Source organism: Streptomyces glaucus, assembly GCF_039533365.1.
Lineage (GTDB): Bacteria > Actinomycetota > Actinomycetes > Streptomycetales > Streptomycetaceae > Streptomyces > Streptomyces glaucus.
This window is the reverse complement of record NZ_BAAATK010000018.1, coordinates 53,177-109,642: the sequence shown is the minus strand read 5'-3', so window position 1 is coordinate 109,642 and position 56,466 is coordinate 53,177. Positions and strand designations below refer to the sequence as shown.

55 protein-coding genes (2 of these 55 only partly in view) are annotated in these 56,466 nt (G+C 70.4%); 16 read left to right on the top strand and 39 right to left on the bottom strand.

Translation table 11 applies throughout. The features are described 5' to 3' along the window. The 17 genes from ABD363_RS16105 to ABD363_RS16025 all read right to left on the bottom strand — a co-directional run. A protein-coding gene (locus ABD363_RS16105; RefSeq protein ID WP_344603954.1) for a hypothetical protein crosses the window boundary here: on the bottom strand, positions 1 to 378 show its 5' portion. The gene continues 159 nt to the left of window position 1, outside the view; 378 of the gene's 537 nt are visible here — the first part of the coding sequence; its start codon is at positions 376 to 378; its stop codon lies beyond the left edge, outside the window. Then, on the bottom strand, positions 378 to 710 hold the full coding sequence (locus tag ABD363_RS16100) for a hypothetical protein (protein WP_344603952.1): 333 nt from the start codon (positions 708 to 710) through the stop codon (positions 378 to 380). The genes ABD363_RS16105 and ABD363_RS16100 overlap by 1 nt, the downstream gene beginning before the upstream one ends. Before the next feature lie 3 nt (positions 711 to 713). Next, on the bottom strand, positions 714 to 1,349 hold the full coding sequence (locus tag ABD363_RS16095) for a poly-gamma-glutamate hydrolase family protein (protein ID WP_344603950.1): 636 nt from the start codon (positions 1,347 to 1,349) through the stop codon (positions 714 to 716). Positions 1,350 to 1,370: 21 nt separating this feature from the next. Next, positions 1,371 to 2,240 carry a hypothetical protein gene (locus tag ABD363_RS16090; RefSeq protein ID WP_344603948.1) on the bottom strand — a complete coding sequence of 290 codons (870 nt, stop codon included), beginning with the start codon at positions 2,238 to 2,240 and terminating at the stop codon, positions 1,371 to 1,373. Between the two features lie 11 nt (positions 2,241 to 2,251). Continuing rightward, positions 2,252 to 2,758 (bottom strand): hypothetical protein, encoded by a 507-nt coding sequence (locus ABD363_RS16085; RefSeq protein ID WP_344603946.1) that lies wholly within the window; start codon positions 2,756 to 2,758, stop codon positions 2,252 to 2,254. Between the two features lie 152 nt (positions 2,759 to 2,910). Beyond that, the gene (locus ABD363_RS16080) at positions 2,911 to 3,372 is read right to left on the bottom strand and encodes an IPT/TIG domain-containing protein (protein ID WP_344603944.1); all 462 of its coding nucleotides are present in this window, start codon (positions 3,370 to 3,372) and stop codon (positions 2,911 to 2,913) included. 127 nt (positions 3,373 to 3,499) lie between these two features. Beyond that, entirely contained in the window at positions 3,500 to 4,246 is a 747-nt protein-coding gene (locus tag ABD363_RS16075; RefSeq protein WP_344603943.1) for a GP88 family protein, read from the bottom strand. Between the two features lie 38 nt (positions 4,247 to 4,284). Beyond that, positions 4,285 to 5,532, bottom strand: coding sequence for a hypothetical protein (locus ABD363_RS16070; RefSeq protein ID WP_344603941.1), 1,248 nt, complete (start codon positions 5,530 to 5,532; stop codon positions 4,285 to 4,287). Continuing rightward, positions 5,529 to 5,804, bottom strand: coding sequence for a hypothetical protein (locus ABD363_RS16065; RefSeq protein WP_344603939.1), 276 nt, complete (start codon positions 5,802 to 5,804; stop codon positions 5,529 to 5,531). Before ABD363_RS16065 ends, ABD363_RS16070 begins: the two co-directional genes overlap by 4 nt. A gap of 76 nt (positions 5,805 to 5,880) precedes the next feature. Further along, positions 5,881 to 7,173 carry a phage major capsid protein gene (locus ABD363_RS16060; protein WP_344603937.1) on the bottom strand — a complete coding sequence of 431 codons (1,293 nt, stop codon included), beginning with the start codon at positions 7,171 to 7,173 and terminating at the stop codon, positions 5,881 to 5,883. Between the two features lie 225 nt (positions 7,174 to 7,398). Next, entirely contained in the window at positions 7,399 to 9,234 is a 1,836-nt protein-coding gene (locus ABD363_RS16055; protein ID WP_344603935.1) for an NUDIX domain-containing protein, read from the bottom strand. A gap of 158 nt (positions 9,235 to 9,392) precedes the next feature. Then, complete coding sequence (locus ABD363_RS16050; protein WP_344603933.1) at positions 9,393 to 9,602, bottom strand: hypothetical protein; 210 nt, start codon at positions 9,600 to 9,602, stop codon at positions 9,393 to 9,395. A 12-nt stretch (positions 9,603 to 9,614) separates the two neighbouring features. After that, on the bottom strand, positions 9,615 to 10,238 hold the full coding sequence (locus ABD363_RS16045; protein WP_344603931.1) for a hypothetical protein: 624 nt from the start codon (positions 10,236 to 10,238) through the stop codon (positions 9,615 to 9,617). Between the two features lie 83 nt (positions 10,239 to 10,321). Beyond that, positions 10,322 to 10,711, bottom strand: a complete 390-nt coding sequence (locus ABD363_RS16040; RefSeq protein WP_344603929.1) for a hypothetical protein — start codon at positions 10,709 to 10,711, stop codon at positions 10,322 to 10,324. Then, positions 10,708 to 11,508, bottom strand: coding sequence for a hypothetical protein (locus ABD363_RS16035; RefSeq protein WP_344603927.1), 801 nt, complete (start codon positions 11,506 to 11,508; stop codon positions 10,708 to 10,710). The genes ABD363_RS16040 and ABD363_RS16035 overlap by 4 nt, the downstream gene beginning before the upstream one ends. Positions 11,509 to 11,590: 82 nt before the next feature. Continuing rightward, on the bottom strand, positions 11,591 to 11,860 hold the full coding sequence (locus ABD363_RS16030; RefSeq protein ID WP_344603925.1) for a hypothetical protein: 270 nt from the start codon (positions 11,858 to 11,860) through the stop codon (positions 11,591 to 11,593). 11 nt (positions 11,861 to 11,871) lie between these two features. After that, positions 11,872 to 27,294: a hypothetical protein gene (locus tag ABD363_RS16025; protein ID WP_344603923.1), complete on the bottom strand. Its 15,423-nt coding sequence runs from the start codon at positions 27,292 to 27,294 to the stop codon at positions 11,872 to 11,874. 108 nt (positions 27,295 to 27,402) lie between these two features. Here ABD363_RS16025 and ABD363_RS16020 point away from each other — a divergent pair, with 108 nt between their 5' ends. After that, entirely contained in the window at positions 27,403 to 27,807 is a 405-nt protein-coding gene (locus ABD363_RS16020; protein WP_344603921.1) for a hypothetical protein, read from the top strand. A gap of 2 nt (positions 27,808 to 27,809) precedes the next feature. Here ABD363_RS16020 and ABD363_RS16015 read toward each other — a convergent pair whose 3' ends face one another. The 13 genes from ABD363_RS16015 to ABD363_RS15950 all read right to left on the bottom strand — a co-directional run bounded on the left by ABD363_RS16015 (position 27,810) and on the right by ABD363_RS15950 (position 38,585). Further along, entirely contained in the window at positions 27,810 to 28,055 is a 246-nt protein-coding gene (locus tag ABD363_RS16015) for a hypothetical protein (protein ID WP_344603919.1), read from the bottom strand. A 2-nt stretch (positions 28,056 to 28,057) separates the two neighbouring features. Next, positions 28,058 to 30,517, bottom strand: coding sequence for a phage portal protein (locus ABD363_RS16010; protein WP_344603917.1), 2,460 nt, complete (start codon positions 30,515 to 30,517; stop codon positions 28,058 to 28,060). Next, entirely contained in the window at positions 30,517 to 30,861 is a 345-nt protein-coding gene (locus tag ABD363_RS16005; protein ID WP_344603915.1) for a hypothetical protein, read from the bottom strand. Before ABD363_RS16005 ends, ABD363_RS16010 begins: the two co-directional genes overlap by 1 nt. Before the next feature lie 41 nt (positions 30,862 to 30,902). Then, positions 30,903 to 31,352, bottom strand: coding sequence for a hypothetical protein (locus ABD363_RS16000; RefSeq protein ID WP_344603913.1), 450 nt, complete (start codon positions 31,350 to 31,352; stop codon positions 30,903 to 30,905). 333 nt (positions 31,353 to 31,685) lie between these two features. After that, positions 31,686 to 32,474 carry an aldo/keto reductase gene (locus tag ABD363_RS15995; protein ID WP_344603911.1) on the bottom strand — a complete coding sequence of 263 codons (789 nt, stop codon included), beginning with the start codon at positions 32,472 to 32,474 and terminating at the stop codon, positions 31,686 to 31,688. Further along, positions 32,471 to 33,130, bottom strand: a complete 660-nt coding sequence (locus tag ABD363_RS15990; protein WP_344603909.1) for an AAA family ATPase — start codon at positions 33,128 to 33,130, stop codon at positions 32,471 to 32,473. Before ABD363_RS15990 ends, ABD363_RS15995 begins: the two co-directional genes overlap by 4 nt. Next, a complete protein-coding gene (locus ABD363_RS15985) occupies positions 33,052 to 33,654 on the bottom strand; it encodes a 3'-5' exonuclease (RefSeq protein ID WP_344603907.1) in 603 nt (200 codons plus the stop codon). The genes ABD363_RS15990 and ABD363_RS15985 overlap by 79 nt, the downstream gene beginning before the upstream one ends. Next, positions 33,651 to 34,856, bottom strand: a complete 1,206-nt coding sequence (locus tag ABD363_RS15980; protein ID WP_344603905.1) for a radical SAM protein — start codon at positions 34,854 to 34,856, stop codon at positions 33,651 to 33,653. Before ABD363_RS15980 ends, ABD363_RS15985 begins: the two co-directional genes overlap by 4 nt. Before the next feature lie 173 nt (positions 34,857 to 35,029). Further along, on the bottom strand, positions 35,030 to 35,740 hold the full coding sequence (locus tag ABD363_RS15975; protein WP_344603903.1) for a hypothetical protein: 711 nt from the start codon (positions 35,738 to 35,740) through the stop codon (positions 35,030 to 35,032). 277 nt (positions 35,741 to 36,017) lie between these two features. Further along, entirely contained in the window at positions 36,018 to 36,647 is a 630-nt protein-coding gene (locus tag ABD363_RS15970) for a hypothetical protein (protein WP_344603901.1), read from the bottom strand. A 42-nt stretch (positions 36,648 to 36,689) separates the two neighbouring features. Further along, positions 36,690 to 37,142, bottom strand: a complete 453-nt coding sequence (locus ABD363_RS32655) for a helix-turn-helix domain-containing protein (protein ID WP_425577988.1) — start codon at positions 37,140 to 37,142, stop codon at positions 36,690 to 36,692. A 28-nt stretch (positions 37,143 to 37,170) separates the two neighbouring features. Next, positions 37,171 to 37,617 (bottom strand): hypothetical protein, encoded by a 447-nt coding sequence (locus ABD363_RS15955; protein ID WP_344603899.1) that lies wholly within the window; start codon positions 37,615 to 37,617, stop codon positions 37,171 to 37,173. 89 nt (positions 37,618 to 37,706) lie between these two features. Further along, positions 37,707 to 38,585, bottom strand: coding sequence for an ATP-binding protein (locus ABD363_RS15950; RefSeq protein ID WP_344603897.1), 879 nt, complete (start codon positions 38,583 to 38,585; stop codon positions 37,707 to 37,709). A gap of 358 nt (positions 38,586 to 38,943) precedes the next feature. Between ABD363_RS15950 and ABD363_RS15945 the strand changes: the two genes are divergently transcribed. Both ABD363_RS15945 and ABD363_RS15940 read left to right on the top strand, forming a co-directional pair. Beyond that, positions 38,944 to 39,825, top strand: coding sequence for a helix-turn-helix domain-containing protein (locus ABD363_RS15945; protein ID WP_344603895.1), 882 nt, complete (start codon positions 38,944 to 38,946; stop codon positions 39,823 to 39,825). Next, positions 39,822 to 40,049, top strand: a complete 228-nt coding sequence (locus ABD363_RS15940; protein ID WP_344603893.1) for a DUF397 domain-containing protein — start codon at positions 39,822 to 39,824, stop codon at positions 40,047 to 40,049. Before ABD363_RS15945 ends, ABD363_RS15940 begins: the two co-directional genes overlap by 4 nt. Before the next feature lie 139 nt (positions 40,050 to 40,188). On the opposite strand, the gene ABD363_RS15935 is transcribed toward ABD363_RS15940, so the two are convergent. Then, the gene (locus tag ABD363_RS15935; RefSeq protein ID WP_344603891.1) at positions 40,189 to 41,343 is read right to left on the bottom strand and encodes a tyrosine-type recombinase/integrase; all 1,155 of its coding nucleotides are present in this window, start codon (positions 41,341 to 41,343) and stop codon (positions 40,189 to 40,191) included. Positions 41,344 to 41,435: 92 nt separating this feature from the next. After that, complete coding sequence (locus ABD363_RS15930) at positions 41,436 to 41,750, bottom strand: hypothetical protein (RefSeq protein WP_344603889.1); 315 nt, start codon at positions 41,748 to 41,750, stop codon at positions 41,436 to 41,438. Between the two features lie 144 nt (positions 41,751 to 41,894). Here ABD363_RS15930 and ABD363_RS15925 point away from each other — a divergent pair, with 144 nt between their 5' ends. The 13 genes from ABD363_RS15925 (at position 41,895) to ABD363_RS15865 (ending at position 50,429) form a co-directional block, all read left to right on the top strand. After that, on the top strand, positions 41,895 to 42,038 hold the full coding sequence (locus ABD363_RS15925) for a hypothetical protein (RefSeq protein ID WP_344603887.1): 144 nt from the start codon (positions 41,895 to 41,897) through the stop codon (positions 42,036 to 42,038). Between the two features lies 1 nt (position 42,039). Continuing rightward, positions 42,040 to 42,315 carry a hypothetical protein gene (locus tag ABD363_RS15920; protein ID WP_344603885.1) on the top strand — a complete coding sequence of 92 codons (276 nt, stop codon included), beginning with the start codon at positions 42,040 to 42,042 and terminating at the stop codon, positions 42,313 to 42,315. 74 nt (positions 42,316 to 42,389) lie between these two features. Beyond that, on the top strand, positions 42,390 to 42,929 hold the full coding sequence (locus tag ABD363_RS15915; RefSeq protein ID WP_344603883.1) for a hypothetical protein: 540 nt from the start codon (positions 42,390 to 42,392) through the stop codon (positions 42,927 to 42,929). 100 nt (positions 42,930 to 43,029) lie between these two features. Then, a complete protein-coding gene (locus ABD363_RS15910; RefSeq protein ID WP_344603881.1) occupies positions 43,030 to 43,941 on the top strand; it encodes a hypothetical protein in 912 nt (303 codons plus the stop codon). A gap of 5 nt (positions 43,942 to 43,946) precedes the next feature. Then, on the top strand, positions 43,947 to 44,594 hold the full coding sequence (locus ABD363_RS15905) for a hypothetical protein (protein ID WP_344603879.1): 648 nt from the start codon (positions 43,947 to 43,949) through the stop codon (positions 44,592 to 44,594). Positions 44,595 to 44,634: 40 nt separating this feature from the next. Continuing rightward, positions 44,635 to 45,297 (top strand): hypothetical protein, encoded by a 663-nt coding sequence (locus ABD363_RS15900; RefSeq protein ID WP_344603877.1) that lies wholly within the window; start codon positions 44,635 to 44,637, stop codon positions 45,295 to 45,297. A 232-nt stretch (positions 45,298 to 45,529) separates the two neighbouring features. Beyond that, on the top strand, positions 45,530 to 45,799 hold the full coding sequence (locus tag ABD363_RS15895) for a hypothetical protein (protein ID WP_344603875.1): 270 nt from the start codon (positions 45,530 to 45,532) through the stop codon (positions 45,797 to 45,799). Between the two features lie 149 nt (positions 45,800 to 45,948). Beyond that, entirely contained in the window at positions 45,949 to 46,458 is a 510-nt protein-coding gene (locus ABD363_RS15890) for a hypothetical protein (RefSeq protein ID WP_344603873.1), read from the top strand. Next, positions 46,455 to 46,727: a hypothetical protein gene (locus ABD363_RS15885; RefSeq protein WP_344603871.1), complete on the top strand. Its 273-nt coding sequence runs from the start codon at positions 46,455 to 46,457 to the stop codon at positions 46,725 to 46,727. The genes ABD363_RS15890 and ABD363_RS15885 overlap by 4 nt, the downstream gene beginning before the upstream one ends. Further along, entirely contained in the window at positions 46,724 to 47,179 is a 456-nt protein-coding gene (locus tag ABD363_RS15880) for a phosphatase domain-containing protein (protein ID WP_344603869.1), read from the top strand. The genes ABD363_RS15885 and ABD363_RS15880 overlap by 4 nt, the downstream gene beginning before the upstream one ends. A gap of 308 nt (positions 47,180 to 47,487) precedes the next feature. Then, positions 47,488 to 49,416: an FtsK/SpoIIIE domain-containing protein gene (locus tag ABD363_RS15875; protein ID WP_344603867.1), complete on the top strand. Its 1,929-nt coding sequence runs from the start codon at positions 47,488 to 47,490 to the stop codon at positions 49,414 to 49,416. Further along, positions 49,398 to 49,868, top strand: a complete 471-nt coding sequence (locus ABD363_RS15870; RefSeq protein ID WP_344603865.1) for a hypothetical protein — start codon at positions 49,398 to 49,400, stop codon at positions 49,866 to 49,868. Before ABD363_RS15875 ends, ABD363_RS15870 begins: the two co-directional genes overlap by 19 nt. Positions 49,869 to 49,952: 84 nt before the next feature. Next, the gene (locus ABD363_RS15865; RefSeq protein WP_344603863.1) at positions 49,953 to 50,429 is read left to right on the top strand and encodes a hypothetical protein; all 477 of its coding nucleotides are present in this window, start codon (positions 49,953 to 49,955) and stop codon (positions 50,427 to 50,429) included. Between the two features lie 49 nt (positions 50,430 to 50,478). Here ABD363_RS15865 and ABD363_RS15860 read toward each other — a convergent pair whose 3' ends face one another. From ABD363_RS15860 to ABD363_RS15830, 7 genes are all read right to left on the bottom strand, one after another. After that, entirely contained in the window at positions 50,479 to 51,870 is a 1,392-nt protein-coding gene (locus ABD363_RS15860; protein ID WP_344603861.1) for a hypothetical protein, read from the bottom strand. A gap of 201 nt (positions 51,871 to 52,071) precedes the next feature. Beyond that, a complete protein-coding gene (locus tag ABD363_RS15855) occupies positions 52,072 to 52,455 on the bottom strand; it encodes a hypothetical protein (RefSeq protein ID WP_344603859.1) in 384 nt (127 codons plus the stop codon). A gap of 2 nt (positions 52,456 to 52,457) precedes the next feature. Continuing rightward, on the bottom strand, positions 52,458 to 52,820 hold the full coding sequence (locus ABD363_RS15850; RefSeq protein ID WP_344603857.1) for a hypothetical protein: 363 nt from the start codon (positions 52,818 to 52,820) through the stop codon (positions 52,458 to 52,460). Positions 52,821 to 52,848: 28 nt separating this feature from the next. Then, positions 52,849 to 53,073 carry a ribbon-helix-helix protein, CopG family gene (locus tag ABD363_RS15845; protein ID WP_344603855.1) on the bottom strand — a complete coding sequence of 75 codons (225 nt, stop codon included), beginning with the start codon at positions 53,071 to 53,073 and terminating at the stop codon, positions 52,849 to 52,851. A 40-nt stretch (positions 53,074 to 53,113) separates the two neighbouring features. After that, complete coding sequence (locus ABD363_RS15840; protein ID WP_344603853.1) at positions 53,114 to 54,130, bottom strand: site-specific integrase; 1,017 nt, start codon at positions 54,128 to 54,130, stop codon at positions 53,114 to 53,116. A gap of 50 nt (positions 54,131 to 54,180) precedes the next feature. Beyond that, on the bottom strand, positions 54,181 to 55,974 hold the full coding sequence (locus tag ABD363_RS15835; RefSeq protein ID WP_344603851.1) for a hypothetical protein: 1,794 nt from the start codon (positions 55,972 to 55,974) through the stop codon (positions 54,181 to 54,183). A 295-nt stretch (positions 55,975 to 56,269) separates the two neighbouring features. Then, positions 56,270 to 56,466 carry the end of a hypothetical protein gene (locus tag ABD363_RS15830; protein WP_344603849.1) on the bottom strand. 532 nt of this gene lie beyond the right edge of the window, so the window shows 197 of its 729 coding nt (coding positions 533–729); its start codon lies beyond the right edge, outside the window — the gene reads right to left on this strand; it ends in the stop codon at positions 56,270 to 56,272.

Here is a 56,466-nt window from a genome sequence, read left to right as displayed (position 1 = left end):
GCCGGTGGTGATGTGCCGGGCGATACCCTTCGGGTCCAGGTGCGCGGTACAGCGACAGTTCTTGATGTTGGCGACCGCCCGGGAGCTCTGGTCGAGAGGCTCGAGCATGTAGGTGTGCGGCCCGAGGCCGCGGTGCTTGATGTCCCAGTCCATCGAGTTGAGCTTGAAGCGCAGGTTCCCCGGCACCTCCTGGCCCTGTGCCTTGCGGTGGGTGGGGCGGACCCGGTCGTCGCCGACGGTCACCCAGCGTTTGGTGGGCGGGGCCAGGCGCTTGGCCTCGACTTCCACCTGGACGGCGATCTGCCGGACGGCAGGGGCGAGCATGCGGGCGAGCTGCGCCTCCAGGCCCTGCGCCGGCGTGAACTTCGGTCCGGCCATCACGGCACCTCCGGCGGATTGAGGGTGGCGGTCGCCTGCACGTAGTCGGCATCCGAGCAGCCGGGCACGGTGTGATTGCGGGCGCTGGACAGCGTCCAGGACCGACCGGCTTCGTCGGTGATGGTGTCGCCCGGCTCGACCGGCCACGCCTGCGGGGCGAGCCGTACCGACCATGTGCCGTCGGGCTGTTCGAGTACCGACCCGGGCCAGGTGCCGCGCGGGGTCGGCTTCTGGCTCGGATTCGGAGGGACGGGCACACCGTTGGCGTCGCGCTCCCAGGGGTGGGCGAGCACGTACACGGTCAGCACAGCGTTCGGGAGGAGAACCGCCACCGGTCATCCCCTCCCAGAGGAGACGAGCGCCTTGGACACTCCGAGCTGCACCGCGGTCACGTACGCGGTGAACGCCGCGGTGGTGTTCTTGCGGTTGGCTCGGCTGGTGTCGCCGCCTTCGAAGAACGCGGCCCGCTGCGCCGTGGTCAGCTCGAGCTGGACGCCCATCCCTCGACTGTTCCGGTTGCAGATGTTCTGCGGGTCGTTGCCGTTCAACTCTTCGGATGCGATCTGCACCGTGAATCCGGCGTCCTTCAAGCACTCGCCGATCTGGTCCCGCAGGTTGTAGTCCCGGCCGCCGAGGTAGGTGATCGCGGTCGCGCCGGTCGCGCCGTGCCAGGACACGATGTGTGTGGCGACCCTCGCCATGCCCAGGGCCTGCGGCTCGTCGAACCGGGTGGAAGTGACGTGCAGCGTGTCGTTGGTCCCGGCCGTCTTCAAACCGTCCAGGGTGTAGTAGCTGTGGATGTCCGCCGCGGCAGAACTCGCCAGCTCGGTGGTGCCCGGCTCGATGCCCCCACCGTGGATGGCGAGGTGGAGCAGCGTGGAGCACTGGGAGACACGCCACAGCCGCTGATAGTCGATGCCCTCGATCTGACCGCCGGCCAGTTCCCCGTAGGACTGGTAAACGTCGCCCATCGGTCCATGCTCCTTTCTGGGTCAGTACCGGGTGCGGCCGCGGTAGTTGGAGTACGGCCAGGGCGGGCGCGGTGGCCGGCTGAGCGGCTGGTAGAGCAGGCGCCTGTGCCGCTTGAGGGAGTCCAGTGCGGGCAGCGCCCCGGCCTGCCCGGCGGCAGGCGCGGACTCGTAGGAGATGGACTGTCCTTCAGCGCTCACGGAGGACACGCGGCGGCCGGCACTGCCGACGCCGCCGGGCCTTTGCCGTTCGGACTCCGCGGCGTGCGCGGTGACGTACGTGACGACTTCCTCCTGCGCGGCGCCGTGGAGGCCCACGAGGAACGTGACGTCGTAGGTGCCATCTCCGCGGGGTCGGTAGGCGCTGACCTCGACTAGGTCGCCCTGTTCGGGCAGCGGCCACGTCTCGGGGTTGTCGAGTTCATCGGCCCATCGCGGTGTGACGGCGGACAGGGTGACCGTCCGCGGCACGAGGGGACGGTTCAGGTAGCCGACCACGGTGGACTGCGCTGCGCGGATCGCTGTCTCGAGAGCGTCGCGCTGCTCTGCGGTGAGCGGCAGGGGCACGCCGAGCAGGTCGGCGACCGCTTCGGGGGAGGTGACGAGACCCAGCCCCATGGGCAGGTCAAGACGCACGGAAGTGTCCTTGACGGGCTGGGCCCCGTCGCTGGGGGTGAAGGTGACCACGCCCCAGTAGCGGCCGGGCGGCACATCGGGCAGCTCGAACCGGTACGTGCCGGGCCGGAGCCGGGTGGCCGTGGTCGCTGCGGCGACCACAGGGCCACCGCGGTCAGCCGTCCCGTACAGGTCGAGACGGCTCACCTCGCCGCCGGCTGGCTCAGGGTCGTAGAACGCTCCGGCGTAGATGGGTTGGTGGTCGTAGACCGTCGTCACCCCCGGCTCCTTTACTTCTCGTCGGCCTTGGCGGCGATCCGCTCCGCCTGGGCCTGCAGCCGCTCCCGGATCCGGGCAGCGACGCTCTCGGAGACGTGTGCACCCTTGGGCTGCAGCAGCCGGTGAACGGGGCTGAGGTGCGGTCCGAGGAACGTCTTCTCGACCAGGCGCACGGTGCACACGAGGACCGAGCCGTACTCCGTGAGCGGCATGAATACGGCGTCTATGTCGGCCGGAGGCTCCTTGGTCGCGTCGTCGATGATGACCTCGGAGAGGTTCTCGTCGTCGGGGATGACCTCGGTCGGGGTGGCGTACGCGGATGCCGCGGGCGCGGCTGGCGGTTCCTGGACGGCCGGCGGCTCGAGCGGAGCGGCGTCGGGCGCCTTCGGGGAGCTGTCGCCGGCCAGCGGCGCGCCGGTGTCCGCGGCGGGGATGGTCTCCTCCGCCGCGGCGGTCTCGGTGGTGGTCTCGGCGGCCTTGGGTGCCGCAGTCTTACGGGTACGGGTGGTGCCTGCCATGGGTGGCTCCCTCTCGGGTGTGGGTCCGGACGGCGCGCACCCTGCACGCCGGGCGGCGCTTGTGTCGCGGCCTACCCCCCGGGGGCGGGCGGCGTAGTTTGGTCCTGGGGCGGCCCCCGCGCCCGTGCGTAGGGGCCGCCCTGCCGTGCGGATCAGGAGTAGGTGAACCCGCTGGCCTTCGTGACGTTGCCGGAGTCGGCCGCGACGGCGACGTTGACGGCGCCGGCGGCACCGGCGGGCGTCTTGACGCGGAGCTCGGTGTCGGAGACGACCTCAAGGCCAGTGCCCGGTGTGGCGCCGAAGTTGACCGCGGTGACGCCGGCGAGCCGGGTGCCCTTGATGGTGACGGTAGTGCCGCCCGCGGCCGGGCCGGTCGCCGGACTGATGGTCGTGACGGTTGCCGCCGGGGTGAAGAGGTGGTTGATCTCGGACTGGGGGACGATGGTGCCGGCCTGGTAGAGCAGGTGGCGCCGAGAACCTTCGGGGCGGCCGTCGCCGGGCCCGTACGCCTTGGTCTCGTACACGTCCTCGGTAAGGCGCATGGGCGGGTCCGCAACGGCGACCGCGGGGAACGTCTCCTTCGTGATGAGCGTCCCGTCTTCCTTGTAGAGCATGGGGTTCCTTCCTGGGATGGGTGGCGGGCGAAGGATGGGCCGCGGAGCCCGCTTGGGTCGCGCACCGTCGGGAAGAGAGGGCACTTGCCCAATTGGGCAAAAATGATCTTGGTACGCCCCGTGGCGACTACGGCCGCCCGCTGCGGTACTGCTTGCCGGGGCCGCGGCGACGCTCGTCCTGGGCGCGCTGCAGGTCACTCCACCTGTTGGGGCCCTGCTTCTTCTTGAGGTGCTTGATGTTGTTCGCCGCGATCCCGATCTTCTGCGGGCCCAGCACGGACACCAGGCACCCCTCCTCGGCCTTGCCGCGGGAGGTGTAACCGGCCTCGGCGAGGGACTCCTCATCGGGGAAGATGTCGACGTGCCGCTCGATGGTCACGTCGACCAGGTGGTCCTCGCGGCCGCCGAGCGAGTACACCCACTTGAAGTTCTCCGGCGGGTCCGGTTCGACGACCTCGCGGAACAAGCTGACGCTCTTGGTGTACGCATAGAAGCGGACGCCCGGCGCGGCCCGCATGACCCGCATCCACGCCTCGGTGTACTCCCGGGAGAAGAAGTCGCCGGCGTCGTGGCAGCGGACCCAACGGCCTTGGTACCGCTTGTGCTGGAGTTCCTCCTTCATCTGCGCCTCCCAGCCGGGCAGGTCATCGAGCACCATCATCAGGTTCGCCTCGTGGCGCGCCTTGACGCCCTTGAACCGGTAGGCACCCTGCCGGGCGTAACAGAGCTGAGCGCAGATCCCCGCCGAGGGGCAGGTGTTGTAGTTGCGGCCGTCGGGCAGGGTTCCGGCCCACGCCGGGATCGACCAGTTGTAGATTCCCTGCCGCCGCATGTCTGTGTTCTGGGTGAGTAGCCACCGCGGTTTCTCAGTCATGGCGGGACCGTGAACCCGCCCACCTCTTTACGTCTCCTTCACAGGATCCGCAGGTCGTCCCAGCCGTCCGGACCGACGCTGAACACCAACAGGCCCGACGCCGAGACCTCACCGGAGCGCACCGCGTACCAGTCGCTGCCGTTGTCCAGAGTCGGCGCCTGGATCCAGAGCCGCCCATTGCCCATCTGCTCGGCGCGGAAGTGATGGAAGTGGCCTGTGATCAGGATGTCGGCGTCCGCGACGGGCTGGCGGCCGAACGTCTGCCCGCGCCACCAGTGGCCGGCTTTCTCGGGCCTTGGGTACTGGTGGCCGTGGGCCAGGCCGACGATGTGCCCGGCGATGTCCAGGCTCACGGTGTCCCGCCACCGTTCCGGCATGACGAACGAGACGTGTCCGTAGGCGTCCTGGTTGCGGGCGTAGGCGTCGGCGATCTGGGACATGACCTCGATGCCCCAGTCGTCGACGGGCGGGCCGACCGCGTCCTTTCCGCGGCGCACCCGGCCGTGGTTGGAGCCGCACGTCGCCGCGACGACCCGCCCGAACTTGCCGGCGAGCCGGTCCAGGCCCTCGAAAGTGACGCGACGGTGGACGCGGACCATCTCGGTCAGGGTCAGGTCGTTGGTGAACGCCTGCTGCGTCGTGTTCTCGAACCCCTCGACGCAGTCTCCAGCGTCGGCCCAGTAGGCGACGGTCGGGGCACGGCCTACGGCCTTGAGATCGCGCACATGGTCGTCGAGCCGGTCGAACCGGTCGGCGATCCGGGCGATCAGCTCGGGAGTGCCTCCGTCTCGCCCAACCTTGCCGGCCTGGGCGTCGGCGTATACGACGACCAGGGCCCGCTCCGCGGTGTCGACCGTCGGACGCGGCTTCCTGCGGCGGCGCATCGCGTCGCGGACGAGGGCGTCGACGTCGCCCTCGGACATCCACGCGGGCGCGGCGGGTTCGATGACGTACCGGCAGCGCCACACGGCCCGGGTCACGGCGTCCTCGCCCTGCGCATCACGGTGCCAGGCGGCCGGATCGTGCTTGGCCTCCACCAGGCGCACACGGAAGCCGTCCGGGACGGACAGGCCCATCTCCTCAACGCGCTGACGCAGCTCGTCGTCGCCTGCGGGCGGTGTCTCGGCGGGCGGGGCCGTGACCACCATCGTGCCGCCCGGCTCGTACCTCACCCCCGACTCCCAGCCGCGCGGTGCAGCCGGGTAGGCGCGCTGCGCCTGGGCGGGCTGCGCCTGCTGGGCGGAGGCCGGCTCGAGGAGCTGCTGCAGTTCGCTGCTGAGGGTCATCGTTCGCACCGGCATCCGTTGGACTCACTGCGTCGCCGGTGGCGGGCGACGGTGTACGCGGTGATGTGTTCGCCGTGCTTGCTGAGGATGTCAGCGATGGCACGGGAGGTGATGCGGTCGTTGTCCAGGGCCTGGCGAAGGGCCGCAGCGTCGTTGTCGGCGGCGGCGGCCAGGAAGGCCCCGACGCTGCACCGCGGGCCCCGGGACGGGGCGGGCGCGTTCTCGAGCTCTTGCAGCTCGTGCGCGAGGCTCAGGGGCTGCTTCTCGATCATCCAGCGTCCCTCTTCGTCGTGGTGGTGATGCTGGTGAGGGGGTGCACCCGTCGCCCGGGTGCACCCCCTCGCTGGATCAGCCCGCGGCCGGCGTGGTCCAGGTGCCGATCACGAAACTCTCGGGTCGGGGCACCTCAAGAGCAAGCCTTTCGTCCGCCCGGAACGTGATCAGACCCTTCTCGTAGTTGTCGGCGTTCTCCGAGGAGACGGTGACGGAGATGGACTCGCGGTCGTGGAGCTGCGCGCCGAGACCGAACGCGCCGATGAGGAAGTCGGTGTCGGCCATCGCGGTCGTCTCGACCACGTTGAGGCGCCACACCTTCTTCTCGGCGCCGATGGCGACGGCGATGGCGACGCGGAAGGCGCCGTTCTTGTCCTCCTCGACCTCGACGTGCTCCCACATCGTCGGGGACAGGACGATGCCGGTCGGGTCGTACTCGGCGAGCAAGCACTTCGTGATCGCGCGCCGGATCTGGACGCTGTACTGGTCGGCCGCGAGACCGGTGTACTGCTGGACACCGGGGGTGTTGTAGATGCCGGTGAGGGACTGGCCGTCGCCGACGGAGTGCAGGAGGTCCCAATCCTCCGCGTACTTCACGCCCTCGACCATGCGCGTGTTGATGAAGGTCTTGAGCCGGGGCTCGTCGGACAGGATGTTCTTGTGCGCGTCGAGCAGGTGCGCGACCTCGGCGACCGGGTACATCACCGGGGTCAGGGTGAGCTTCGACCGCGGCGCGCGGCCCCAGGTGTCGGTGTCCGCGCCGGTGGCCGGGGAGACGCCGTCGGCGGCGTACCGCTCCTTGACCTGGCGGGCCGCGTTGGTCCAGCCGGTCTCTCGGGCGCCGTAGAGGACGGCGTTCTTGGTGGTGGACTTCGGGAACAGGTCCCGGATGTGGAACTTCCGGAACGGGCGCTCGGCGATGCCGAGGTTCTGCGCGGAGCCGAGGACCTGGTGGGTCACGGTGCCGGCGGAGAGGGAGAATATGGACTTCCCCTCGATGTCGGCGCGGATGTACGGCTTGTCACGGAACTGCTGCGCGGTGGCGTTCTGGTAGGAGCCGGACTCGATGAACAGGTCACCGAGGGACTTCTCCTCGATGCCGGGGCGCTGACCGTAGTGCGTGGCCGCGGCCGGCGGCGCGTCGGGGGCGTCGAGGTACTGCTTGACCTCGGTCAGGTTCTGCTCGGCGTCGATGAGCGCCTTGATCTCCGCAGCCTCGCCGGAAACCTTGCGGAAGGCCTTGGCCTGCTCGGCGGAGACGACGAACTGCCCGCCGTCCTCGACCTTGAACGTCTGGCTGATGCGCTCGGCCTCGGCAGACTTCGCCTGGAGCGCCTTCTGCAGCTCTGCGATACGACTGGTGGTCATTGGGGGTGCTCTCCCTGATGCTGGGGTGCGGTTGACGTGCGTCGCTCGCCCGGCCAGCACCGGGACGCCTCAACGCGAGGCGGTATGGAAAAGGCAGAGGGGTGTTACCGTCGCGCGCTGCCCGCCCGGGGCGTCAAGAGCGGACAGTGCACAGGTGTTGACCTGCTGTTTTGTTGTCGTTGGCGGGAGTTCTCCGCGGGAAACCGGCAGGTCCGAGAGTGCAACTCAGCTCCGCATCAGGGCGAGCGCTGCCTTCACCTCCTCCGCGTCCAAGCGCACGGTTTCGTCCTCCGGCTGGACGTCCGGCGCCGCGTCGTCGGCTTCGTCCTCCTCGACCCAGCTCGCGTCTTCGTCGTCACCGAAGGCGGCGTCGTCCCACAGGTCCAACCCCGCCGGGGCGTTGGCCGCCGACCGGTTCACGGGAGCGGCGTCGTTCTCACCGCCGGCGACGTCCAACCCCTTCGCGGACAGGGCCGCGATCAGCTCGCGCACCTTGTCACGGACATCGCCGAGTTGCTCCGGACCGGCGGCGACGCTGCTGACGCGGGCGGTAGCGTCGGTGAGCGCCTCGACGGTGGGCTGCACGACGCGCGCGTCGACGTCCTCGTCCTCGGTGGCAGCGCGGTGCGCGGTGGCGCCCTCCGGGACGACGATGGTGGCGAGTTCGACGGGCTGCGGCTTGGACAGGGTGATGTCGCCGGCGGCCGTGACCGTGTACGGGATCTCGTAGTGGGCGCTGCGGCGTTCGTCTTCGGAGTGCACGGAGACGATGACGCGGTCCGGGTAGGTTCCCTCGATGCACGTCCACGTCTGGCCGTCCTGGTTGAGGAGCTCGCGGACCGCGTCGGAGAGACGGCCGCGGAACTGTTCCTGCGACTCGGGCAGGGGCTTAGGGGACATCGCAGGGACCTCCAGGTGGGCAACGTGCTTGCTCTTGGCCTCGGTGACCATGGAGCGGGCGGACTTGTGCTCGATGCGCGGCAGGGCGCGGGCGGCTCGTACAGCGGCGCGCGCGGACTTCTCCTCAACGGGGGCCACACCGTTCCGGGTGGCGTTGATGATGCCCTCGAGGACGCTCGGGGGGACGGGCCGGATCGGCTCCGGGGCCGGGCCCTGCGGGAGGGCGGCGCCGGCCAGGAGCTCCCACGGGGCTTCGCGGCACTCCGGCCGCAGCAGCGGCATGTCGGGCAGAGACGTGATCGGCCACCAGGCGGTGACCTCCGTGGCGTCGCCCTTGGGATCGTCCGGGTTGGCGACGCGGCGTTCACCGCGGGGCTTGTTGATGGGGACGGACGCCTCGGTCGGGACGACAGCGACATAACCGCGGTAGATGCCGTTCGGGGCGACCCAGGAGCCGACGACGCTCGCGGCGCCGGGCAGGGTCGAGCCGGTCTCCTCGCTCCACTCGCGCACCGCGGCGGCGAGGGAGTCCTCCCCGTCCTCCAGGTGCCCGCCGGGCCATTCCCAGGTGCCGGCAGCCGGGTCGTCGTCGTCGAGGGCCCGCTGGATCATCAGCACGCGGCCGGTGTCGGCGGCCTTCACCACCAGGCCCGCGACCTTGACCTCCTTCCCCTCCACAGGGGTGGCGACGTCGATCTCCAGGTGGGAAGGCGTGCTCTTGTACTCGAGGCCTTCGTGCCCGGTGACAGACTTGACTTCCAGGCTGCGGGTCAGGGGGTGCGCGCCATGCAGGACGGGCGACACCTCGAAAAGGTCCAGGTCGTGGATCACGCGGACGCCGTCACCTCGGAGCGTGGCCCCTTCCGTCGGCACGCGGTAGCCGATGGAGAACGCGGCCTGCTGGTGCTCATGCCACTGCCGGACCTGCTCGTAGGCGTCACGACCTTGGCGGGTGCGCAGGTTGTAGATGACGGTGGCGACGAGAGCGCCGGCCTCGGGTGGCCAGCCGGGGATGCTGGCGAATCGGGGGTCGCCGGGCATCCACTCCTCGACCTCGACGACGACGCCGACCGGATCCTTCCAACCGTGATGCCACACGGTCTTGACGGGCCGTGAGGCCAGGGTGCGTTTGAAGGCGCCGGGCACGATGAGGTCGTTCACCTCGTCGACTACGCCGGTGACGGCGTAGATAGCCCGGCTGGTGCCTCGCTGGCTGGCGGTGGGGCGTGGGGATCTGATGGATGGAGCAGCGCTCGGCACGGCGGGGAACCTCCGGCGGTCGACAGTGGGCCGCCGGGCACCGTGCCGTTCGCGTCTGCCTAGTGTCCTGCGCTGGGCTCAGGCTCCTGCGGGTGCGCCTCAGCCTCGGAGCGGGCCATGCCCCAGCCTTCGGTCCACGCGTAGTACGCGACCCGCTGTTCCTTGTCGCCGAGTTGCGAGTACGGGCAGGCGTCGGAGGGGTCTCCGTTGGCGTACGCGGCCTTGCCCTCCTTGACCAGGGCGAGGTAGGTCTCGCGGTTGAGCTCCACTCTCGGCTCTCCTTACTGGCCTTGGAACATCGGGTCCTGGACGCCGCGGTCTCCCGGCGGTGCCGGGTCGGCCGGCGCCGCGGGGTCGGCCGGGGCGTCCTCACCCTCGGGGCCGTGCGTGCGGGTCATCTGCGCGCCGTCCACGTCGGTCGCCCACGCGTCCGGATCGGTGTACCGCCACACCTGCCCGGTCTCGTCGCGGACCCACCCGGTCAGTGTGCCGTCCGGCGCGCGGTCGAGCCAAGCCTGTTCGCCGTTGCTGCCGGTGTAAGCGCAGTACGCATCCTCGGGGGCGGTCTCGTCGCCCTCGTCGTACGGGTCGCCAGCCCAGAGGCGGGAGTCGTCCTCGGGCGGTGTGGGGGCTGCGGCCGGGTCCTCGGCGCTGCTTGCTTCCTCCGGTGGCGCGTCCGCGGCTGGAGAGGCTGCGGGATCGGCTGGTTCGGCGGCGGCCGCGGCGGGATTCTCGGGCAGGTCCTCCGTGACTTCCCCGGAGGGCTCGCTGTCGGAAACGCCAGGCTCGGCGCCCTTGAGCGAGGCTTCTTCGGTGCCCTCGTTCTCGTCGTTCTCGTCGTCTTCCTCCCCGAAAGGCTTGCTGCCCTGGGGGAGAGCCTTGATGGCGAATCCGTATCTGGTCACGGGCGGAGGATGAACCGCCCTCTACGCTTATGTCTCGGCGCCCGCAGCCGGCTGCATCGGCTGCGGGCGCCACATCCCATTGCTCAGCTACGTGTCGGCGCGATGAGCCGACGTGCAGCGACCATGAGGCCGAAGGCCAGCGTGAATCCCACGAGGTGGGTCACCGCCAGCACAGTCCTGGAGTCGGACAGGGAACGTCCGACCGCGTAACAGGTGCCCCAGACGACCAGCATGGCCACAGCCAGGGCGGTGACTCGCAGGCCAAGCTGTTCGGGTCCCAACCGGGTGGCCGCATGCTGTGCGTGCGCGCGCACAGCTTCCTCTCGGCTGCCCGCCGGGTGAGGGGGCATCCGGCCGCACGAGCAGGCCGCCCGGTAACGCGCCTGGCCATGCAGGAAAGAGCTGTCCTCGTCGATCGCAAGGACCGGTAGGTGCCTGCCGTCGTCGATCAGGAACCGGCTGCGCCTGGTCATCCTGCGGCCAGTCCGCCGAGCAGTCGCAGCGTCTGGGCTGCGGTCGCCGCTCGCTGCTTCTGCACGTCCTCCAGCATCTCCAGGTGCCGACCGTGGTCGTCCTCGGGGATGGTGATGCGCTGTTCCGCCGGCACGTTCTCCTCGTACAGGCGCCTTTCTACCTCCCCGATCTGCATCATGTAGGTGCTGGCCTTGTCGCGCATAGCCGCTTCGGCGGTTTGCTGCTCCTCGACGGCCCGCCTGGCGTCCTGCCACGCCCTGATGAAGCGGTGGTGTGCGGCGGCCCACTCGGACGTCTTCGCCTCCCCCAGAGCTTCGTACGCGGTATGCCAGAGGCGCAGAGCGCGCTCGGCGTCACGGCGGCGCTCCAGCGCGGCCTGGGCCAGGGGAAGAAGGGTGTTGTGCCAGCTCGCGGCCGCAGAGGCGTGCATCCTGAGCCGGAACTCCTGCGTGGCTTGCTTGTCGGCTTGCGCCTGGTCGGGCACGCAGTCGCGGAAGGCGTCGAGTACCGCGGCGATGGCCTTGTTGCCGAGCAGGTGCTCGTCACGTTCGTCGCCGTACAGGCCGTTGATGCTGATGGGTTCCAGCACGGTTCCCCCCTGGGTGCGGTCGGTCTTCGGGTCGATGCCTTCGGCGGCCAGGTCGGCGTACACGGTCTTGCGGTCGACCCGGGCGGCTTCGGCGAGTTCGTTGACGTTCTGGTTTCCGGCGTCCCACGCCGCCTTGATGAGGCGGGCGCGGAGGCCGGGTTCTGCCCATGCCCGTAGGGCGGCCATGGTGCGTTCTCGGTCGGTCACCCCCACAGGATAATGTGGAATGAATCCACATGTGGACTCATTCCCCATGATCATTCTTGCCCAATTGTGCAAACCGCCGGGATCAGCCCTCGGGTACGCGGGCCCGCTTCGGCACCTCCCCGCTCACCTCGATGACGTTGGTGAACCCCTGCAGTACCGCGAGCACGGCCGCCGGATCCTCCCCGGACACGGTTCTGGTGGGGCCGGTCGGAGACAGAGGAACGGACTCGCCCAGGTGGAGATCCACCAGGGCCGCGGCCCGGTACGACCCGATCACCGGGCGGTCGGGCCGCCCGGTGATCTGCACTGCGTAGGTCGCACCGTCGTCGAACGAGCCGGTGACGGTGAGCACTGCCTGTCTCCTTACCTCGTGGCCAGCAGGCCCAGGAGGAACGCCCGCAGGTCGTCGTCCTGGTACCAGTCGCCGCTGAACATCGCCTGAATGGACCGGGCGAGACTGTCACCGGTCTCCGGTTGCGTCTGCTGCCGGTGCAGGAGCCGGTCCAGTGCGCTCGGCCGCATGCGGCGGGCGCCCGGCCGGCCGGTGTGGGTTCGGGTGAACCAGAACGCCCGCTGCGCCGCGTCCAGGTCCCCGATGTGCCGGGCGAGGTGCTGCGCCAGGGCGTGCCCGGCGGTGCCCAGTCCCTCGTCGGCCAGGTCGGCGACCGTGATGCGCTGCGCGCCGGACTCGTAGCGGCCTTCGTCACCGTCCACGGCTGTCACGCGGCGGACCTCACCGGCGGCGAACCACGACCGCGGGAGGACGCGCTGCACGCCCCGCACGGCCCGCTCGGCGTCCGCAGTGGTGTCCGGGCCGAACACGATGCCGGCGCTGCCGCCGGGGCCAACCTCGCGGATGTCGGCCAGGGCCGAGACCACGGCGTCGGGTACTGCGGCGGCATACCGGGCGCGCAGGTCCGTGTATTCCCGGCGGGCGGTCGCCAGCTCCAGGCGGGCCGCTTCGATCTCAATCTCGAGGTCGTCCGGGACGGTCGCGCCGCGTTGAGCTGCCTGCAGGTTGACCAGGCGCCGCTCGCTGGTGGCGACATAGTCGTCGGCGTGCTGCAGCGTGGCGTGCGGGTCGTCCCCGAAGTCGTCGCCGAGAACCGCGGCCAAGCGACGGGTGACGTCCTGGTCGACGTCGCTGCCGGCAGCCCGCAGGGCCGCCATGTGACGGAGTGCGGTCAGGCCGGGTCCGCCGTCGGCCGCCCGGTCCGGCACCCACTGGATCCGGTCCGACCGGCCCGGAAGCCGGCCCGCGGCGAGCTGCCCCCACGTCGTCGGCCGCCAGAAGGTGACCCGGCGCTGCGCCTGCCCGAACCGCCCCGGCTCCGGCATCAGGCCAGCCCAGTGGGAGATTCGCGCGGCCAGCGAGTCGCCATCCGCGTCGGGCAGGTTCACCGCACGGTGCAGACGGGCCAGGCGGCGGGACTCCGGCCACTGCCGGACCCGGCGGACCAGGCGCCCGAGAAACGCCCGCAGACGCCCCAGGCGCTCGCGCGCCGACCGATACTTCTCGGCGATCTTCCGAACGCCGGCCTGCACCAGGAGCGCGAGGCGCTTGGCCAGGCGGATGAGGAGGGCGACGATCCGGGCGAGGAGGCCCGGCCGTCGTCCGGCCTCCGGGGACGCCGCGGCGACCCGGCGCGCGATCCGGCGGGCGGTGGCCTGCCGGGACCTGTCGAGCTGCCGGGTAAGGACGCGGGCGATCTGCTCGGCGTCGCCCGGGTCTACGCCGGCGGCTTGGAGCTGCTGCAGGAGCGCGTTCACCGCGTCGTCGACGTCTGCCGTGACGGTACGCGTCACCTCGCCGTCGCCGTCCCGGCCAGCCTGGGTGTCGTCGCGGTCGGGGATGAGGCGCAGCAGGTCCCGCGTCCGCGCCGCCAGGTCCTCGTTGCTCTCGCCGGGGAGCGGCTCGAGGTCGTTGATGGTGCGCAGGATGGCGCGCACCTCTTCGGCGTGGGCGGCCTGCCGTGCGTCGCGCAGACGCTGGCGTGCCTCGCGGCGGTCCCGGCCGGTGATGCCTGCGGCGTCGAGGGCCGCCAGGCCGTCCTGCTGGGTGGCCCCGCGGATCCCCTGCAGTGCCTCGTGGGTGAGGCGCTGGGCGATCTGCTCGCGCAGGGCGTGGATGTCGCCGGCCGGGTCGGTGCCGGCGATGGCCTCCTCTCGGATGCGGGCCCGCAGGCTGCGGATGTTCTCTGCGACGATCAGGTCGGCCGCGGCCTGCGGGGTCGGGTTGGGGTTACGGGGCTCGCCGACCGGCGGGAGGGCCGGGGTGGGCCGGTTGCGGTCGTAGACGTTCACGGCGCGGCCGCTGTGCAGGCCGAAGTCGTGCACGTTGCCGTCGTCGTCCATGCCGGTGAGCTGCATCCACCACCCGTTGCGCTGCGGGGCGCTGATGATGGTCAGGCGGCGGTGGCCGTTGAGCTGGTAGCCGGTCCGGCTGACAGGGGTGTCGATGACGTCGCCGACGCGGAGGTTGCCGGGGCGGATCTGAGCGATGGGCACGGACGGCTCGTCGGGGATGCTCGCCGCGGGGGTGTCACCGGCGTCCGCGTCCAGGGTGGGGGCCGGGTCGGGGGCCGAGGCGTCCGGCGCCTCCGGGGCCGCAGGGTCGTCATTCGAGGCCTGTGTGACCCGCAGGCGGTCTAGGTTCCGAACGAACCACGACGCGGTCGGCATCTCCTGCCCGGCGACCGGCACGGACTCGGCGAGGACACCGCCCAGCACCTCGTAGCGGACCGTGGTCGATGGGCCCCCGCCGACACCCGCGAGCTTCACTGTCACCCACCGGTCGCCTACGTCAACGGACTCGATCCGGCGCGTGTACCAGTTGCCGCTCGAGCTGGGGTTGCCCATCACCAAGTGCTGGCCCGGCTGGAGCTCGTTGACCGGCACCAGCGCGGAGCCTTCCTGACGCAACACCGGGCCCGGCCCGTCAGCGTCAGGAGTCTCCACCGTCTCGAGGGTGTCTCCAGCTCGTACGGTGGCGTTTACGAACTTCCCGTCCTCGCCGACGAGACGGAGCTGGACCGTCTTACGGTCCTCGCTGCGCTGGGCCTCCATCACCAGTAGTCGGCGCTGTTCGCCGTTCACGGGCAGGCTCACCACCTCGCCGACGCTGAGGTACCGGGCCTGGACCGCCATGCGCTGCGCAGCGTCCCCGCCTTCGCCGGCGCCTTGAGCGGGCGGCTCCGGGGCCTCGGGGCGCGGCTCGGGGAGCTGCCACACGGGCATCGCGCCGTGCTCGATGCGGTGCAGCCGCTGGCCGTCCTCGTCTTCCAGGTGCAGGTTCCGGATGCCGCCCGGCGCGTCGACGACGTCCACGACCCGGTAGATCCGAAGGGGGCCGCTGCTTCGCTCGCCGGGCATGGCCACCAGGTCGCCCTCGCCGAGCTGCGCCACGTTCGACGGGCGCGGCCGGTCAAAGCCCGCGGGTGGGGTCCGGCCGGCGGCCTGGTCCAGGTGGTCGGCAGCGCGCAGTGCCGCACGGCCTTCGGGCGTGGCCGGGTCGGCGGACTCGCGCAGGCGCGCGGCGAGCGCTGCGGCCTGCTCCGGGGTGACGGGCAGGTCCGCGGCGATACGGACGGCGGCCTGCTGCGCGTCCGGGTTGTCGTCCGGGCCGCTGGCGTGGTCGTCGATGATGTCCCGGTCGCCTGCGGTGAGGTTCGGGTCGACGGTGGGGCCGGTCACCGGGTCCACGGGCCGGGGCGGCTCGTGCACGGTTAGATCCTCGGGCTCGTCCGGTGCGTTGTCCGGGCCCAGCTCGGGGGCGTTGCCGTCCGGCCCCTTCGCGCGCGACAGGGTTGCCGCGGCGTCCATGTCGATCTCGCCTATCTCGCCGGTGGTGGTGTCGGCGTACTCGATCGTGATCCGGTCGCCGTCCCGGCGGGTGCCGGTGACCGCCACGGTGGCAAGTGCACCGTCGTGGTCCAGGACGACGACGTCGCCGTCCTTGAGGTCGGCGGCCGCCGGGTGGTCGATGTCGGTGACGGGCTGCGTGTCGGGGTCGGTGTCGCGGACTTCGCCCGTCACCCGCAGGTCGCCGGCGCTGCGTGTGGTGGTGCCCTGCGCGGTGCTGATGGTGACGCTGTCGCCGTCCACTTCATCAACGGGCCCAAGGAGCGCGCCGTCGGTGTCGGTGACGACGTGTCCGGGGCGCACCTGGTGGCCGTCGGACGTCCAGCCGTCGGGCCGGGTGCCGTCGGTGACGACGAGAGAGGCCGGGCTGACGCCGTCCTCGGTGTCGTCGTCGTCCCAGCGCACGGACACGGTGGTGTCGGTGGCGCCGGTGACGGTGCCCTCCTGGGCGCGAATGCCCCGCACGCCGGTGACGGTACTGCCCGGGAACAGGGGGCGGCCGTTGCGGTCGGCGGGGATCTGCTCCGGCATGTTGCCGGTCTGCACCGTGCTCTGGGCACCGGTGGTCGGGGAGCCGGGCACGACGTCGTCCGGGGCTGCGGCGCGTGCCGCGGTAGCGTTGATCGTCGTGTAGACGTTGCCGCCCGCGCCGGTGCCGTCGGGGTTCTCGGTGACCCAGGTGCGCCACATCTGCGTGGTGCGGCCGCGGTGGGTCACATCGACGCGCTCGGGCCCCTGGTAGACGTACCCGGCGCGCTGGAGCGGCTTTCCCTTCCTGGTGGTGCCGTCCATGCGGACCATGTCGCCCTCGATCAGGTCCTCGACCCGGGCCCAGTGCGCGGGCTGCCCACCGATCGGCTCCGGGTTCCCTTCCGGCTCCGGCTTCCGTGACCCGTCGTCCGTGCTTTCCGGGTCCGGGGCGTTGCCGTCCGGGACCGGTGTGGTTGACGGCGCGTCGGTGGCGCCTGGCTGGTCGTCGCTGTTACGCGGCCGTTCGCGGCTGCTGTCCGGGGCGAAGCCGTCGAGGAGGCGGCCGGCCCAGGAGGCGCGGGCGTCGAGATCGGCCAGGACGTCGGGACGTCCACCCTCTTCGTTGTCGGCCAGGGCGGTGCGCAGCCACGCGAAGCCATCGCGCGCCTGCGCGAGGTCCTCCTGTAGGTCTCCGCTGGGGGAGCGTCCGTCGCTGAACGCGTCCACCAGGGCGGCGAGCCGGTCGTACCGGGCACGGGCCTCGGGGGTGTCACGGAGGGACTCCGGCAGCTCTGGCATGGGCCGGCTGCCGACGGCCAGGCGCTGCATGACCGAGTCCCACGCGTCATCGCCCGGGTTGGCCGGGTCCGCCGGGCCCTCGCGCAGGGCTTGCACGACGAGGTTCGCAACGGCTGTGTCCCGATTCTGGGTGCGGCTGGCACGGTCGTTGCCCAGGCCGAAGAAGGGCCGGGCGTCCCAGACCGGTTCCTGGCCAGGTTCGGCGGTGTGGACGGAGACGGTGCCGATCCGGCGCCCGTCCAGCCACACGGCTTGGGCGCCGCCGCTGCCGTCAGGGCGCAGCTCGGCGCGGCTGGCGAACTCCCGGATCCGGTCGGCGCCTCCATACCGGAACGCGGCGTCGTCGGCGCTTTCGGCGGTCAGGGGGTCGAATGGCGGGGCGGGGTCGACGTCGTCGGCGGTGAGCGACCGTGAGGTGTCGGTCTCGCCGGTCTCGGCGGCGCGGCGCTGCTCCTCCTCGAACTGGTCCCGGTCGTTGCGCTCGTTGTCGCGGCGCTGCTGCTTGTACTGGTTGAAGGTCAGGCGGCCGCCGTTGAGGTCGAACCATTCCAGCAGTTCCTCGCTGGCGTACTCCTTCCACCGGTCGCGTGCCGACAGGCTGCCGCCGGAGAACAGCTCGCGCTCGGTGAAGTCGGTGCCGCCGAACTTGTACTGCCGCTTGAAGAGGTAGCCGTTCGTGAATTCGACCGCGGCACGGTAGCGGGCCTCGTCGATGTCGGCGAACTCGGCACGCAGCACACGGTCGGCCTCACGCTGCCGATACTGGGCGTAGGTGAGCCGGCCGTTGCCTGCGGTGGTGTCGTCGCCGAACAGCCAGAGGTTCAGCTCCGGCGAGGCCAGTTCCTTCGCCTGCTTGTTGCTGTACCTGCGGCCGGAGAACACCTCGCGGGGGTCGATGTCGGCGGCCTCGGCCTCGGGCGAGAGGAACCGGCCGCCGGTGGCCTCCATCGCGGCCTGGAAACGCTCCTCATCCAGGGCGTCGAACTCCCGACGCAGCCGGCCGGGCTCAGCTGGAGCAGGCCGGGTGACGTCCGTGTCGCCGAAGCTGAGAGTTGCGCGCACGGCCTGGCGCTCGCGCTCGGCTTCTTCGGCGTTCGCCGGGGGCGCGTCCGACATGGCGTCGCGGACCTTCTGGTCGACGTAGCCGTCGCGGCGGTCCATCTCCGCCATGACGCGGAGCTGGTCCTCCGGTCCGAGGCCCCGCAGGTAGGCGGCCTCGAGCTCGGCGTCGTCCAGGGTGGTGAGATCCTCGGGCAGCGTGTACGCGCCAGCGCGCTCCTGCTCGTAGTCGTCCTGGACCGCGCGCAGTGCCTGCGGGAGGTTGCGGCCTTCCCCGTCGCGCCAGGCGGCAACGCCCGCCGGGCCCCAGGGACGGTTCCAGTCGAACGGATCGCCGTTGCGGTCGGTGAGGTCCTCGAACCGCGCGGCGAGCTCGCGGGCCTCTTCGGGGTTGTCGGAGGTCAGGGTGATGCCGGGCAGGTTGGTGCCGTTGCGGGCCTGAGCGAAGCGCCAGGCGGTGCTGCCGTCGGCCTTCCGCTCGGGCCACATCGCCAGGCCGCCCTCGGGGGACAGGGCGAGGCCTTCGCGGTCCGCCAACTCGGCCAGGTGGGCGCGTCGCTCGGGGGTGTCCTCGGCCGGGGTGAGGCCGTCGCCGTTCTTCCACGCGTTCCGCAGGGAGTCGACGTCGCGGTGCCGGGCCGGGGTCCGGCCGCTGTCGTCGTCTTCAGCGGAGGGGATGTCGGACTCCGGCATGTTCAGGTGCGGCAGGTCGGGGCCGCCTTCGCGGTCGCGGCGCCGCCGGCGGCGGCGCTTTCCCTCGTCCTCCTTCTCATTGCCGTCGCCGCCGTCCGGGCCGTCCTCCTCGTCGTCGGATGTGTCGTTGCCGTCGCCGCCGTCCGGGCTGTCCTCCTCGTCGTCGGATGTGTCGAGGCCGTCGCCGCCGTTGCCGCCGTCGCCGGGGGCGTCCGCTCCGCCGCCGTCGGGCTCGCCATCAGGGTCACGGTCCCGGGGGCGCTGGTTCTCGTCGTCCTGGTCCCGCTCGTCCTCGTTCTCCGGAGCGTTCTGGTCCTGTTGCTCGTCGTCCTGCTGGTTCTCGTCGTCCTGGTCCTGCTCGCCGCGGGCGATACGGGCGGCGCGGCGGAACCGGTCGGCAGCGTGCTCGCCCTGCGGACCCGCGAGCTCGTACTGCTCGGCGAGCGCGTCCATGCGGTCGGCGATGTCGCGCAGCTCCGCGTCCCGGTCCTCGGCGCTGTCCGCGCGGTCCAGGCGGTCGCGCAGCTCCTGCATCTCGGGGAGGGACTCGCCGCCTACGGCGTTCATGCCTTCGCTGAACAGGGTCTGCGCACGCGCGGCCCGGTCGTCGCCTTGGTGGCCCGCTGCAGGGGTGCCGGTTTCGGTGGTCTCCTGATCCTCCCCGGGTCTCGGCCGACGGAAGGCCGTCGGCCGGTCCGGGGTGTTACGGAAGGTGAACCAGTAGAACGGGGTCTCTTCGGTCTGGTTTTCCTCGCGGGCCGGGTCCGTCGCCACCGTCAGGCCGCTGATGTGCGCGTTGTAGTCCGTGCCGTTCGTGAACGGCCAGGTGCCGGTGCGGTTCAGGTGCTGCGCCGCCAGCGGCTTTGTGAGCTGGCCGCGCTGGGTCACCGGGCGGTCGGCCTTGTCCGGGTCGAGAGCGGTGATGTCGTCGCCGGCCTGGGCTTCCCCGACGTTGACGGGGATCGTGTAGCCGTCCGCTTCTTGCTGTGCACGCCACGCGTCGTAGTACCTGTCAAGCTGCTGTTCACGGTTGAGGTACAACTTCGCCTGGTTGCGCCACCGTCGGTTCAGGCCCTCTGCTTCGCCGCGATCAAGGATCTGCCGGGCGACGGTCTCACCAAGGGATGCCCCGTTGGGGCCGCGGAAGGTGAGGGCGCGGGACGCCGCGTCGGGTGCATCCCAGGGGAAGGGTTGGCCGTTCTCGTCGCGCAGTCCCTCGAGGATCCGCGCGTATGCGCGGGCATCGTCGCGGTCGTAGGCACGGCCGAGCGGTTCCATGGATCCCGGAGCGAGGATCTCCCACAGGGCCAGGGGGTTCTTGGGGGAAGGGTTCACCAGGGCCAGGCGGCCGCCCTCGGACATCTCCAGAGTGGGGTTGTCGATGTAGCGGCTGCGGAAGCGTTCCTCCGGCACGGCCGTGGGGTGGCTCGGGGTGTCGAGTTCGCCAGCCCTCCACCGCTCCTGTACGTCGCCGACGCTGCTGAAGCGGGCAGGGCCCGCCGGCGTCGTGTTCACGGGTTGGGGCGCATTGGGCTTGCCGGTCTCGGGCGCGCTGTCGTCCCTGTAGCGCACGTCGGCACCATCGGGGATGGCCACGATGTCGCTCGGGCGGAAGCTCAGCGGCTGTCCCTTGACGCGCCAGTAGCCCTCTCGCTCGGCCGGACGCTCCACCGTGACGTTCATGTGCTCGGGGCCCGAGTTGGGGCCCGAGCCGCCGCCCCTGCGCGCGACGATCCGGAAGCGGTCGCCGGAGCGGGGCTGGATCTGGGAGCCGTCAACGGCCTGCCAGCCCTCCGGCACACGCACCTTGGCCGCACGATGCCGACCGAGTTCGCCCTCGATCCGGCGCGCTAGGTCGGAGGAGTCCTCTCGTCCGGGGTTGTTCTCCGGGAGCCGCTCCACCAGGTCGGTGCTGCGGATCATTGCGAACTCGGTCCGGACGGTGTCCTTGCCGTTGAGCGTTACGTTCGCCTCGACCTCGATGCGGACCTGCCCGTTGCTGAGCACCGGCGTGACGCCGATGACACGCCCCACCATGTGCATCGGCTCGTTGTAAACGGGGTCTGCGGAGACGGTGTGCACCCAGTCCCCGAGTCGGACCTCGGACGCGGGAACCATGTCGCCGCCGTAGCGCTGCCGCACCTCTGCGAACTCGTCAGCCAGCTTCGGGGCCGTGCTCGGCGTTTCCGGAGCTCCTTCCTTGGGCGCGTTGGCATCGGCCGCAGTGCCCTCGTCGGTGCTGCCCTGCTGGAAGTCGGGGTAGTCGAGGGCCCGCTGCGCCTTCCGGTGCGCGTCCGTGGCCCAGGACTTGCGCCTGCGGGTCTCGAACGGCAGCTCCGGGTTCGAGAACTGCTCCTCGAGCCACGCGGCCTCGTCACGGATACGACGGAGGTCGCCCTGCAGGTCCTCGCTGTTGCCGTCCCCGACGCGCCGGATCAGCTCCTGCAGGCGCTGCATGCGCTCCTGGTCGTCGATCCCTTCGGACGTACGGCGCAGGCTGGCGACGTCGTCACCGATGTCCGCCATACGGGCACGGAGTTCGTGCCGCCATGCCGGGGTCGGCTCCGGCCGCGTGCGGTCGCTGGCCCACGCGAACGTGTCATCGGGGCCGCGCAGAAACAGCGGGCTCTCCCCGGCGTGCGAGCCGTCGAGGTTGATGAGCGACACCACCGTCGTGCCGTCGTCCCTGCGCTCCACATCCCGGACACGGACCGGCTCCCCCCAGCCTTCGGGGTACGGCCGGCCGTCCGGGTCCTTCCGCATGCGCGGCACACGGATGATGTCGTTTTCGGCGAGGTCGTCACGGTCACCGAGAACCCACCCGTCCGGGGTGTTCTGGCGTGCTCGCTCCTGCTTCTTCCTCTCCTCCTCCTGGTACCGGCGGAAGTCCACGAGCTGAACGAGGTCTGCTACCGCGTCGTTCTTGCTCTTGAGCACGGCGCCGCTGCTGGTTCCGTCAGCGTGCGTATACATCCACTTGCTGCCGGACTTCTGGACGGTGCCGATCTGCTCGCCGTCCAGGGACACCGGGTATGTGCCGTCGGCGTTCTTCTTGCCGACCTGAGCGCGCGCCACGGCTTCGGCCCTCCGCTGGGCCTTCTCCGCGTCCTGCGCCTCCCGACGCTTCACGGCGTCCCGCAGCCGCTGCTGTTCCAGCAGAGCACCACGGCGATCACCGAGGGAGTAGATGATGGGCCGCGCTTCCTCCATCGGAAGGGTCGGGCCCTCACCGCTTCGCACGACATGCCGCTGCCGCCACGCCTCGAGGGCTTCCAGCTCGGCCTCTATCTCGGCGTCCGTCATGGCCACCGGAGGCGTGTTACCGATCGGGGCCGCCGGCACCTCCGCGGTGTCCGGCGCCGCCTCGTCGGCGCCGGACCGCTCCGGGCGTCGCCAGGCGTCCCACTGCTCCTCGGTGAACCGCTCAACCAGGCCGCGCGGCGGCATGACGACGGCGTACTGATTCCCCTCCTCTTCCCATCGCTGCCGGTCGTCGTTCCAGCGCAGGCCCTGGTAGGTGACCAGGGTGCGGCCCTGGTCCCCGGACGCCGCTGCAGAACCGTGGAAGGTGCCGAAGTACGGGGCGAGGCTGCGGTCGGGGTCGGCGGGGTCCTCTGCGTCGAACCGCACCAGGTCGCCCTCCTGGAGGTCCCAGGGGTGGAACAGGGTGCCGCCGTTGGGTCCGGCACCTTGAGGTTCCGGAGCGCGTTCGGGCAGCGCAGCTAGGGCGCGATCCAGGTCCTGGCCCAGCTCGAGAAGACTGGCCCGCACAGGCAGTGCCTCGGCAGGGTCGGGAAAGTGGTCCCCCCGCAGCCGCCCGGCGACGTAGTCGAGTTGCTCGCGGACGCGCCGCAGGTCCTCGCGGGAGTCCCCGGTCGGTGGGTCTCCGGCGAGAATGCCGTCCAGGGACTCCCGGATTTTGGCGTAGTCGCTGCGGACGCGGCGGACGTCGTCCTTGTTCTGCCGGGACAGCCCCGTCATCTTCGGTAGGGCCGGAAGGTCAGGCAGCCGGTCCGTGACCATACGCGCCGTGGACTCTTCGTCGTTGCTGCTGTCGGGGGCCGCGCCGACCGATGCGCCGGAGGTTCCTTGCCGTTCTGCCTCACGGGCTTTCTCTCGATCGAGTTGCTCATACGCGAGATCGCTTACGCGGTCGGAGACACGGAACATGACTGCCCGCGCCTCGGGCTCGGTCGGGAACTCGCCGTTCGGCACAATGTGCTGCTGCCGATACGTCCGGAGGGCCCGCAGCTCAGCAGCGATCTCCGCATCGTCCATCCCCTCCGGCGACGCCTCGCCGATCGGCGGCGGCACCGGCGCTGCGCTGGCCTCTGTCTCGTCGGCCGGGGTGTCTGCGGTCTCGGAGGCGCCGTTGGCGATGAGGTCGGGCGTGCCGTACTCGTCTGTGGGCCGGGACTCGTTCTGGTCCCCGGCCGGGGTCGGAGTGTCGTTCTGGCCGAAGTCCTCCGGGGTCATCTGCTGCCAGGGCAGGCCTCCGCCAGCCTCGCTGGGCTCCTGTTCGGGCACCGTTCCCGGCTTGGCTGCGCCGAACGTGGCGTCGGCGCGGGACACCTCGATCTGAACGTCTTCGTCGCCGCGGCGGCCGGAGAGGGAGACCTGGCCCATGTCGCCGCGGCGGACTTCGGATACCTCGAGCGGCTCCGACCAGCCGGTCACTGTGCGGCCGCGGCTGTTCTCGGTGCGGCCCAGCTCGGGCAGGCGGATGGTGTCGCCCGGCTGGACGTCGTCCCACGCCGAGTGCTTCCAGCCCTCCCCGGCCCGCGCGTTGCGGGCGTCGGTGAGCTTGTTGAGCGCGGTGATGGCGGCCGCGCGGGTCGGGAAAGTGCGAGGGTCGCCTCCCCGGGTGGGGGTGTGGCCGTCACGATCGATGAACCGCCACTTCCCCCTCTTCTCCTGGTAAACGATGCCGACGGGTGCGCCGTCCCGGCCCTGGATCTGCTGGCCCTTCTTCGCGGCGATGCGGGCGGGGTCGCGGACGAGCCTGGACTGGTCGCGGCGGTCCATCTCGGCGCGACGGCGGGCGTAGTCCCGTTCGGACTGGGTGGTGTGCAGGGCGCGGATCCGGGCCGCGACCTGGCGACGCACGGCCCGGGACGCCGGGTCGTTACCCTCGGGCATGGTGGCGCTGTTGAGGTGGGCGAGCTCCTCGACGATCTCCTCGTCCCGCATCCGCTTGGGGTCGGTGGCTCCCGGGCGAGGCATGCCGTTGTCGGCCGGGGCGTCGAGCATCGTGCGGATCTCTCCGCCGCGCCGGCGGGCGAGAACGCGGTCGTACGGCGTCGGTCCCCAAGACTGCAGGCGCAAGTTCTTCGGGCCGACCGAATCGACGCGGTACCAGTGGGACCCGGTCCATACCTCGTCACCTGGCTGGAAGTCGGTCACCGCCCAAGTGCCGTCAGGTGCGAAGTACCGTCCCTCGAGCTGCTGGAGCTGCTCCTCCGACAGTTCCGGCTTCTCGGCGTTCTCCTCCGGGGCCTGGTAGGCGACGCCTCGCTCGTCCAGCCACTCCTTGAGCCGGCGCACCTTGTCCTCGCGGCGGGACAGCGTCATGTTGCTGGGCAGGTAGAAAAACCGCGGCTTCGTCCTGTCCCTGCTGGCCTTGAAGCCCAGCTTTCGCAGCACTGCGAACTCGCTGTCAGTGACCATGCCGTTCGGTGTAGGGAAGCGGACGGTAGTGCCGGTGCCGCTGTGGTCGATGGCGACCTGGTCCGGAGCTGTGGCGGGCTCGACGTCCGTCGGTGCGTCGGCGGTGCTCGGGGTATCGGTGTCGTCCGGTGCGGGGGGTTCCGTCTCCGGAGTGTCGGCCGCCGGCGTCTCATCCTCCGGCACGTCTGCGGCCGGGGCGTCGTCCTCGGGAGCGTCCGCGGCCGGAACTTCGGGTGCGTCCTCGTCCGGGTACAGCACCCGCACCTCGGCGTCGGGCTGGAACAGGTGCTCCTTACCGTTCTCGTCGGCGATCAGGACGCGTCCGCGACCGGTACGCACGGGCTTCTTCGCCGCGGTGTGCGTGCGGCCATCGGCGTCGACGAACCGGTCCCCTTCGTCGATGTCCATGGGCGCGCGCATCTGCGGTTCGCGCAGCTTGCTGGTGTCGCGGCCTTCGGCGTCGGCGAACATGTCCGGGGTGCCGAACGCGTCGTCGGGCCGGTCGAGGGGGTTGTTCGGGTCGGCCACGAGGGGCTGCTGGGTGTCCTGCTGGTCGACGTCGAACAGGCCGCCCGGCTCCTCCACGGGTTGCTTCGGCTTCGGCTTCTCCTCGCGCTTCGGCGCGCGGCCGGCGCGGCGTGCTTCCTCTGCCTCGAGGACCTGCAGGCGGGTGCGGTCAGCGCCCGACAGATCCCCGGCCATGTCCCGCTCCATCAGGGCGACGATCTCGTCGCGGATCTCCCCGTCGTCCATGGTGGACGGGGCCTTGGAGCCTTCGGGGCGTATGGCGTCGAGCTGCTGGGACACCTCGTCGGGGGTGAGAGTGACCGTGCCGTCGTCGCCCTGGCGGTCGGGCTCGGTGTTCGGAGCGTCCGGCGACGGCTCGTCACCCTCGCCGGCGTCGTCGGTTTCCGGCGCCTCCGTCTTCGGACTGGGGGTGTTGGCGGCCTGCTCCTTCCGGCGCTGCCGGATCTCCTCCGCGGCAGCGCCGACGCGCTTGGCGTAGTTGGTGTACCCGCGGATCTCGTGGGGCTCGACGTCCGATCCGTTGCCGGAGAGCACTTCCGAGGCCTCGAGAAGCATCTCGTGCACCTCGATCGGCGCGGTCACCTTGAGGGTGCCGGTGCGGCTCCGCGTGGCGTCCTCGATCGCCTTGCGGGTGTCCGGGTCCTGCATGGGCCAGGTGCCTTCTTCGGAGACGTGTTCCGCGACGGCCGCCGGCATGGTCAGCGTGACCAGGTCCTCGGGGTTGTCCCACGCGTACTTGAGCGGCTCGTTCGTGGCCGTGTCACCGCTCGTCTGCGGCGCGTCAGGCTTCGGGGGGTTGCTCTCTGCCTCGCGTTTCCGCTTGTTCTCCCTGATCGCCCGGGAGTCGGCCTCAAACCGATCGGCGTTCGCGTCCAGGTGCTCCTCGAGCTTGTGCAGCGCCCGCGTCAAGCGCGCGTCCAGGTTGTCGGTGTCCAGCTCGTCGAGGGCGGCGAGAGCGCCCCTCATGGCCTCGGCGTTCTGGTGGTAGCCCTCGGCGCCCTTGGGGGCGTCCGTGACGTTCTGCATGTGCTGGGCCAGGGCACGGAATTCCTCCGGCGCCCCGTCCGGCCACTGCTTCTCGGCGAGCTTGCTGGCGGCGTCCCAGTCGCTGAGGATGGCCGCGGCCGCGCGCTTGGCGTCGTTGCGGTCGGAATGCTGCTGCGTGCGGGAAGGGACGTCACGCTGCACGTCCTCCGGCCTGCGTCGGGCCTTCGGGACGATGGAGAGCATGGTGCCGGTGCGGGCGCCGAACTGGTCGATCTCACCGCGGCCGCCGAGGTTGCGAACGGTGAAGGTGCGGCCCTCCGGGTACCGGGCCACATCGGTGACGACGTACCCGAACTGTCCTCGCGCGACGACGTCGCCCACGCGAACACGGTCTGCGCGGATCTCCTCGGGCGTAAAGCCGTCAGTGCGTCCGGACACTGCGACCTGGGAGGGGGCCCGGCGGACCAGGGCGGTGTCGTTGGAGGTCATCACGGTGCCGTCCGGGCCGGTGAGCGTGGCGTCCACGAGAGGAACGCCCACAACACCCGGGCCGGCCCTGTGGGTCGGCGCGACGGTGCCCTCAACGGTGACCGTTTCCGGCTTGTCCTGGTCGCGGGTGCTGTCCGGCCACTCGATGTCGCTGCGGCCCACGGTGACCTTGACCCGGTCACCCGGTTTGAGGGTGTTCCGGCTGACGGTCGTCTCGGAGGCGCTGCCGTTGGAGGCGGGAGTCGCCGGCGTTCGGGCGCTGTCGAACTCCTGGCGAGTCCGCTTGATGGTGGCCTGGATGTTCTCGCCCTTGGGCGAGCGCCAGGTACGGGCAACCTGGTCAAGATCGGGGTCGGAGAAGTCGAATCCTCCGCCGCGCATCGCGGTTCCCCCGGTGCTGAGACGGAGCTGTTGCGCGAACTTCAGGGCCTCGTCCGAGGTGGCGAAGTCACCGGCTCCGTCCATGCGCTGTCCGGTGCCGGTTGCGGTCAGGTACCAGCGGCCGGTGGAGTCGTCGCGGAGTGCCAGCAGGCGGCCGTCGAGCGTGGTCTCCAGCGGGTCGTCGTCGCCCGCGACGAACCGCAGGAACTGCGCCATCTGCGGCTTCTGGCCGGGCCGCTCGGCGAGGTCAAGGAAGTGCTGGCGGACGGCCGCGGTGTCCGCGAAGCGGGCGCCGCCGCTGTGCCGGCTGTTGGGCAGCGCGTGCACGTTGACGGGCAGCTTGCCGTCGGTGGGCTCGTCCTGGTCGTCGTTCTCGCGGGGGCCTACGGGGTCGTTGTCCTCGCCGATGGGGCGGCCGCGGTCGTCGGCATCGTGTGGGTCGTTGGGGGTGTCGGGGTCGCCGTCGTCGTCCCGGGCCACGCCGTTGCCGCGGCGCGGGTCCCTGTAGCGCCGCTCGTCCTCTTCCCGGACCTTGTCCTCGTTGTCGGTGGGTGCGGTGCCGTCGGGGCGGGCGACCATGGACACCCACTTGGCGCTGGTGGTGTGCCGGCGTCCGCGGAACTCGTTCGGGCCGCTCTGGTCCTGGACGAGGACGCGGTCGTGGGGGAGCGCACGGACGACACGGGCGAGCTTGCCGCCCCACAGCCGCACCACGCCGCCGGTCTCGATGAACCGGCCCTTGTGATCGCGCGGATGCAGGGCGGGGTTCCACTTACGGCGGGCGGCTTTGACCTCGAGGTCGGCGCTCAGGGCCTGCAACTCAGCGTGCGCAGCAGCGGGGCGATTCAGCATGGCGCGGACCATGCACACCACAGCTGGTTAGCGTCGCGTGCTGCACAGCGCGCCTGCGCCGCCACTCAACTGGGTACGGTCTGGACATCGTCATCGAGGGGGCTCGGCATGGCTATCTCAGCATTCGGCGAGAACAAGACGGCGGCCAACTGGGCGAAGGACGACCGGTGTGTCGTCTCCCGGGGGGTACTGGAGCGCAGGCTCCGCGCGGGGTGGGAGGCGGAGCGGGCGATCATCACGCCGTTCCGGGGGCCGGCATGGCAGTCGGCGAAGCGCAGCACGCTGGAGGAGGACCGGGCGAAGCCGGCTCAGCGCACCTATATCCCTGAGCCGGCCCCTTCCAGGCCGCGGCGGAGGAAGTCGCGGCGGATCTCCGGCACGATCAAGCGGGTCACCGAACCGGCGCCGGGGTGGCGTGATGTGCCGCCCGGCAAGGTGACGCCCATCGAGGGCCAGAGCAGCAGCGTCAGGGCCGTTCCAGGTGGTCTGCCAAGCCTTGGAAAGCGGCGCTGACCTCACATCGTCTCGGTGAGGATGTGCAGCAGGAACCACGCCGCGCCTCCGCCGAGGATCACGGTGAACAGCGCTCGGCCTGCCTTGGAGCTGCGGATCCGGAACAGCTTGCGGGTGTTCTCGCTCAGGGTGTCGTCGTCCCGCTTGTTGAACAGGGCGATGGCCTCGTAGATGAAGAAGAACGCCGTCCACGCGCCCCACAGCAGGGCGCTGGTGTTCCTGCGGCAGAAAGCGGCTATGCGTCTCACGGTCACTCCTTGGGATCGGTGTCGTAGTGCAGGCGGCAACGGCAGTTGACCGTCAGCGCGATCGGCGCGAAGGGGTCGCCGGGGTAGCGGAGCTGGGAACCGTCGATCTCGTACGGGGTGCCGGCGGGCAGCGTCTTGCCGTGCAGGGCCTTGTGCGCGGGCCGCACGCGGTCGTCCTGGCGTGTGATCCAGGTCCGAACGACTCCGGGCCCGGCACTCTCCGCCGCGGCGTCAGCGGCGCCGTTGATGGTCGACACGGCGCATGTCTCGGCGACGCGGGACGCCCATCCGAGGCCGGCGTCCTCGTAGAACCTCGCAACGGTGCGTTCCAGGTCCGCGAGCGTGATCTCGACCGCCAAGGTCTGCATGCTGCGCAGCTCGTCAGCGAGGTCGCCGAGGAGACCGGTCATGGCTTGTCCCGCATTCATCGCGGCGAGGAGGGCGGGAGCGACCGCGGCCGGGGGCACGGTGGCGGCACCGGTGAGGGCGCGGCTCAGCCTGCGGGCGGTGGCGGCCGCGGCCTGCTGGAGCATCGGAGCGAGGCTGTTGGTGGTCTCCTCAGCCCAGCGGGCGGCGCTGACGACGCGGTCCTCGTCGATGTTTGCGTCGCCGCCGCGGGTGTCGTGTTCGTTCTCCGGCTGCCAGAACCGGGTGTGCTTGCGGATCTTCGGGGCGCGGAGCCGGGCGATGATGACGCCCTTCTGGCGTGCCAGAAGGGCGGCGAGGGCCGCCTGTACGGCCGTGGCCAGGGCGTCGAAGTCGGCTTCGGTGACCTCGAATCCGTCCGGAGGGAGTGCCTTCGTCTCGAGCTGGGTGCGCGCGGCCTCGACGTCCTCCGCTGCGGGCCCGGACGTCGGCTGTAGGCGGGTGGCGCGGGCGGCCGCGACGTCGTCGGCCGCGTCCCCGGGGAGCGTGTCGGTGCTCTCGGCGCGGGCGGCTGCGACGTCGTCCGCCGCGGTCGCGGCCGGCCCGGCGGGCAGCTCGCGGGGTGCCTGCCCGCGGGCCATGGCGACGTCGTCCGCCGCCGTCGGGGACTCCTCAAGAGCACGGGCCGCTGCGACGTCCGCGGCGGCGGACCCGTCACCGGGCTCCGGGGGCGGCGCGGCGGCGGGGTCGGCCCCAAAGCCGCCACCAAGACCGGGCTCCGGAGCGAGTCCGAGGGCGGCCGCGTCGCTGTCGTTGGCCGGTACGGGCGCCTTCTGCGGGCTGATCCACAGGGCACGGGACTGGGGGGTGTTGAACGGTCGGCGGTTGGCGATCTCCCGGTACTCGTCGATGCTGATCAGCCCGGCCTCGAACTCCTTACGGGCTTCCTCGCGGGCCTGGCGGCGGGGGAACTCCAGCGCTTGCACCCGGGAGGTGTCGAACCGGATCACCCAGTCGTCGGGCAGGTCCGGGTCGAACGCCGAGGCGATCAGGTTGAGGTGGGGCAGCTCGGTGTGTGCCCAGAAGTTCCACTCTTCCCGGTCGGCGTTGTTGAACGTCCGCTCGCTGGCGTTGCCGATGACGGACTCGTACACGCCGAACGCCGAGAGAATCTCGTTTTTCGCGGTGGCGGACAGCGTCTCGTAGGCCATCTCCCGCGGGCGGGCGGAGGTATCCACGTAGGTGACGCCGCCGGGGCCGGTACCAACGAGGGTGAGCTGGCCCGCGTTGTGCGCACCGGGGGCAAGGCGCCGCTGGATCCGCTCGACTTCGGCGGAGTCGACGCCGTCCAGGTCGATACCAACGATTCCGCCCGGTCTGCCGTCATTGTCGATGAACGAGATGTTGTAGGTGCGCGCCTTCACATCCAGGTCTACCGACAGGCCGGCGGCCTCGAGCGGGGTCACACCGCAGAACGGATCGGTGGGGTGCGGATCGCGTAGCCAGATCACTTTCTCCGGCTTGAGCTCTCGGACGTTCCCGGCGTAGTCCGTGAACTCGAAATGCTTCACGTACGCCGCGTTCCGCTCGTCCGGGATGATCTGGACGCGGTCCGGTGGCAGCAGGTCGAGCCTGACCAGGACTCCGCCGCGGCTCTTGGTCTTCTCGATGAACACGCCCTTCTTGCTGAGCAACAGCTGGGCACTGAGCCGCTTCTTGAAGACGTCGCCGGTCTCCAGGGGGTTGGCCCGTTTGTTCAGCAGCCGCAGCAGCGGGTGGTCCTCAAGGGTCTCCTTGAACTCCCGCTCGTCGCCGCCGCGGCCGATCTGTATGGGCAGGGTGGAGGCGTGCTTACTGATCGCCTCGACGCTCTTGAAGGTCCAGATGCTGCGTTCGTAGCCCTCGATGACGACGCGCTCGAGGTCCCAGCCGTCCGCGCGGCCCGGGGTCCCCCAGACGTTCGTGACGCCGGCGTAGGACATCGACGTGTAGACGCCGCCGGCGAGGAGGTCCTTCGTCTCCGCGGGCGGGGGCGGGGATTCGGCGGTTCTGGGGGTGAGGAGGCCGCGGAGCGTGGGAAGGAACTGGCGGGGCATCAGGCCCCCTCGGACTCACGGGTGGCGAGCCGAAGGCCGGCCGCGATGACGGCAAGGGCTACGTAGATCCAGCCGATGGGCGCGCTGACCACGAACGCGCAGGCGGTGGCGCCGCCGTATCCGATCGTGCAGACCGTCCAGCGCAGGATGTGGGCGTAGCGGGGGGCGTCCGGCTTGGGGGCGAGGGTCAGGCCGGTGATGACAAGTCCGCCCGCTGCGGCGGTGGAGGCCGCAGCCCAGTGGAGTGTGCCCAGCGCCACGAGGACACCGAGCACGCCGAAGGCGGTGAGGCACAAGCCGGCGGCTTCGCGGGCGAGGGCCCTGGAGGTTCGCTGAGTAGTCACGCCGCGCACCATGAACAGCGTGCGGCGTTAGTGTCGCGCGCTCAGCGCTTGGGGCGGGATACCCCCGACACGTAGGCGCCGATGCCGCGCCGGTTGATGGTGCCGCCGGGGATGATCCGCGCGTTCGCGGGCGGAACGGGGATTTTCCGCTTCGCGCGCTTGCTCTGGTCCCCGCCGATCAGGTGCGTGTTGTCGATCCTCGCGGCGCAGTCGTCGCCCCGGACCTCGTCGTACGGGCGGCGGCAGCCCTTGCAATACACCTCGAGCGCGTCGACACGCTGCCCTTCGGCGGTCTTGAAGCTGCCCCGGAAGTCGGCGACGCGCGCGATCTTCGGAGTCACCTCGATCTCAGCAGCTACCACCCACACATGGGAGAGATCCGGCTTCTTCCCCGGAGCCGGCGGGTCCTGGGGGTCAAGCCAGGCGAACAGGCTCTCCTGCAGATGGGAGCGGCCGGTCCTGGTCAAGAGGGGGGCTGTCGCGGTCGTCACCGTTCCTCCAGGTCACTGCGGGGTTGACATAAAGCGCAACCCCCTTCACACCCGGAACGTCAACGGCCGTGTTCTGTTACACCTGGCGCTCTACGCAGGCTTCTCCCAGCCGTGCACGGAGAACGGCTCGCCCTTGAGGTAGTGCGCGACGCCCAGCGCGTTGTACGGGACGGTGTTGTCCGGAAGCTGGTCGCCGGGGTGCCAGGACAGGCCCGCGCACTTGGCCCGGTACTCCTGAAGGTGCGGCCAGGGGACATGTCCCCTGGCCGCACCTTCAGGAGTACCGGGCCGTCGATGACGTTTTTCTGTTACACCCTCGGCCGGGGAGTGCCTTTACGCGGTTTCTCCCCGGACCGCAGCGTTGATCAACTGCTTGAGGTGGTGTTGTGAGGCGGTTCCGGGGATTGGTGCGATGTGATGGCCGAGGTCCAGAAGCCAACGGAGGGCAGCCACGGCTCCGCCATCTTGGATGAGGGCCCCGGCGTTGAGAGGCGCGTACGGAACGTAGGGGATGCCTCGGGTCCGGCAGTGCTCGACGGTGAGCGCCGCGTCCTCGGGAAGTGCCCGGTTGAGCTTGTTCTGGACGGCGGCCACGTCGATGACTGTGCTGGCGAGGTCGATCTGAGCCGGGGTGACCTTGGACAGGCCAATGTGGGCGATCTTGCCTTCCTGCTGGAGCTCAGCAAGGGCACCGATCTGGTCGAGGAAGGGAACGGCCGGGTCTATGCGGTGCAGATAGCACAGGGGCAGGCAGTCCGTGCCGAGTCGGCGCAGGCTCTGCTCGACCGCGGCGCGGAGGTAGTCGGGGCGGCCGAGCGGTTTCCATACGTTCGGGCCGGGGCGGATCATGCCGACCTTGGTGGCGATGACCACATGCGCAGGGTAGGGGTGCAGGGCCCGGTGGACGAGGTGCTCAACGATGTGGGGGCCGTAGGCGTCGGCGGTGTCGATGTGCGTAATGCCGTGTTCGTGGACCACGCTGCGCAGCAGAGCGACGGCCTGCGTGGTGCCCGGCGGATCGCCCCAGGTGCCGGGGCCGGTGAGCTGCATCGTGCCATATCCGAGCCTGGAGACGGTCTTTCCGGCGAGGGTGAGAGTGCCCGCCGGCGGAGCGAGGCTCATCGGCCGGCCCTTTTCTCGACGGTGGTCACAGCGGCTTGGACGGCGGCCTCCAGATCGGAAGGGTGGTTGCGGACCTTCTGGTGGGGGACGGTGTCGAGGAGCCGGTGTAGGTGGGCGTCTACAGCCGCCCGGTAGTCGAGGTCACGGTCGCGGTGGTCGCCCAGCGGCACGTCCGGGTCGAGCACGGTGGCCAGCAACAGGTCGTATCCGGTGGCGTAGGCGCGTGCGAGAGTTTCCAGGTACTGGCTGGCACTGGCGGGCGGTTGCCGGTCGCCGCGTTCGAGCGCGGCAAGGTAGTAGGCGACCGGATCGAGGGCGGATCGGTCGATCAGGACGACGCCGGCGGCCAGGGTGGCTTGCGCTGAGGCCGCGGCCGAGGCGGCGATGATCCATTCGGTGCACTCGGCGCTCTGCTGCTGGAGCTTGGGGAAGCCGAGGTCGGCCGCCTGGGCGGCGAACGAGGTGGGGGTGCGGGCCACTGCGTGCCCGCGGGCCCGCAGTTCCGCCTCGAGCCGGTGCAAGAGGGTGGTTTTGCCGGTGGAGTGGGTTCCGGCGACAGCTATGCGAACGGGGGTGGTCACCACAGGGTGTTCTCCTCGTGTTGAAGGCGTCCGGGCATGCCGGGTGGGACGGCTACGGCTGCGATCTCCTGCCATGTGTTGTAGTGCTGGGCGAGGTGGAGGAGGAGCAGGCCAGTGGCGTGGGCGTCGTAGGTGGCGCGGTGCCGGGTGCCGGCGACGCCGTCGAGGGGGATACTGGTGTGCGTCAGGAGCGCGTCGAGACCGAATCCCTTGTGACCCGGAAGGGCGGCCTTTGCCAGGCGGAGGGTGTCGATGACCCCCGCCGGCTGCCAGTCGGGCAGGTGTCGGGTAAGAACGCCGTACTCGACGCCGGCGTTGTGGGCGACGATCCACGCCCCTTCAAGGGCTGCGCCGACTTCTTCCGCGACGGCTGGCCAACGCGGCGACGTGAAGGTCATTTCGTTGGTGATGCCGTGAATGCGGATGATGTGGCCCGGAATCGGGACGGGGGGATGGATGAGCCACTGGCGGGCCCGGTCCGGGTGTACCCGACCGTCCTCAACGGGCAGGAGAGCGACCTCGACAAGGTCGGGCGGATTGGCCCCGTTCCCCTCCACGTCGACTACCAGGAGGGGACGGGGCCAGCCGGCATAGTTCACGGGCGTGAGGTTCCTTCCTCCCAGCCGATTTCCGCGCGGCCGTGCCGCCGCGGTCGGTGAGGATGGCTTCGGTCGTGGACCTGGAAACCGTAGCCGTGCTGGAGGTAGTACCTCGGTTGTTCGTCCAGGCCCTCGGTGATGATCGCCCGATCGGTGATCTCCACCGGCCCGGTCGCACCGAGCTCGGCGGCCGCGCGGTCGGCGTCCTGCTGAGCAGGTGCCTTCCACGCCTGCGCGCAGAGACTGACTTGCTTCACCGGGCAGATGTCGCACAGTTCCCGGATGCCGTAGTGGCCGTTGTAGTCCGGCACCCGGTGGGCGTACGAGACCGCGCAGGAGGTCTTACGGAACAGTGGCCCGAAGGGCTGCTCCTTGTCGCTGGGGCGGTGGAAGGCTGCCAGGATGCGGGACTCCAGCGTCTCCGGCATGATCTTGCGGCGGGCGGTGGTGTCGTAGGGCTCGGGCAGGCCCATCTCCTGGTAGTAGGCAGCGATCTCCTTCCGGTAGAACAGCCCGGTGAAGACGGTGGCGTGCGCGTGGCGGGACAGCTCGACCGCGCGGGCGATGTCCTCGTCGGAGTCGTTGAGGCCGGGAACGATCGGCCGCCAGTACAGGATCACCCTGTAGCGGTCGGCGTGCTCGTGCAGAATCTTCAAGCTGTTGGCGGCGATGCTCGAGTCGACCGGCTCGATGCCGCGGTGCTGGATGTTCGAGTGCGTGACCAGCACGGTCACCTTCAGGTTCTGGTAGCTGTTCAGTACCTGGCAGTCCTCGGGGTCGACACGCCACCGCGTGATCACCAGGACGTGGTTGGTCAGGCCCTGCTCGTCCAGCAGCCGCAGCGTGTTGAACGTGTGCGGTTTGACGCCAGGCAGCATCGGGTCGGTGGCCTTGTTGAACACCTGCACGGGGGTGATGTGCGGGCGGAAGTACCGGTGCCCGGTCAGTGCGGCCACGGCCTCCTCGTCGCTCATCAGCAGCCGCGGGGTCTTCATGGCCCAGTTGTCGTACAGGTGCCGGATGCAGTACCCGCACTCCAGAGGGCATCCGATGACGTGGTTGAGCGAAAGTCCGGATTTGCGGTATTCGATTACGTCGGAGAGCTTCGGCTTCAGCCCTTTGATCTCCTCGGGTGTCAGCAGCGGCAGCGCGCGCTTTCGGCGCCCGGCGGAGGCGGGGTTCGGTGACGGTGAATGTTCCACTAGGGCTTTCTCCTCGTGTCGTGTGCTCTCTGCTCGGCAAACAGCTTCCGAGGCCCGGCGCGGGGTTGTACGACCTTGCCGTGGGGGACACGATCCGGTCTGTAGTCCCCGCGCCGGGAGTTGTGCCTGCCCAACGACCCAGGACCGTGCTCTCCGGGCCGCCGAACAGGGGTCTATGCGGCGGGCGTGCTCACCAGATCAACGCCGACCGTTGCCGCGGCGCTTGAAGCGTTGCGCGCCGAGCAGACGAGACGCTGTGTCAGGCCGCGTGCCTGCTCCACGGTGAGGTAGAGCGTGATCTCTTCCTGCTCGTGGGCGCACCCGGGGCTCGCCTTCGCGGATACCTCGGATCCGACCACCCCGGATATGAGCCACTGCAACCGATCGGCGAGGCGGTCCATCCCATCGAGATCACTCAGGTCGAGGCCGCCGTTGATGCTGGGGGCGCCGAGCAGAGAGGCCAACTCGACCGCTGAGGCCAGGCCTTCGTCGGACAGGCCCAGTTCGACGGTGCACGTCCCGCCGGCGGTGATGTTGCTGAGCAGGCCGTGGTCTTCCAGTGCCTCGCCCAGTTGGGTGATGGTGGTGTAGGCGCGGATGTGCGGCTCCAGCAGGACCTCGACGAGTCGTTCTACGGCGCCGGACGTGGGCAGGGTGAGGACGACGTCCTGAAGGTCGTTGAACGCGGCACTGCCGTCGATGCCCGCTTCGGCCAGCCACTCGCGGGCGGCCGCGACGGCACGGTCGAAAGGCGCTTTGTGGCTGAGCACGACGAGGTCCAGGGCGCCGCCGTCCCCAGCTTCGACTCGTGCCACGAAGCGGGCGTCGGCCAAGGCCTCCTCAAGGAGCTTGCGGGACGAGGTGGCCGGCTGCGATAAGTTCATAATCGTTTCCTCTTGTCGGGGGAAGGCGACAGGCGGTCTCCGGCCTGTTCTCCAAGCTCGGTGGCTTGGAGCAGGTGTAGAACTTCCCTGGCTGCGGCGAAGCGGCGGTACAGATCACGATGCATGACGCGTTCATGCCACCAGTCCTCGACGGCCCAAGGAAGCTTTCTCAGCCGATCCGCCCACGAGGGCTTCGGGGGGTTGAGGATCCGCGCGATGTTGTACCCCTGGCGCTCCGCAGGAGTCATGTCCTGCGGTCCCCTCTTGCGACGGCGTCTCACTCCGATCGGCCTCCTCGCCGGGGCCCGCCGATCGACGCGACGAGGGCGACCACAGTGGTGCCTCGCAGCTCGCGCACGGCTTCCCGCGCGACGACGAACGGCAGATCGGGGGAGTCGTACCGAACGAAGACGCCCGGCTCCGGCGCGCCAGACTCGCAGGGACGGGGGTGAAGCGTCCCCCGGACGCCGATGGGTTCGGCTTCTCGCACGCGGAGCTGCACATGGCCCTCGCGCAACCACGGGCACAGGCGCGGCACTGACTCCGCACAGGCCCCGCACATGGGCGGGATCGCGGAGTGCACGCCCTCCCAACGCTCGGTGTCGTCGAGGAGAGGGAGGAGCCACAACATTCCCCGATCGTCGCGGGCGGCCTGCTTCTTGCAGCACGCGCAGAGCAGGTTCTCCATGGCGGTCCGCTGCCGCTCGGGGTGCAGCTGAGCCGCGTACTCGGGCCTGCCGGTGGCCGTCCCGCCGCACAGCGTCCACAGCACGCCGTCCACGTCGCGCGCGAGGGCGTCCTGTACCGGGTCGGCGTACGCGACGCCGGACGCGGTGACGGTTACGGGCGGGGCCGACGTGCTCTCCCCCGTCCACGGCGTCACGTACGGCACGATCAGTTGGTTCACAGTGTTCCCCGGGAGTCGGCTGTAGAGGAAGTGGTGGCGGGGTTACGCCGGGGCGCCCTGGCGGACGTTCGCGCCGGCTTCGTGGAGAAGCGTGCGGACCAGGCTGTAATTCAGTCCGTGCTTCCTCGCCAAGCTGCCGATGGTCGCCTGGGTGGCCTCGTACTCGTGCTTCAACGTGGCCGCCAGCTCCGCCCGCTGCGGTTTCGCAACCCGATGGGGCGAACTCCGCTTCCTCGAGGGCGGACTGCTGGACCTCACGGTGCGCTCGTTTCGACTGCCACCACGCCCGCGGAAGGTCACGCCGATCTCGTGAAGAAGTCGGTTTATGGAGCCGTACGACCGTCCGGTCTCAGCAGCAAGCTCTCGAATCGACGCTCCCGCGTCGTACTTGGTCTTCAACAACTGCGCCAACTGCTGTCTCTGCTCTCCCCTCACCCGTTTGTGCGGGGGTGGCCAGTCGGAATGCCGTGATTCGGATTGCGGCGCCTTCTGCATGAGGGTGCTTCCTTGAACGTCGGGAGGGCTATCCGGTGATGCCGAGCACGGCCTCGAGAGCGGCGTGGGGGGCCGGCTCGGGCCGGAACCGGTCGAGCGCGTCGCGGAGCGGTCCGGCCGGTACGAGACGGTCGCTCGCTGACGGGCGGAGCCAGTAGGGGCCGGGCGGGGCGTTCCGGTTGAGCGGGGGCAGGGTGAGGGTGTGCGGGGCACCGAGGCATACGGCGTGAGGGTGCGGGGCCCACCGGCTGGATGTCCCGGGCGGGACCAGCCAGTACAGCCACCCGCTTTCGGGGTCCTCGATGACGGGCCCGCACCGGCCTTGAACCTGGTCCATCACCGCGACGGCGCGGCGGGCCTGCAGGCCTGCGCCGGTGATGACGACGTCGAAGACGTTGCCCCCCAGGCGTACGCGTGTGTTGCGGCGTGCCTCGACTCCCAGGAGGGCGCGGATCGCCGCCGCGAGATCCCTCATGTCAGCGGCCGGCTCCCGACCTGTCCCCGCTGCTTCATCCAGCCGGGACATCATCTCGGCACTGGTCGGCAGCGCCGTAACCGAGGCGCTCACCGGTCCGCCTCCCCCGGCTTGATGACGGCACGTACGGTCTTGCCCTCGAAGTCGGGAGCGACGAACCACGAGAGCTGGGAGCCGAGCTCTCGCGCCTTCCACAGGCCCCGGCCCAGCGTGCCGTCGGTGGCGTCGGTGAAGTTCGGGAAGTTCGGGTTCGGGTCCGTGACGTCGATGACGAGTTCGTGGGTCTCGGTGACGCCGAGACGGGCGGAGAGCTTCTGCCCGGTCTTTCCCGGCGTGAGGCCGTACTTCACGGCGTTGTCGACGAGGCAGCCGAGGACGTCGATCGCTGCGTGCACGTTCCCGGGCCAGTCCAGCATCGTGAGCCTGGTGCGGCCGGAGATGCGGGCGGCCGCCACGGCACTGGGGTTGGTCGGCAGGTGCAGCAGCGCCTCGCGTAAGACCGGCGCGGTCACGGCGGCGGGTTCCATGTCCGATGGTCCTTCGGTCAAGGGGAGGGTGCACCAAGTTGTTGTGCCGTCGTCGCTGACGCCCCAGGCTTCGGCCAGGGCGTCCACGAGGAAGAGGCCGCGCCCGCTCTCGTCGGTGGGGCAGGCGTAGCGCAGCTCGGGACGGTCGGGGGAGGCGTCCTGTACTTCGATCCGGAAGCGGCCGCCAGACAGGTACATGCGGAGACCGATGGTGCGGCCGTGGCCGTGCCGGAGGGCGTTGGTCACGAGCTCCGTCAGCAGCAGTTCGGCGTTGTCGATCAGGTCAGGCCGGCCCCAGTAGGTCAGCGCCGCGCGGGCGATCCGGCGGAGACGCTGCGGCCATACGGCATCCCTCTCGGAGAGGCTCCCGGCGTCGGGGGCAGGGCGCCGCTCGATGGACACCTCGATGGCCGTCCGGATTCCTTCCTGACGTGTGAGCACGGGGAGTGTCATTCCGAAACCTCCGGACGGCCAGCGAGCGGGGAGTGGCACGACTCAGGGCATAGCGAAGTCGGGACGCCGACCGCTTTCAGTCACGCTGCGCCGTGGCTCAACTACTGTCATGCATGACACAGTTACCGTGCAATGGAGCGTGCAATTTTCACGACGAATGGCATATGCGGGTGATCGAGCTCCTGGCTGTGCAAGGTGAACTTGGGGTGGCACACTTCCAACTCGAGCAGAGCCAAGGAGCACTTGGGGAGGCTTGAACTGGACTCCGGGATGCATGAACCGGACTCGAGGACGGGCAGACCCAACTCGATCGGCGCGTGCCTCGGCACGACAGAGGGGATGACCAGTGGCCGCACCGAAGGGACCGACGAGCAGGCGGGTGCACCTGGGCAAGGTGCTCACGAGGATGAGGGAAGACCTCGGGCTGCGACGCGAGGACGTCGCCTCGGCCCTGGGGTTCTCCCCCGAAAAGCTGTGGCGCGTGGAGAAGGGCAGGACCAGCCTGCCCAACCCGACCGACTTGAAGAAGCTCCTCGCGCACTACCAGGTGGAGGATCCCGAGGTCGTCGAGAGCCTGCTCGTCATCCACCGGGAATCGCTGCAAGAGGGCTGGTGGGTCCCGTACTCCGCGCACTTGCCCAAGGGCATGCGCGAGTACGTGGGCATGGAGACCGACGCCCTGTCGATCGCGGCGTGGCAGCCGTCGCTCGTGTTCGGACTCCTGCAGACGGAGCGGTACGCGCGCGAGCTTCTGCTGTCCGCGAAGGCCGTCGACGAGACCACCACGGAGTTCATCGACGCCGACGTGGAAATGCGCATGGCCCGCAAGGCGCTTATCACCAAGGAGGACCCGCGCGAGCTGTGGGTCATCATGAGCGAGGACAGCATCCGAAGCACGATCGGCAGCCGAGAGGTGATGGCCGAGCAGTACGAGGAGATCAAGCGCCTGGCGTCCCTCGACACCGTGACGATCCAGATACTGCCGGCGGCATCGACGGGCTACCGAGCCAGCCAGAACTTCGCGCTGCTCGACATGGGCGAGCCACTGGGGAAGATCGTCCAAGCCGACCAGCCTGGAGGCCAGGCCAGCATCACCGACAAGAAACCCGAGGTCGGCAGGTACTCCCGCAGGTTTGAAGCCCTGCGGGCTGCGGCGCTCACACCCCACGAGACGCCGAGTTTCATTGATGAAGTCCGCAAGGACCTGGAACGAAGGTTGACAACGTGAACCGAACCCGCAAGTCCACCGACCTGGCCCCCGAAGGGGCCTGGGTCAAGTCCTCCTACAGCAGCGGCGCGGAAGGCAACTGCGTCGAGGCCGCGAACCTGGCGTCCGAGATCGGCATCCGCGACTCCAAGGACAAGGCGGGCCCCGCGCTCGTCTTCCCGCGGTCGTCGTGGGCCGCCTTCGTGGCATCCCTCAGTGCGGGCGAACTCGGCATCCGCGCCTGATCCACCGCTGCAAACGCTGAACGTGGCGGCCCCCCCCAGGCACAGTGAGGGGGGCCGTCTCCATCGTCCTACCCGCCCCCAGCAACAAAGGGGACGGTGCGTAGCACAGTGTAGAGGCGACCACCCGCTTATCCGAGAATCACTCAGGTTCGCGTTCGGGAGCGTGTACGGGGACTCGGTCGAACGGGTCCCTCTTCTCGGCTCGGGCCGGGCGGACGTACACACTGCGCGGGATAGATGACCCCGGGGCCCAACGGCCGGCTTCCTCCAGCTCCTGATCCGTAGCACCGCTCTGCGCCAGGTCGGTGGCGCCACCCGCCCGCAGGCCGTGTGAAGTGACCGGTCGGCCGTCGCTGACCAGCCCGGCCGCGGCGAACCAGAACTTCACCCGCTCGTTGATGACGTGCCCCCGAAGGTGGACGCCCCGCTTCGTGGCCGTCTTCGCCCGGGTCGCCTCGGTGGCGGGCTTGCCGTTTTTCAGGAGGTGCCGGAAGACGGGGCCGGTCGTGACGCCCTGCTCGGCGAGGTACCCCAGCCAGCGGCGCATCCGCGGCACGAGCTGGAGGTCTGGCCGGTCCCTCAAGGGGATGGTCTGTTCCTCGTCCTTGTGCGTCTTGTCCTCGGGGAGCCAGACCAGGATTCGGTCGTCCATGATGGTCAGGTCCTCGATCTCGAGGTTCGCGTCCTCGATGCTGCGCCCGAGGAACCGGTACCCGAAGGCGAGCATGGCCGCGTCGCGGATCCCGACTGGCCGGCCGTCCGCCTCGGCCTTCTCCATCATCGGGACTAGGTACGGCAGCGTGATGGGGAACGCCTGCCGGGTGCGTACCGCGCGCCTGTTCTTCTTCCGGTAGTCGGCCAAGAGCCGCAGGTACAGGCTGTTATCCGGTTTCGCTCCTGCGGGCATGGCCGTCCGGATCCGCGACATGTAGTTCTTGATGGTCGAGACCTTGAGGCCCCGCTCCATCAGGTACCGGCTGTACTCGGTGAACGTCGCCGTGGTGCACGGCTTCGCCACCCGCCCCTGCTCCGCACACCACGCCTTGAAGGCCTTCATCGGGCCGGAATCGCCCGGGTCGACCTCGTCTAGGATCCGCGCGGTCTCCGCGCTGACGTACAGGTCGCGCTCGGTGTACTGCGTCCCCGGGTCCGCCGTGGTGGGCACGGCCTGGCCGGGACGCAGCACGGTGTTGGCGTCGACACGCGGCCGCGCGGGTGGTTCTTCGACGAGCGCCAGGGCGCCGCCGTCGTCGACAAGTTCAGCGTCCACGATCTCGTCGTCGTGGAGGCTCATGCCGCAGGCTCCCGGACCTCGGCGATGGTCTGGCCGGGAACCACGGCGACGGTCCGGTGCCCCGGCCACGCGGTCGGTGGGGCCTCCATCGGTTACGCCTTCTCCTTGGCGAGGACACGCTGGCAGGCACGACAGGTGACGGCGCTGGTGTCCGGCATGCGGTGGTAGGCGGCCCCCGCGTCGTAGTCGCAAGCGGTCAACAAGTCGCCGGAGATGGCGAGCTTTTCGGCGGCGTGGGTGTTCCGGCCGCCGTACAGGCGGAGCCGGTGCGGATAGCGGGACGGACGGGCCTGCTCCCGGCCGGGGCACACGCCGCACTGCTCTGACTGCCAGTTGCGGTGTGCCAGGTGCGGGGCCGTGTTGCCGCACGGGTCGGCGGGCTCAGGGCGGGCGGTGGTCTCGGTCACGGGGTCGCCTCTCATCGGAACCTGACGTCTCGCCAAGATTACCGACAACAATTGAAGTTATTGTCGGCTACCGACGAGTAACACAGTAGAGTCTCTTCCGAGGGCGGAGAGCACCGCCCGAACCACGAAGACGAGGAGCACCTGATGGCGGGCTTCATCAACCGCGTCCAGTTCGAGCGCGACCACAACGGGCAGCGGAACATCTGCGCGGCCGACGGCTTCCGCGTCCACCTCTCCGACACCACCGACCCGGCCAGCGGCTACTACGGCCAGCGGCAGGAGGGCTGAGATGCGTGCCAAGCTGCAGCTCCTCGCCTGGGCCCTCGTCCTCCTGGCCCTCGCGGACCCTGCCCTCGTCCCGCTCGTGCTCGACGTGGTCGGCATCGGCCTCGTCATGGCGGCCGCCGTGGTGGCCGGCATCATCGGGTGGGCCCTGGCGAACGCCTCCTTGACCCTCACGGCCGCGTCCGTGCTGCTTCTGCTCCACGCCTTCCCCGGCGTTCTGCGGTGGCTATGCCGTTCGTGGGTCGCTTCGGTCGCTGCGGTCGCTCCCGAGAAGGCGTAACGCAACTGCCGTTCGAACCGTTCGATTCTTCGCCCAGAACGATTCTCCGCTCGACCCCTTTCAGGAGCACACCCATGCCCGACTTCTCCGCGGCCACTGAGAGACTGCTGCGCACCATCGCCCAGCAGGGCGACACCGGAGCCGCGTTCGTTTGGGAGACCGGCGGCTACTACCGACTCGCCGGCACCGACTACCGGGTGGCCCGCCGCACCTTCTTCCCTCTCACCGACGAAGCCGGCCCGTACGTCACCGGTGGCAACGACGACACCGTGCCCGTGAAGCTCACCGCCCGCGGCCACGAGTGGATCAGGCAGCACCCCGTCCCCCGAGGTTCCCGCGGCCCGTCGTACCGGGCGGGCGTCACTCGCCGCCCGCCCGCGCGTCGCTCGGCCGCGGCCGACAAGCCGACCGCGTACGGCGTGGTGAAGGGCCAGTTCGAGGAGAGCGGCATGCGGTCGTCGCTCTCCCCTATATACGCGCGCGCCGTGCTGGCCATGCATGACCTGGAGACCGCCGATCAGCTCGAGGCTGCCGGCTTCCCGGAGGCCGCCGAGTTCCTGCGATCGGGACGACAGTCCCTCGTCGATGAAGCGTTTGGCCCCGAGGACCGGTAACCCCTCAACTCCCGCGCACTGCGCAACCGTACGGCGCCCACTGTGGCGCCATCCGGCGGAGAGCAACCGTCGGGCACCCCGAAGAGAGGAACACTCCGCGATGTCGCGTCGCATCGTCGTCACAGCCCTGCTCCCCGAGCCCGACCCCGAACCGACGTATCCCGAGTACGAGGAGATCCAGGCGGAGGCCCGGCGTAAGAGCCACGGCCCGATCAGCCAACAGGCCATCCAGAACATGCAGGAGGTTGTCCAGCGCCGCGGCGGCGACTGGTGCACCGCTGTCCTGGGCCGGCCGTTCCGCGGCCTGCGCTCCACCGGCACCAGGGAGGGCTGGATGCTGATCCTCGCCGACGAGCGAGGTCTCACCCCGGAGTTGCCGGCGCGCGTCCTTGAGGACCGCAAGCGCGCCCGGGATGCGCAGGAGCTGCGGGAGAAGCGAACGCGGGAGCGGTTCGAGCGGGAGATGCGTCGCTGGGAGGCGGCCCTGGCCGCGGCCGGCGTCGAGATGACCGTCCGGGAGAACACCCGGCACGCGGGCGTAGGCGGATCGCTGCGGCACGCGGTACCGAAGGAGGATCTGGTCTCCGGCCGGTCCCGCAAGCACCTCGCCGACCGCGGCCTGTGCGAGACGCCGGGCCGGACGAACCCGCTGCACCTGAGCGAGCCGGTCAACGCCCCGGCCAACTGCCGCCGCTGCCTCGCCTACATGGAGAAGGTCCGCACCCTCAACGCCCCGGCCCCGCCCACCGCGGCGGAGCGGAAACTGTTGGGACTCGTCAACAGCGGCGCGGTGGTCACCTTCCATGTCCGCAGATGCGTCACGATCCGGGATACCAGCCAGCGCAGCAACGCCGCTTGGGGGCACCTGGGCCGGAAGGTCGACGTTGCGGTGCGGAAGCTGGAGAAGAAGGGATGGGTAGTCCAGGACCAGGAGCACAGCGCGACGCAAACGGCAGGCTCGGGCCACCGTTGGCGGCTCACCGAAGCCGGTATCGCCGCATTGGAGGGCTGACCCCCGTGGTCCGCATGACCGCCGAGCAGTACAAGCAGATCATGGCGCGCCGCCACGGTACCCAGCCCGCGGCGGCCGCCGTGGCGCTGCCACAGAAGAAGGGCCGGAAGAAGCCGCCCGCGCACCCAGGCCCGCCGTCCACCCCGCCCGCGCCCGCGGTCGAGCCGCTCCTCGCCCGGCTGCCCAACCCAGGACGGCACTGGACCCTGCTCATGCCCTACGCCGCGGAGATGCTGACAAGCAACAAGCGGTACCCGCACTGGAGCGTTGAGCACCGCATCCGCAAGCAGCTCCGCGCGGACGCCACCAGCCTCATCGGCCTCGGTCTCGTCCCGCGGCTCCAGTACGCGGCGATCTATTACGTGCTGCACCCGCGCAAGCTCAACCGCTCCCGGGACCCGTTGAACTGGGCCCCGACGGTGAAGGCGTACGTCGACGGGCTGGTCACCCCCAGCCCGGACCTCCCCCGCGTGCGGCACCTGCTGCCGGACGACGATCACGAGCACCTGCTTGGCCCGTACCCCGAGATGGGCGCGCCCGTGGAGACCGGCCTCGCTCGCATGTCTCTCGTCATCGTCGAACTACACGGCCCGCTGACCAGCGCAAACGGGGAAACCGTAACGGGAACCGGCAGTTCGACGTACAGGAACTGAGGGCTGGCCCGCCCTCGCCTGAACAAGGAGATGCCCCTCCATGAGCACAGAAGACACTGAGCAGGTCGTCACCGCCTCCGGACAGCACGTCCGAACGTTCGTCCGCTCTGGTCTGCCGCACACCCCGATCTGGGACCGCGCCCACTCCGTTGACACGGTCATCGACGCGTTCGCGCGCGGTGGCACCCTCCTCGACGCGGAGAGCGTCGACAGCTACCTCGCCGGGATCGCGGACAAGGCCGCGTGCTCGCTGCTCCGCGACCGCTGGAGGGACGACTTCCCGGTTGCCGCGTACGGCGAACTGCTCTGTACCGTCGCGGCCCTGCGCGGCCTCCTGGGCTACTCCCCCACGCCCACGGCCGTCGAGGTCTTCGACTGGGCCCGCCAGCAGAAGGAGAAGACCGCCGCGGCGATCGACGGGCCCGTGGAGGACGTCGTCGTGCAGTTCGTCAATGGCCCGTACCGCGGCGTCATCCTGACCTACCCCGGCGAGGCGATCCACTCCCAGGCGCACCCGGCCGGCCTCATCACCGTCCCGATCGAGTGGGGCGACGACACGGCGCCCGGCCGCGGCGAAGCTCGGTACGAGCGGGGCAACGAGCCCACCAGCGAGGGACTGTGGCGGTATCGGCTCGTCGAGGACGTTCCCGAGGACGCGCGCCCGCACATCACCGTCCCGGACCGGAAGGGCGGCCGCGCGTGATACCCCTGCTTACCGCCGTCATCCCCTCGCCGGCCGCTGACGCTGCCCACGATGCCGCGCACGCGACCGCCGCCCGCTTCCAGCAGGGCGCCTACTCCGTGCCCTGCCCCGAGTGCCACGTCCCGGCCGGCACGCTGTGCCTGGCCCGGCGCAACGTGCATGTCGCTCGCCGGGACCTGTACCGGAGGAATGCCAAGACCACTCTGGTGCCACTCCTCGTTGGAAGGACCCGATGAACGAGCCCGAGATCACGGCGGCCGAGGCCGCGCGCAAGGCCGCGCGCTTCGCTGCCTGCGCTGAAGAAGCCCACGAGGCCCTTGAAGCCTTCCGGCTCGGAAACCTGCAGGCGACGGCGGAGCGCGGGTTTTCACAGGCCCGGATCGCCGAGTTGCGGAAGACGGTGGACGACATGGCCCAGGTGCGCGACGAGCTGATCAACGTCGCAAACATGTGGGCCAACGTGGCTGGCGCCCTTCACCTCGTCGAAGGGGAGAAGCCGTGATGGGTGCTCTTGCTGTGGAGGCGCCGGCCGCCGCGCCGGTGTGGAATGGCCGCCTGGTGGTGCGTGCTGCGGGCCGCCCCGTGCTTCACATCGCAGGTGAGGAGGTCACGGCCCCGGCGGTGCCTGTGTTCACCGTGCCTCTGGAGTGCGTGCCGGACGCAGAGCAGGCACCAGGCGTACGGCCGTGGGACGGGCCGGTCACCGAGTCCAGCCTCTGCCCGGCCTGCCTCCGTTCCCTGCGGGGCGAGCCGGAGCCCGAGCAGCCGCGGCTTGTCCTGGCTGGCGTCTCCGAGCCTCTGCCGGAGCCAGAGCCGGACCGCCGCGGCCGTCACCTGCGGCTCGTCCCGGATCGGCCGACGTACGCCGAGGCGCCCCTGCCCGCCGAGCACACCGGCCGCCCGATCACCTGGTCCAGCTGGGCGCCGTCCCCCGTCATCACCCACTACGACCCGTCGTGTGAGTGGTGCGGGGACCCGGGCCCCGGCGAGATGGCCGGCGGCCGCCAGGGCAACCTCATGTCCCGCACCGACCCGTTGCGCCGATACATCGCCTACCGGTGCACCGCCTGCCAGGAGATGACCGCTTACGAGCAAGTCGGCAGCGAACTCCGGACCATCGTCCACCACAAGTCACGCGCGCCGAAGGACTGCAACCGATGACCCCTCCCCTCGCCCCTACCCGTGACCTCGCCGCCCTCGAACAGCGCCTGGCCCTGATCGCGTGCGGGGAGAACTCCCGGCCCGGCAAGACGCGGGCGTGCGACAGCCACCGCAGGAAGGGCGCCGCCCTGCTCCGCATCACCGCCACCGGGGCCGTTGACGCGCTCGCCGCGGCGATATGCGGCCCCGGCCACAACCACCGGGCATGCACCTCGTGCATGGAGAAAGCCGTCAAGATGGTCCGCGTCTACAACGGGGAGTCCGAGTGACCACCGTCATCGCCCCGCCGCGTGAGGCGGTCGCGTTCGACCTCGAGGGCGGCCTCGCCGACGTGACGCGCATCCACCGCTTGGCCAGCGACGCCTCCAGGTTCTACCAGGCGATCCTCAAGTGCCCCGCAAACCGGGACGTCGTGCGGGCCGCCAAGGAAGCACACAAGAGCGGGAAGACCGTCATCGTCATGACCGGCGGGGACCAGCGTCTCGCACCCGTCGTGGCCCAGTGGCTGACCCGCCACAGGGTGCCCTCGACCCTGGTCCTGATGCGCGGCCGCGGCGACCACCGGCCTAGCGCCGTGGTGAAGCGGGAGCGGCTGCGCGCCGCGCACCGCCAGTTCCCGCACCTCAGTGTGTGGAGCGCTGACCCCGGCCTGGCTCACCTGTCCGAGCGGGAGGGCATCCCCGTCACGAAGCTGCCCGGCTACTGGGGCAATGCCCTGTGAAGGAGTACCCCATCCGGGCCTGTGAAGCTCGGGCCGCCCGCACGCTCCGCCGCCCCGTAGACTCCTGCTGGGCCGCCCGGCCCGCACCGCGATAACCGAACACTGGCGTCATGGCCACCTCCCGGCGGAGAGCAACCGCCGGAACCACGAAGTGAAGGAACACCCCGATGCCCCCGCGCACCGTAGCCCTTGTCCGCCTGTCCGCGTCCCTCCTGGCGAGGTGACGTGACGTGTTCATCCCTCGAGACCCGTCTGATCACGTCACCTCTCCCGTAGAGAAGACCTCGCCCCACGGCCGCACCCGGCGGATGGCTGAGGCCGTGTGCCGCTGGTGCGGACGCCTGCGCTACGAGCTCGCGCCGGCCGCCACGTCCTTCGGCATGACGTGCCTGGGGTGGCTGCACCACGGCGTCGGTGTCGACCCGGCGGCGTACGCCGGGTACGGCCTGGGGATCGCCGCGACCGGCGGCTTGGTCTGGGGCGGCCTCAAGTTCAAGAGCACCGTCGCCACGTCCCTGGGCGTCGCGTCCGCGGGCACCCTGATCAACGCCACGATCGGCGCCGTCACCGGCCCGTCCGTCCCGTCGCTCATCGCCGGCGGCGTCGTCACGATCTCCTCGTACGCGGTGTACGTGCCCTGGCTGGTCAAGGCCCGGCACGACCGGATCGCCCTGCAGATCAAGGCCGCGAAGACCGCGCCCCTGCCCGACGGTATGGGCGTCAACGTCGGCCAGCCGGGCGTCACGGGCGATACCGAGGAGGAGACCGCGCTGCGCCGCGCGCTGGTGGCCCTGGGCGTGCCCGCGGTCGACGTCTCCCGCATCGTGTTCACGGACACCGGCTGGTGGGCCACGGTGACGCTCCCTCCGGGCAAGAACACCTCCGCCCAGGCCGTTATCGCCAAGCGGCAGCAGCTCCAGGCGAACCTGAACCTGCCCGGCCGGCTGCGCCTGACCGAAGGCGCGCAGGCCAACCAGCTCATCGTGCGTCTGCAGACCACTGACCCGCTCGCCGGGCCCGGCATCCCCTGGCCGGGGGTGCGTGTCTCCTCGATCGAGCAGCCCATCCCGGTCGGGATCTACCCCGACGGCACCGAGATCCTGATCGACCTCGTCGACGGGCACGTCCTGATCGCCGGCGGCACGAACAAGGGCAAGTCCGGGGCCGTCAACGTCCTGGCCGCGAACCTGGTGGCCTGTGACGATGTCGCCCTGGCGGGCATCGACATGAAGCCTGGCGCGCTCGAGCTGGGCCCGTGGCAGCAGAACATGGTCGCGCTCGCCGACGACCCGGACACCGCCCGCCAGGTCCTGATCTGGCTCAAGGGCGAAATGACGCGGCGCGGCAAGTACCTGGCCACGCTGCGCGGCCCGAAGGGCGAGCGGGTCAAGAAGTGGACCCGGGAGCACGGCAAGTACATCGTCCTGATCATCGACGAGCTCGCCGAGCTGCTGCGCCAGGCGCCCGACGTCGCGGCCGAGCTGATGACGCTAATGCAGGTGTCCCGTGCGATGGGCATCCGCATCATCGCGGCGACCCAGTCGCCGAGCGAGCAGGCGTTCGGCGGGAAGGGCACCGACACCCGGCAGCAGTTCGGCACCCGCATCGGTCTGCCGGTGAACGAGCCGACCCCCATCAACATGATCATGGGGACCGGGGCGTACGGGCAGGGATGGCGCCTGGACGAGCTGGACCTGCCCGGCAAGACGATGGTCTCGTCCGAGCGGTACACCGAGCCGCGCGAGGGCCGCTGCTACTGGATCGACGAGGAGCAGATCCTCGCGACGTCGCTGGAGCACGCGCCGGCCGGTGACGACGAGGGCGGGGAGGCGCGGCCGCACCCGCAGCCCGAGCCGGACCCCGATCCGGATCCGGAACCGCCGACACCTCCCTCCGGCGGGCCCGGCGGCGGGGGCGGGGAGCGGCCGCGGCTGCGTGCCGTGCCGACGTTCCCGGACGGCTCCCGTATCCCCGAGAACCGACAGCCGCTGTGGGAGGCGCTGCAGCAGGCCGGGCCGCAGGGGCTGACGAAGCCCGAGGCGGTCCGCCGCGGGATCTGCAACCACCACACGTCCATCGCCCCCTGGCTGGCCCAGTGGATCACCGCCGGCTGGGTGCAGGAGGACGGCAAGCGCGACCGGGCCGTCGTCTACGTCCTCACCGCGGCCCGGCACGCCCCCACCCCCGAAGCGTCCGTCACCGACGAGGAGAGCACCGCATGCCGTACGAGCCTGTGATCCCGACGGGCATCCAGCCCAAGGGCACCCGTCCCCCGGCCGTGGGCGTCCAGGCCCCGGCCGCGGGCCCCGTCGAGCTGTACGACGAGCACGACCCGATCGTCCTGGTCCAGGACCCCTACGATCCGAACCGGTCCGTCGCGGTGCGCCGTTCGGCGTTGCAGCCGACCCTGCCGACGCCGCCGCGGGACCTGAGCCCGCAGCCGCTCATCGACCCGCTCGCCGCGCGGATGCTCGGAGGCGGCGTCGGGGCCGGGGTCGCGGGCTGGGGCGCCGGGGAGTTCCTCGCCGGGGCCAGCCAGCTCGTCAGCGCCATGACGGGCGTGGGCAGCGCGGCCGTGGCGATTGCGCTGCTGCTGCTCGCCTGGAAGATGTCCCCGTCAGGGAGCGGGAAGACGGTCCACATCACGAACCACAACCGGTTGTGGGGCAGGTCCTCCACACGCGTGTGAGCCGTTACGGATCGCAGGGCCCCGGCCAGCCGGCCGGGGCCCTTGACGTGTGCCTGTCGGCGGAGCGTGCGATGATCCCGCGTCATGGGGAGACACAAGTGGGGGAAGACGGCCGGCGCTCTGATCCTGGCCGCGGCCGTGGCAACCGTGAGCGGCTGCAGCAGCTCGGACGACGGGGGCGCCGCGAAGCCGGCCGCGAAGCCGAAAACGGTGACCGTGACGGAGGCGGCGGCCACGTTCCAGACCGCGGTGACGACGTTCGACACTGACGGCGGATGCCTTGAACAGGCGTCGGGGACGTGCTGGGAGCAGATGCAGACGCTCATGGAGTCCGCGCGCACGCTACGGAAGGCTGCGAACGCCCACGAGGGCACGGGGCCTGAGTTCTGGTCGGAGGCGTACGCGCTGATCGACACCATGGAGGAAGGCATCGCGGTGGGCGAGGACCAGGGCGTCCCGGTCGCCGACCTGGAGATGGCAGAGAAACTGTCGAACCGGGACGAGGTCTTCGGGTCCGCACACGACCTGTCCGACTGGCTGGACGCGCACCCCGTCCAGTAAGCACGCCAAGGGCCCCGGAGACTGCAGTCCCGGGGCCCTCGCGCTGCGGTCAGCCGGCGCCCTGGATCAGGTGCACGGTGTTGAGGAACGGCTTGTCAGCCGGGCCCTTGGGGTGCTCGAGGATCGTGATGTCCTCGTGTGTGCAGCCGTTGGCCTGGTGCAGCGCAGGGTTCATGCACTGGCTGCGCGTGTGCTCGGTGACCCACCAGCGGCCGCGGTCGTACCGTCGGGACGGAGCGCCCGTATCGCCGGGGCGCCGGGACGTGAGGGTCGACGGACGCCGGCCGCGGACGGTGACCACGCGGACTGTGCCGTCGTCGACGACGCCGCGGCGGCGGTCGTTGCGCAGCCTCTTGGGCTGGCGTCGCTCCTCGGCGACATCGGTGATGGCCTTGCCCACGCGAGCCTGGGTGATCACGTCCCAGCAGGCGACGACCGCGCGGACGGCAAGCGCTGCGCCCTCGTCCTTGGAGTATGTCTCGTCATCAGCGAACACGTCCCCCTCGGCGACCCGGGCGAACCCGTGAGCGGAGAGCGGCGGTGCGCCAGCCGTGTGGACGTAATGGGTCATCCACCAGTGGACGCGGCCGCCTTGCTCCTCTCGCCCCCAGGACGCCGCGACCAGAGGGGCGAATCCCGGAGACCAGTCGATGGGGGTCTCAAAGACGATCATGCCGTACGGGCTGGGCACGCGGAGTTCGCTGAGCGGCGCCTTGCGGGGCTGGGATGCCTTCCGGGTCGCTACGGCGCTGGTGTCGGCGTCCGCGTAGAACAGCTTGGCGTGACTCAACCGGTCGGCTTCCTGGCCACACAGCAGCCACGCGGCCTCGAGCGGATCGGTTCCGGGGAACATCGCCTGCAGTTCCTCGCCTGGGAGCTCCCTGGCGGTGTTCTCCGGGGTCTCGTCGGCCATGAGTCGGGCGACGAGCTGGCTTCGCCATTCCGGGATCTTCTTCGGGTTGACCGACCAGGGCGCGGCCTTGGTGCCGTCGAAAACGAGCGTCTTGCGGGTGCCGTCCGGGTCGATCATGGAGGCGATGCCGCTCAGCGTGCCCAGCAGCTTGGACAGTCTCCCGCTGTTCAGCCGGTCGAAGGACTTCGCCAGGTACTCGAAGACGTCCGTCCTGCCATCACGCAGGGCGCCGAGAGCCCGCCGGACGTCGGGGTCGAGGGTGTCGAGGTCCGGGAAGTGGTCGAGTAGTTCGTCCCAGTGGTGGCCGTCCTGCTCGATGAGTTCCGTGATCTGCGTGGCGCCGAACAGTGCCACCTCGACGCCCGTGCCGCCCAGGTTGGGGTCGCCCCCACGGGCGATGCGGTGAAGGGTGCGCGCGAACCGCTCGGCCTCCAGGTAGGGGTTGCGGTGGTAGGCGCGCGCAACGGCGGCCAGGTGGCGCCAGTTGTCGACGGTCGCGCGGGTGGCAAGGAAGATTTGGCCTGTCACACGGCCACCGTAGCGAGAGGGACCGACAGTTCGGAGCCACATGCGGAGAGGGCCTGAGCGCTTGAAGGCCGCGCCAGCCGGAGGGGGGCGTCCGGCTGACGCGGCCTGCCACGCTGCGGCAGGGGGGAGGCCGCTGAGGTGGCAACTGGTGTGCGTGTGCCCACGATGTTGAGGGTTACACCATCGGAAGATCAGAAGATTTCAGGCGGAGAAAGCGCCGCCAGGGTCGGCAGGGCCCGGCGCCGGGCCGAGAGCGGCGATCGTCTCATCCACGTCTGCTAGGGCCGAGCGCAGCATGAACACGGCCCCACCGAAGACGAGCCCGGCCGCGCCCGTCTTGATCAGGTCGGCCGGTGTCGCGGTGAATGCGCGGGAGACCCAGCGCGCGCCAGCGTCGTCCTCGTCGACGTACTTGGAGGACTCCAACGCGGCGATGGCCGCGGGCAGCTCGTCCGTGCCCATCGGCCCGAAGTCCTTGACGTCACGGGCCATCTCAACGACCTGGGCGGCCGCGGCCTGTAGGTTCTTCCGGGCCTGCGCCACCGCAAGGATGCGAGAGCCGAGGAAACCGTTGATGTCACTCATGGTCAGCGGTCCTCCGCGGTGGCTTCGGTGAGCGGGGCGTAGTGATAGGCGAGCTGCTGCCACGTCTGGGGTTCGCCGGCGCGGGCCTCGTGCCTGGAGGACGAGAAGCCGACCATGCGCCACATGCCGCGGTCGGGGCCGCTCTTGATGCGCTTCCAGCGGTCGAGGTCGCCGTCCAAAACCTCGGTTGGGCCGTCGTCGCCCGGGTCGTTCTGGTCGACGAGCGACCAGTGGGACCGGTCTGGGTGCGTCCGCTTCCGCTCCTCGTAGGCGGCTACCTGCGCCATGGCGTCCAGGCCGGCGGCAGGTGTTGTGCGGACGCGCTCGAGGTCGTAGGCGTCGGCGAGGGTGGTCAATTCGGCCATGACCGGCAGCGTACGGGGCTGACAGGACTCAGCGGGCGTAGTCGTGCTGAATCCGGTCAGCCTGGGCGCGGGCGGCGATGGTGTCGGCGGCCTGATCGAGCGCGACGAGGAACGGGTCATACGCGGCCTCGAGGACCGCGGTGCGCACGAACTCGTCGATGCTCTGGCCGGCGGCGGCCGCAGCGTGCTGCACCTGGTCCAGCTCGGGGGCCGTCAGAGCGACTGTGAGGGCCTGGGCGTGCGCGGTGTCCATGCGGGGACGGTACCAGCGTCCTGGGGGCCGTCAGGGGCCTTCACGAGGCGCTCCCGGTGGCCTGCTGCTGCGCGAGGAGGGTGCGGCGCATCGTCTCCCAGCGGGTGGGGACCAGGTCCTCCTCCGGCACGCCGGCGGCGTCCTGCTTGATCTGCACGGCGTCGGCGACCTTCTTGTACCACTTGCTGATGCCGCGGCGGCGGATCGGGACGCCGGCGTCGGGGTGAGGCGGGGTCGACAGCCACAGATGCCGGGGCACGCCACCCTGCAGGCGGGTGATCAGCTCGGTGCGGCGGGGGAGCCACTCCTGAAGGCGGCGCCCGGTGTCGCGGCTGAGGGGGATGGTCTCGGGCTGGGGCATCTTCCCGCGCAGTCCGCCCTGGGGCTTGCGGATCAGGGTGAGCGCGTGGGGGGTCTCTCCCTCCAGGGTCAGGTCGTCGACGAGCATGGATTCGAGCTCGCCCAGGCGTGGCAGGACGTCCCGCATCACTGCCCACATGGCCAGGCCGCGGACGACGGCGTCGGGCCGGTCAGCCTCGGGCCACTGCCTGGCCTCTTCCTCCAAGTGGTCGGTGATGAGGTCGGCCATGTTCGGGGAGACGGTGGGCCGCAGCTTCCACGGGGGCAGGTCGGGCATCTCGAACGGGATCTGCGCCTGTTCGGCGATGCGCTCGAGGCAGAAGATCCGGATCCGCTCGGTGGTGTCGTGGCTGGTGGGGTCGGTGGACACTGTGGGCGCGGTGCGCAGGTATCCGCCGCGGCCGTAGAGCAGGTATGCGTGGACGGCGTCCGGGGCGAGGAGCTCGGCGAGGGAGTCGCCGGCTGTCTCGGTCAGGCCCAGGGGGAGCGCCAGGGCGAGCTCGTTGGCGACCCACTCGAGCTGTTGCAGGCGAGCGTCCGACACGACGTCCTTGGCGGTGCCGTTGACCGTGCGGAACGCGTCCAGGACTCGCTCGAGCTCCCGCAGGGCGGGCGCGGTCGAGGGGACGGCGACGAGCCGGGCCGCCGGCGCGGGGCGGACGCTGCTGTCGTCGAGGGGGCGGGCGGGCGAACTCATGACGTAAGAGTGTGCCTTCTTCCCGCCCCTGCGGCTGCACGATGCCCGGCCTAGTTGAGCAGGCCGCGGCGGCGCGGCGGGTTGATCGGCTCCGGCTCGTAGGGGGCCAGGAGGATCGCCTCGGCCCGGTCGGGGGACTTCATGCCGCGGCCCTTCATCTGCTTCTTGGACTCGACGACGGAGTACCCGCCGGCGTTCGATAGGAGCTTCGGCGTGGAGAGCTGAGCCGCGGACTTCTTGTCGATGCGGTAGCGCAACCGGCCGCGGCCGGTGGACGGGTCCGGCTGCAGGAGGCTGCGGGTGGCGAGCCACATCTCGTCTCGCTTGCGGTAGGGCCGCATGACGGCGCCCGGGTCGTCCTGGGAGGGATTCTCGGACACCATCACACCGACGATCTGCGCCCGGTGCTCGCCGTTCTGCCCCCAGGTCTCGAGCATGGACACGACTCCGTGACCGATGCCGTTCTTGTCGACCTTGACGCGGACGGGGTGCGGGGACTTGAGGGCGTCGGCCAGGCGCTGCGCGGCGTGGATCTCCTCGAGGACCTTCTTGGCGACCTTGACCTGGTTGTCATTGGCGGCGCCGGCGGAGGCGTGCCGGTTCTCGATGACGTCGCCGACGGAGCGGGCGATGGCGAACTCGTCGCCGCCGTCGGCCGCGACGTCGACGCCGAGCCGGACCCAGGCGCCTTCGCGGACGGTGTGCGTGGCGGTCTCCCCCTCGAGCCCGAGATCGCACAGGCGGTACCAGCCGGGCCCGGTGGGGTCTTCGGCGTTGACGGCGTCCTCGATCCAGGTGGGCGGGATGACGAGGCCGCCGCCGCCCTTCGGGAAGCGGGCGTACACCTTGGCGATGACGTACGGGTGATCGGGACCGTACGCGCGGATGGTGCGGTCCACCCAGTCCTGGTCTGGCATGTGCCGGGCGAGGGTGTGCAGGTCGTTCGGGTTGGGCGGGCAGTCGGTGCAGTACGGCACCCGTTCCCCTGTGATCGCGGGGGAGGTGAGGGAAGAGATCGGGATGGTGACGGTGGTCGGCTCGTCCGGGTCCTCGCCTTCCAGGCACAGCTCCTCGAACCAGGACGCGGGGTCGTCCATGGCGGGGTTGCCGATGGCGAGCATCGCGGCGTGTCCGCCGGTGAGGAGGTTGTTCGTGCCGTGCCCGATCGCCGGGGCGATACCGCCGGCCTCGTCGACGATCAGCAGGATGTGGGCCATGTGGATGCCCTGCATGGCGGCCTCGTCGTTCGCGGGGGCCGAGAAGCCGTACGCGGCGACGAAGTCGTGCCCCTGCGGGGTGGGCATCTTGTACTGGACGGTGTCGCAGTAGCCGGGCAGTCCGGCCCGGGGCACCACCTTGCGGATGTGGGGCCAGAGCTGCCGCTGAACCTGCCGGAAGCGGGTCGCGGTGGTGATGCACAGCGCGGTGCCGACCGGGTAGACGTTGACGAACCAGACGGCGGCGCGCGCGGCGAGGTGGGTCTTGCCGACTCCGAAGCCGGCCGGGACGGCGACGCGTTTGTGGGTGACGATCGCGTCCAGGACGTCACGCTGCAGGCTCCATATGGACTCGCCGAGAACGTCCTCGACGAACCCCGAGGGGGTGTCCCGCCACAGGCCGTACAGGGAGCCGGTGACGCGCTCGACCTCCCGCATGACGTACGGCCGCTCGCGGGCGGTGATCTCCTGCTTGAAGGCGCGGCGGCGCGCGGCGACGGGGGCGCGGAGCAGGATGTCGGCGACGTTGGCGGCGTCGCGGGATTTCACGCCGGGCCGGCGGGCGCGCTGCAGCTCCTGACGTGAGGGGGCCACGCGGCGTGGGGGCGGGGGCTGCGTGCGGGACATGCCGGGGAAGGTGCAGCGCGCTGGGGTCTAGTGTCGCGGCCTGGCCGGGGCCCATGCCCAGGCCGCCGGCCAGACCGCGAGGTTCCGGCACTGCAATGACGAACTGCACGCCCTGCCTGTCAGGGGTGGCGCCCGTGCCGGAAGTCGGTGCCGGGGTGAGGTCCTCTCCGGGGAGGTGGAGCAGGACCGTCACCCCGGCTCTTGGGGGGTGCGTGGCTGGCTCGTCTTTCCCCGGGGGGATTTCAGGGCGAGAGAGCCAGCCGCACCCTGTAGTACGTCGGGGTTCCCGAATCTGTTACACCTTCGGCGGGAAGGGCCGCAGCCAGCCCTGACGGAAGTACCGGAGCGTGCGTTCCTCGTGCTGGCGCTGCGCCGGGTCGTCGTCCAGGCCGGTGGGGACGGTGAGCCAGGCCGGGGTGATGTCGATCGTCCAGATGGCGTTGCCGAGCGCGGCCGGGTCCGTGACGGCCTCGAGGGGCTTGCCCGCAGCCA

What these genes read in the sequence shown, in the direction of transcription:
- ABD363_RS15910 (WP_344603881.1), top strand. Translation starts at nt 43,030, where the DNA reads ATGTCGCGTCGCATCGTCGTCACAGCCCTGCTCCCCGAGCCCGACCCC.
- ABD363_RS15975 (WP_344603903.1), bottom strand. Translation starts at nt 35,740, where the DNA reads ATGAACTTATCGCAGCCGGCCACCTCGTCCCGCAAGCTCCTTGAGGAG.
- ABD363_RS15990 (WP_344603909.1), bottom strand. Translation starts at nt 33,130, where the DNA reads ATGGCAGGAGATCGCAGCCGTAGCCGTCCCACCCGGCATGCCCGGACG.
- ABD363_RS15920 (WP_344603885.1), top strand. Translation starts at nt 42,040, where the DNA reads ATGCGTGCCAAGCTGCAGCTCCTCGCCTGGGCCCTCGTCCTCCTGGCC.
- ABD363_RS15955 (WP_344603899.1), bottom strand. Translation starts at nt 37,617, where the DNA reads ATGAGGGATCTCGCGGCGGCGATCCGCGCCCTCCTGGGAGTCGAGGCA.
- ABD363_RS15840 (WP_344603853.1), bottom strand. Translation starts at nt 54,130, where the DNA reads ATGAGTTCGCCCGCCCGCCCCCTCGACGACAGCAGCGTCCGCCCCGCG.
- ABD363_RS15915 (WP_344603883.1), top strand. Translation starts at nt 42,390, where the DNA reads ATGCCCGACTTCTCCGCGGCCACTGAGAGACTGCTGCGCACCATCGCC.
- ABD363_RS15885 (WP_344603871.1), top strand. Translation starts at nt 46,455, where the DNA reads ATGACCCCTCCCCTCGCCCCTACCCGTGACCTCGCCGCCCTCGAACAG.
- ABD363_RS16010 (WP_344603917.1), bottom strand. Translation starts at nt 30,517, where the DNA reads ATGCCCCGCCAGTTCCTTCCCACGCTCCGCGGCCTCCTCACCCCCAGA.
- ABD363_RS15935 (WP_344603891.1), bottom strand. Translation starts at nt 41,343, where the DNA reads ATGAGCCTCCACGACGACGAGATCGTGGACGCTGAACTTGTCGACGAC.
- ABD363_RS15995 (WP_344603911.1), bottom strand. Translation starts at nt 32,474, where the DNA reads ATGAGCCTCGCTCCGCCGGCGGGCACTCTCACCCTCGCCGGAAAGACC.
- ABD363_RS15850 (WP_344603857.1), bottom strand. Translation starts at nt 52,820, where the DNA reads ATGGCCGAATTGACCACCCTCGCCGACGCCTACGACCTCGAGCGCGTC.
- ABD363_RS32655 (WP_425577988.1), bottom strand. Translation starts at nt 37,142, where the DNA reads ATGCAGAAGGCGCCGCAATCCGAATCACGGCATTCCGACTGGCCACCC.
- ABD363_RS15865 (WP_344603863.1), top strand. Translation starts at nt 49,953, where the DNA reads ATGGGGAGACACAAGTGGGGGAAGACGGCCGGCGCTCTGATCCTGGCC.
- ABD363_RS15900 (WP_344603877.1), top strand. Translation starts at nt 44,635, where the DNA reads ATGAGCACAGAAGACACTGAGCAGGTCGTCACCGCCTCCGGACAGCAC.
- ABD363_RS16095 (WP_344603950.1), bottom strand. Translation starts at nt 1,349, where the DNA reads ATGGGCGACGTTTACCAGTCCTACGGGGAACTGGCCGGCGGTCAGATC.
- ABD363_RS16085 (WP_344603946.1), bottom strand. Translation starts at nt 2,758, where the DNA reads ATGGCAGGCACCACCCGTACCCGTAAGACTGCGGCACCCAAGGCCGCC.
- ABD363_RS16025 (WP_344603923.1), bottom strand. Translation starts at nt 27,294, where the DNA reads ATGCTGAATCGCCCCGCTGCTGCGCACGCTGAGTTGCAGGCCCTGAGC.
- ABD363_RS16080 (WP_344603944.1), bottom strand. Translation starts at nt 3,372, where the DNA reads ATGCTCTACAAGGAAGACGGGACGCTCATCACGAAGGAGACGTTCCCC.
- ABD363_RS15870 (WP_344603865.1), top strand. Translation starts at nt 49,398, where the DNA reads ATGCCGTACGAGCCTGTGATCCCGACGGGCATCCAGCCCAAGGGCACC.
- ABD363_RS16075 (WP_344603943.1), bottom strand. Translation starts at nt 4,246, where the DNA reads ATGACTGAGAAACCGCGGTGGCTACTCACCCAGAACACAGACATGCGG.
- ABD363_RS15925 (WP_344603887.1), top strand. Translation starts at nt 41,895, where the DNA reads ATGGCGGGCTTCATCAACCGCGTCCAGTTCGAGCGCGACCACAACGGG.
- ABD363_RS15835 (WP_344603851.1), bottom strand. Translation starts at nt 55,974, where the DNA reads ATGTCCCGCACGCAGCCCCCGCCCCCACGCCGCGTGGCCCCCTCACGT.
- ABD363_RS16060 (WP_344603937.1), bottom strand. Translation starts at nt 7,173, where the DNA reads ATGACCACCAGTCGTATCGCAGAGCTGCAGAAGGCGCTCCAGGCGAAG.
- ABD363_RS16040 (WP_344603929.1), bottom strand. Translation starts at nt 10,711, where the DNA reads ATGACCAGGCGCAGCCGGTTCCTGATCGACGACGGCAGGCACCTACCG.
- ABD363_RS16065 (WP_344603939.1), bottom strand. Translation starts at nt 5,804, where the DNA reads ATGATCGAGAAGCAGCCCCTGAGCCTCGCGCACGAGCTGCAAGAGCTC.
- ABD363_RS15875 (WP_344603867.1), top strand. Translation starts at nt 47,488, where the DNA reads ATGGCTGAGGCCGTGTGCCGCTGGTGCGGACGCCTGCGCTACGAGCTC.
- ABD363_RS16070 (WP_344603941.1), bottom strand. Translation starts at nt 5,532, where the DNA reads ATGACCCTCAGCAGCGAACTGCAGCAGCTCCTCGAGCCGGCCTCCGCC.
- ABD363_RS15855 (WP_344603859.1), bottom strand. Translation starts at nt 52,455, where the DNA reads ATGAGTGACATCAACGGTTTCCTCGGCTCTCGCATCCTTGCGGTGGCG.
- ABD363_RS15845 (WP_344603855.1), bottom strand. Translation starts at nt 53,073, where the DNA reads ATGGACACCGCGCACGCCCAGGCCCTCACAGTCGCTCTGACGGCCCCC.
- ABD363_RS16020 (WP_344603921.1), top strand. Translation starts at nt 27,403, where the DNA reads ATGGCTATCTCAGCATTCGGCGAGAACAAGACGGCGGCCAACTGGGCG.
- ABD363_RS15895 (WP_344603875.1), top strand. Translation starts at nt 45,530, where the DNA reads ATGAACGAGCCCGAGATCACGGCGGCCGAGGCCGCGCGCAAGGCCGCG.